The following is a 57,671-nucleotide window of genomic DNA, read 5'->3' on the forward strand; positions in this document are numbered from 1 at the left end:
TCATAATCGAATACTTTAAAAAATGGGTTTAAACTTATCATTGAAATCATCGGTGATGGCTTTTTCAAACTGTTCAAAGTGATGTTCGAGAATATTGTCCAAATAGGCATACAAGGGTATCTTATCCTCGCCGATAACCTGCACGATACGGGAAAGCCGTTCGTGGTATTCCTGCCGGATGTAGATGCTCTTGTCGCCTCGGCGTGTCATGGTATGGCTGTTGAGAAACTGCTCGCCATAGTCCATATCGAAAGCCCTCTTTTGTCGGGTACGTTCTTTGGCTACGGGCTTTTCCGTTATCGTTTCTTTTGTCGGCTCTACGTTCGGCTCTTGGGGAGCTTCCACCTGTTGGGGCTTTTTTGTTTCGCCTGCCATAATCGACATGAGATACGCCTCGTCAATCGGTGCATTCGGTTTTTTCTTGTTTTCGTTGTCCATAGCTTTACAGGTTAATGGTTCTTAAAAACTCACTGACGAACAAATCCAAGCCGGAGGCTTTCAGCAGTCTTTTGTCGGGTGGCAATAGCGTGGAGCGGAAGACGGTCTTTGCCATTGCCTCGCTTTCCTTGCGGAAGCGTTTGCTATCGGAAATGCGTGTTTCCATCGCTTGCAGTCCAACTTCCTTAATGACATTGCCGTAGATTTCGTACAGTTGGGATTTTTCCCTGCCATCGACCATGTTCCAAAACAGCCGTATGGTTTCGATAGAGGTCTGTCCGTGCTTCATAAGCACATTGGTCAGCACATCGGTAAAGCTCAATGTGCTTTCCATGACTACACGGTCTGCCGTGATAGGCGAAAAAATGTGGTGCATTCCTGCCAGTGTGTTGAGCAAGCCCGTAGTGTTCACCGTTCCGGTCAAGTCAAAGAAAACCATATCCACGGGAACGGTTGAGGACTGTACGAATGCCTGCGCATCCATTAGTGCATTGTCAGCCCTACTTTGCAATACCGGATAGGCTTTCTTGTTGATGGTGGAAAATTGGCGGTGCGCCAGTTTTTTCAGCACCTCGTTTTGCATCACCGCTTTCAAATCCCGTTCCCTCATTTGGCAGATGCTGTGCTGTGGGTAATCGCAGTCAAGGACGGCTACATTATAACCCATCTGGTAATGGAGTATGCTTGCCGTAACTGTCGTAAATGTGCTTTTTCCAACGCCTCCCTTTTGGCTTGAAAAAGCAATAAATTTTGTCCTATTTGTTGCTTCCATTTCTATTCTATTTTTAAGTTTCTGTTTCCGTGGACTGTCTGCCGTCCTGCATGGAGCAGGGCTGTCAACCCTGCACACTGTCCGGCAGTCTTGGTAAATTCCCGTCTGTCGGTCTTGCCGTCATCCGTTCAGTCAACCGTGCCGTCATTCGGGCTTTCATGCAGGCAAGACCGTTGGCTTGCCTGTCGTCCTGCCCGATGGAATGCCTACGGGATAGCTTTCATGCCGTCCGTTGTTCCTGCCTGCCGTATGGAATGCCGTCATGCGTTCCGGAATTCCTGCGCTCCGATTTTCCTAACTGCTATCGGGAGCGGATGCCTGCAAACAGGCTTGCATGACTGATAGCGCAAAGAAGCAGGTTATTCCAATGCACTCTTTTAATGCGGTAGTTCGGGGCATTTGTTGGCAATGTTTGGTCGTGTCCAACAGGGCAATGGTTCGGAAAAGCTACCCTTACTTTGTAAGAACTTAAATGCAAGGGGTAAATGGAAAAATCATTGGCGTATGGATGTTGTGGGCGGAACGGCGAAAAGCCGTTTTTTCCCGCTTTACCCAATCCGCATCCGCCGATAGGCGGACGGATTTTCTGTTCACCCGAACAGAGCAAGTTATGTTTTGAGGCACTCGAAACCCGTTTCGTGCCTCAAAACCACTTGCCCTTGCAGGGGCTTGGTAAACACCCTCCGAAGTCGGGGTTTATGTTAATTAACTAAAGCTGAGCTCGCTGAAGCTCGGTTATTAATGGATTTAGATATGGAAAACAACAGTAGAAACCCAACAAACAAAGGTGGGCGCAAGCCTAAAGCAGACCCAAGCATCCACCGTTATGTATTTCGTCTTACAGACGAAGAAAATACAAAATTCCTTACGTTGTTCGAGCAATCGGGAATGAAAGTAATGGCACATTTCATTACAGCCTGCATCTTTCAGAAGCCAATCAAGACCGTAAAAATTGATATGGATGCAGTCGATTTTCATACGAGGCTCACCAATTTTTATAGCCAGTTTAGAGCGGTTGGCGTGAACTACAACCAAATCGTGAAGATACTGTACCGCAATTTCTCGGAGAAAAAGGCATCGGCTTACCTCTTTAAACTGGAAAAGCAGACGGCAGAAATGGCGGACTTGTGCCGGAAAGTGATTGAGCTAACACAGGAATTTGAAAAAGAACACCTGCAAAAACACAAGTAATATGATAGCAAAGATTGGCAAGGGTGAAAATTTGTACGGTGCAATTTCATACAACCAAAAGAAAATTGACAATGAAAACGGGCAGGTTCTGTTGCTGAACAGAATACCCGAAACGTTGGATAATACCTATTCGACAAGTTACCTGCACCAGTGTTTTGAGCCGTATCTGTCCGCAAATATCAGAACAGAAAAGCCAGTGCGCCACATATCGCTGAACCCTGATCCTACGGATAGGGTCAGCGATGGACAGTTCGTAGAAATGGCGCAGGAGTATATGGAGCGCATGGGATATGGCAACCAACCCTATATTGTTTTCAAGCATACCGATATTGAGCGTACCCATATCCATATCGTGACGGTCTGTGTGGGTTTGGACGGTAAGAAACTACCGGACAGCTACGACCATCCACGTTCAATGACAATCTGTCGGGATTTGGAACAAACGTACCATCTTATACCTGCCACTGAAAAACAGCGCACGGGAAACGAGCAGGTATTCCGTCCGGTGGATTACAGAGCCGGAGACGTTAAGAGCCAAATCGCTTCGGTGGTGCGACACCTGCCAAAGTATTACGGGTATGCAAGCCTCGGAGCGTACAACGCTTTGCTTTCACTTTTCAATATCACCGCCGAGGAGGTCAAAAGCGAATTGCACGGACAGCCCAAAAATGGGCTTGTTTATTTTGCACTGAACGAGCAGGGAGAAAAAGCGAGCAACCCTTTTAAGGCATCCCTTTTCGGTAAGCAGGCAGGACTGGACGAACTGCAAAAACAATTCGCAACAGCTAAGGAGAAAATGAAAGCCGACCCCGTAAGAGCCGTACTCAAAAGCACTATTGAAGTAGCGATGCACACCGCCATTAATGAAGCCGATTTTAAAAAGCAGTTATTGGAGCATGGTATCAATACCGTGGTACGGCGCAACGATGAGGGGCGTATATATGGTATGACTTTTATCGACCACGAAAGCCGTACCGTTTGGAACGGTTCAGCGTTGGACAAAAAACTTTCGGCTAATGTCTTTAATGGTTGGTGGAACGAGCAGGCAATGGGGCAAAGCCAAGAGGTTGAAAAAACATCCGCACAAAATCAGCCATCGACTACGGGCAACACCGTAGAGAAAGAGGAAACCCATTCACTTTTTGACTTTCTGAATAAAGGACAGCCGACCGATGATTTGTTGATAGACGGATTGGGTGGGCTACTGCCGGAGGCACAGGGAGAAGACTACGAGGAACAGGAATTTGCCAATAGAATGAATAAGAAACGGAAACGCAAAAGATTAAAATAAAAAGGAGCTTTAAATAAGCTCCTTTAATGCGGTGAGCCTCGGTATCGAACCGAGCTTCCTAAATTGTACATTCGATATATTCATTCTAATAGATTGTTTCGGGCAACTCACCTCCGATACCGAAACTCACGATTACAAGTAGATTTCCTAAAAGAGTCATTATGGAACCTAATGAAAGGTTAATTAAAATTGATTTTATTGTATCCATACATTTTAAATTTTTATTATTCAACCATCTGTCAGCAACAACCACAAGAGTATCTTTCAAATGAATCATACCAAAGAACGCAATAGGAATTTCCAGATTTTTATATCGATAAAAGATATTTCTACTTAGATATTCCTAAATGCAAAGATAATAAAATAATACTACAAATAGCTTTTCTAAAGCGCTGTACAATGCAAAACCAAAAGTTTTTCCTTTTTTTAGGTAAAAAAAAAATATATTTTCAACAACTGGTATGTAGAACACCAAATGAAGAAACGCAAAAGGTATGGTAAGCAACAATAGCTTTTTTTGACCATCAAAGACCAGGATTAACATCTTGGTCTTTTTGGTTTTGGTTTCAACGGTTATTTAAATTCAATTATTTTTAAGCACTAAAAAAGTTATCCCATAATTGTTTAACTTTGTCCTATGCTTTAGACGGAAGCGTGCCACTCATCATAGCAAAGCTGTATCAGCACCGTACCTCTTAATATATTATTATCATCGAAACAACTATCTCGTTTCGGAATATGGTAGATGAGTGACATTTTTCAGACGAGAAATTGTAGAAAGATGAATAATAAAGTAAATGGGCATACAGGCGATTTCATTAAACGTCAAGCCAAAAAAATCAAAAAGCAGGAAAATATCAGTTATGTTCAAGCATTGGAAAAAGCATCTATAAATGCAGGTTTCAAGAATTGGAAACACTTTCTTAATACCAGTAAAGATGCAAATCAAACAAATCTTAAAGAAAATTTAGAACAGGGTATTGCTAAAACTAAGCCTGCAACCATTCAAAAAGCAGTCAATCCTTATAGAAACCTACTTGTTGCAGGGATAAATATTTTACTTGATAAAGGTCTTATCTCACTGGACTATTCCCCTACGAATGATGATGATGGACATTTATTTACTGATTTATTTGGTTACCCGTCTGTAGTAATGTGGCAGGATATAGGTTACGAAGAACTAAGAATATCAGTTTGGTGGAAATATGACCACAGCCAACACCCACAAGCTAACCTTAGCGGAAACAGTCGTGAGCGTTTTACCACAACAAGCCCTTTGGCAAAAAGACAACACTACAAAAAAATTGTAGGTGTTACTGCGACAGCTTGGCTTGAAAGAAAAACTGGAAAGTTTATGCAGGGTAAAGGTAAAGAGAGAATTTATGACATCTACACAAGAAGTGTAGATAAAGAGGAATTATTTAATCTCCCCATTCAAATAGCAAAAGGCTACAAAACAGAGGGTGAGTTTTTCTTTTAGAGTAGTTGTCATCGGTTACTGTTATTCACTGTAACCGATATTCATAGCCAAGAAAAGCCACCAAAAGCCATCCGACACCCCTTTGTATAGGAACTTTTAAATAGTCTCTAAATTCCCTGCATCACTAATTTTTTTTGTTATGCAAGGAGAAGACGATTTGCGAGGATTAGCCAAAATCATGGCTTTTATGCGTGCAGTAAGCATCATTATAGTATTGATGCACTTGTATTGGTTTTGCTACGGTTTCTTTATAGAACGTGGCTGGACTTTGGAAATCATCAATAAGATTTTTGTTAATTTCAACCGGACAGCAGGACTTTTTGAGCACAATCTATATACCAAAGTTTTCGCTTTGGTATTGTTGGCATTAAGCTGTTTGGGAACTAAGGGAGTTAAAAACGAAAAGATAACCTGGTCTAAAATCTATGTGGCTTTAGCTATCGGCTTTGTCCTTTTCTTTCTGAATTTTCCTTTATTAAAGCTGCCACTCAACACAGCCACTTTTCTTTATATCCTTACAATAGGGTTAGGCTATATCTCTTTAATGGTTGCAGGCGTTTGGATGAGCCGTTTGCTGCGTAACAATTTGATGGACGATGTATTCAACAATGAAAATGAGAGTTTTAAGCAGGAAACTAAGCTGATGGAAAACGGGTATTCCGTCAATCTACCAACCAAGTTCTACTACAAAGGTAAATGGAATGATGGTTGGATAAACATTGTAAATCCTTTTAGGGCAACGATAGTGTTGGGAACTCCCGGTTCTGGTAAATCTTATGCCATTGTAAACAATTATATCAAGCAACAGATTGAGAAAGGTTTCTCAATGTACATCTACGATTTTAAGTTTGATGATTTATCAACCATTGCCTACAATCACTTGCTGAAGAACAAGGACAAGTACAAAGTACAGCCGAAATTTTATGTAATCAACTTCGACGATCCACGCAAGAGTCACCGTTGCAACCCTCTTAATCCCGATTTTATGACGGACATCAGTGATGCCTACGAAGCTGCATACACTATCATGCTAAATCTCAACAGGTCGTGGATACAGAAACAAGGAGATTTCTTTGTAGAAAGTCCAATTATCTTATTGGCTGCCATAATTTGGTATTTGAAAATCTATGAAGACGGCAAATATTGTACATTTCCGCACGCTATTGAATTACTTAATAAAAAGTATTCGGACGTATTTACGATTTTGACTTCTTATCCCGATTTAGAAAACTATTTGTCCCCATTTATGGACGCTTGGCAAGGAGGAGCTCAAGATCAGTTGCAGGGGCAAATTGCTTCTGCTAAAATTCCTTTATCAAGAATGATTAGCCCACAATTGTATTGGGTGATGACAGGCGATGATTTTTCATTGGACATCAACAACCCAAAAGAACCAAAGATTTTATGTGTAGGTAATAATCCAGACCGTCAAAATATCTACTCCGCAGCATTAGGCTTGTACAATTCACGAATAGTTAAGCTTATCAATAAAAAAGGTCAATTGAAAAGTTCTGTTATCATAGATGAGTTGCCTACAATTTATTTTAGAGGGCTAGACAATCTTATCGCTACTGCAAGAAGTAACAAGGTAGCTGTATGCTTAGGCTTTCAGGACTTTTCGCAATTAATTCGTGATTATGGAGATAAAGAAGCTAAAGTAATTCAGAATACCGTCGGGAATATTTTTAGTGGTCAGGTTGTGGGCGAAACAGCGAAGAGCTTGTCAGAACGTTTTGGGAAAGTTTTACAAAAACGCCAAAGTATGACGATTAACCGAAATGATAAATCAACTTCAATCTCTACTCAATTAGATAGTCTTATTCCTGCATCAAAAATCAGCACACTTACACAGGGAATGTTCGTGGGTTCTGTTTCAGACAATTTTCATGAACGTATCGAGCAAAAAATATTTCATGCTGAAATCGTGGTGAATAATGATAAGGTAGCCTCCGAAACTAAAGCATATAAAAAAATACCGCAGATATTATCCTTTACTGATGAAGACGGTAATGACAATACGAAACAGGTCATCGAAGCCAATTACAGGCAGATTAAACTGGATATAGTTCAGGTTATTGAGAGCGAACTGGAACGTATAAAAAATGATCCAGATTTACAGCATTTGATACTGTAAGTGTCCCTGGGAATAGACGGTTTAAAATTGAACATCAATGCTTGTATTGTAAGTCATTTAATACTAAATCGATTCGTTTCTACGGAGAATACACTACACTCCCTCAGGATATTGGGATTTTCATTACTCCAATTCCTAAAACACTAGGAAGTAATTATTCTATACCATTAATTTTAGTAAGTCGGATTTGTAAGAAGCTCCAATTGGAATTTTATGCGTGCTTATCTTTAATCTATTCCCTTCGATCATTTCAATATGTTGTAATGAAACGATAAATGACTTATGCACCCGTTTAAATAGTTTCGAAGGTAAAACATCTTCTAGACTTTTCAAGGTATATAGGGCTGTAATTCGCTCCCTGTTTGTATGGAAGGTTACATATTCTCTTTGTCCCTCAACGAATAACAAATTATCATAATTAATTTTGTAGAACTTGGTTCCATCTTTTACCGTAAAATAAGAAGATTGGTATTCCTTGGGATCATTTTGTTCGGTCTGTCTTTCAATCTCTTTTTTTGCATAGTCAAATCTATCTTTAGCCTTATAACAAGCCGTTAAAAATCTTGAAAATTCCACCGGCTTTAGCAAGTAATCTACTGCGTGCTGTTCGAACCCCTCCAACGCATACTCTGAATAAGCAGTAGAAAAAATAATTAACGGACCATTCCGTAAGCTTTTTGAAAACTCTACTCCTGTCATATTAGGCATCTGTATATCAAGAATAAGCAAGTCTATCTGTTGCTCGGACATTAAACCCATTGCTTCAAATACATCGCTACACGAACCAATTAAATTCAGAAATGGAATCTTTTCAATATAATGTGTCAAGAGCTTACGCGCATGAAAATCATCATCCACTACCAATACCTTCATGATACTATTTGTTTAGTTATTTTAAAAACTAATTGTAAACTATACAACTCGTTGTTTTCTTGGATGATTAGTGAATAGTCATTATCAAAATTCATCTCCAATCTTTTCCGTAAGTTTTGCAAGCCGATATGTGTACTCCGTACAATGCTTATCTTGCCTTCTGAAGATTTTGTATTAACCGCTTTAAAGGTCAAAACATTTTCTTCACACGCTAAATCTAAGCGAATAAAGTCTGTATCCGAATGTAAAGAACAGTATTGAAAGCAGTTTTCGATAATCGGCTGAAAAATCATCGGTGGCACAAGGTTATCGTGATTTCCGGCATTGTTATGGTTAAAAATAATCTTTTGTTTATCGGTTTCATTTCTCGATTTCTGAAAATCCAGATAGTGTTCTATATACTCAATTTCTTTATCCAACAACACGTGTTTAGCATCACATTCTTCTAGAACATAGCGTAGCATTTTAGACAATTTCATAATATAGTCAGAAGCCTGTTTGGAATCAAAATAGGTCATGGAATATATATTATTTAACGCATTAAATAAAAAATGGGAGTTAATTTGTGATTTAAGCATATTCATCTCCATTGTTTTTTGCTCTATAATAGATTCCTTGTCTTTATTAAGAAAATAGATTACGGTACAAAAAATATAGGTAATTGCTGAAATATTATTATGACTTTGTTTTTGTGATAAAAGGTCGATTTCTATTTGAAATAACGTGCGAGAAGTTCCTAAAATAAAATATACCAATACATTGACCAGTATAATTAGTGCAAATGAGCAAAGGATGTACACAATAATCTTAGACCGAGCTAGCAATTTAGGTATCAATAATTTGGTGGTCACTATCCAGACTAAAAAAATGTTCAGGGGTGTCAGCAATGCTATAACTGTTGCCGGAAAGAAGGAGTATGGTAAGATCACATTTACCAAGCTAACATAGCAGATTAGAATCCCAACTATCACTGTCATTCGATTTTTAGCTACTCTTTTCATACATAACAAAAATACGCAATAAATAGGCTGGGCAAAAAATATCCTACGAACCTAGCAGATTTCCATACCAACGAGCCATTTTCTAGTATAACCTCGAATTTCATGTGTTTTATATCATTTACATATGTTAATGTAGATTGATAGCAAACTTGTTGAATATTTTTCTGCTCTTACATTCTCCTCTTCATTTTTGCCCGCAACATTAAAAAAATGATATGGGAATACGACAAAGTCAATTTAGTCTGTTTTTGTTTACGTTCTGTCTGGCGACACTTTCGACGGTAACTAACGCACAACAGATAAACAAAGGCGGTACCTTAAAAGAGTGCATCAATTATGCATTAGAAAATAACGCAAAGATCCGACAATCAGAAGCTGATCATCACGAATACTATTACCAAATCCAAGAAGTTAAATCTAACTTGCTACCTCAGGTATCTGGAAGTGGTGTTATAGACCGTAACATCGTTATACCCACAATGATACTTCCTGGAGAAATCGTAGGTCAACCTGGAACAAAAATCCCAGCACAGATGGGCACAAAAAATCTCCTTGATTTTTCGGCCCAAATCGAGCAGGTCATTTTTGACCCTGCATTATTTCAGGGGATTAGGATTGCAAAAACCAACCAAGAGCTGTTAACTCTTCAGAAGGAGCTTACAGAAGAAGAAGTTATCTACAATGTAAGTACGATTTTCTACGAAATAGCACGGACTAAAGAAGAGTTGAAAAATGTAGAACACATGCTTATTCTACAAACTGAAAGCTATACCATCGTCGATGAACGTATCGAACAAGGTATTAGTCGGCCTGTTGATCGCAACCGTATTCAAGTGAACATAAACGGTCTGAAAACTAGAAAGAGAGGCTTAGAAAGCATAATTTACCAACAGACAAATTATTTAAAAGCCTTGATAGGTGTGAATGTTAATGAAGATTTCACAATCCAATACGGAATCGTTTTGACTCCCCAAATTAATGATGCTTTTCTACCTTACGAAAACACCAATCGGACAGAGATTCAACTATTAACGACCCAAAAAAATCTAGTGAACTTTGAAATTATACAAGAAAAAAAGAAATACCTACCAACACTTTCCGGTTTATTTTCCGCCGGATATCAGTTTCAATCCGATCAGTTTAGAATAACCCAAGATCCTTGGTTCAGTTCCGTTGCCATTGGTTTACGTCTTAAAGTGCCCATTTTTGATGGTCATGCAAAACGTAGCAGAATACAGCAATTACATTGGCAAAACCAACGGATCGAATCTCAGATTCTGCAAAAGCAACACGACCTCGAAGCTGACGAACGTAATGCATTCTATAAACTGCAACGCTCACGGGAAAATCTAACAGAGCAAAAGCAAAATGTGAATTTAGCCGAAGACAATTACAACAAAACAAATTTACTCTACAAACAAGGATTGATCGACATCGGTGAGGTCTTCAGCACGGAATCATCTCTACTGGATGCAAAAACAGCATACAGTAATGAATGTATTGCTTATAAAATTGCAGAAATAGAATTGCAGAAGGCCTTAGGAACACTTAAAAATAACTTATAAAAACAAAAGAACAATGAAATCGCAAATAAGTATAGCAGTCGGTGTTATCGTCATTTTAATTGGATTATTAATAGGACAACTATCGGCCAACAAAGAAAAAATGGCTGCAGATATCGAAAAGTCCCTCGTAATCAACACCACCGTACCCGTAATTATTGAGACACCTGTAAAAGCTACTTTACACAACGCCATCGTACTGCACGGCACTATTACGCCTGAAAATGAAATACCCATTCTTTCAAAACAGCAGGGAATAATCATCAGAAAGTATAAGAAAACTGGCCAATCCGTTCGTAAAGGAGAACCAATCGTGCAGTTAGAAAATGAAATTTCACAAAAAAGTCTACAGTTGGCTCAGGCAAATTATGTAAAACTAGCAAAAGACGTCGATCGCTACCAAATTCTAAAAAAGAACGGTGCTGTAGCGACCCAAGAGCTCGAAAGTATACAGATGTCACTACGTGATATGGAAGAGCATATTAGTAGCTTAAAGGATCAAATAGCCAATTCAACGATTCTGTCTCCGATAGACGGTATTATTGCTGCAGACTATGTCGAGGAAGGGCAATTCGTCATGACAGGTGGACAGATCGTACAGATTATCTCGGGCAGTGGATTAAAGCTATCCTTGAGTACAACGGAGTCGGATGTTTTAATGATTAAAAAAGGTCAAGAAGTGACTGTTAAGGTAAGCGCTTTAGCAGGACAATCTATCAAAGGAATCGTAGAACTCATCTCGCCCAAGGCTAATGACCTGCACTATTACATCGTTGACATCACGCTAAAAGAGAAAAATCCTGATTTAAGAGCAGGTATGTTTGCATCTGCCGAATTGTCCCTGACAGCCAAAAACACTGCTGCCGATGATATCGTTATTAGCCGCAAAGCGATAGTGGGCAGCATAAAAAAACCATATGTGTATGTCGTAAAGAACGGAATAGCACAAAAAAGAGAGATCAGCCTTGATTCTTACAACGATAAACAGATTGTCGTCCGTTCGGGAATAACATGTCAAGACACCGTCATCACGAGCGGCCAAATCAACTTGTCGGACGGATTCCCTGTCACGATTTTAAACAAGTAACAAAAATGAATTTAACAAAAGTATCTATCAAGAGGCCTACTGCAGTCATTATCATCTGTATTGCATTAGTAGTTTTCGGCATCTATTCTCTAATGAATATCAATCAGGAGCTTATGCCGAAAGTTTCTACAAGCACCATCTCCATCACAACGCTTTATCCAGGTGCAGGCGTACAAGAAGTTGAAAATTCGATCACAAAAAAAATCGAGGAAGCAACCGCAGCTTTGGAGGGTATAGACAATGTTATGTCTACATCGATGGAGAATTTTTCCCTTGTCGCCATCACACTAAAGCCGGGTACGAATCTAGAAAAAGTGATGCAGGAAGCACAGCGGGAAGTCAATAAGATCCGTTCAGAATTGCCTGAGGACGCTAAAGAACCGGCCGTCACCGATTTTAAAGTTACAGACATTCCGATTATGACCATTGGAGTCACCTCGTCGATAGATGAAATGGAACTCTATGAAATTGTCGACAGCAAGATAAAACCAGCATTGGAACGCATATCCGGTGTAGGTAGAGTGGCTTTAATCGGAGGCCTTGTAAAAGAAGTTCAAGTGAATATCGACGAAGATAAGCTCAAATCTTACGATCTATCCATCAGCCATGTTGCCCAGATACTGATAACATCCAATATGGAGTTTCCTACCGGGAAATTAATCAACGAAGAAAAACAGTTACAGATACGTTTAGAAGGCAAATTTCAAACACCTTCTGATATCGAACATGTTATTTTGAAAACTTTACCAGATGGCACTTCAGTAATGGTCAAAGATGTAGCTGAAGTGGCAGATACTTATAAAGAAGTAGCAACTATCAATCGAACCAATGGTATCCCATCGATTGGTATTACCATACAGCGTTCAGCAGATGCAAATACGGTAGAAATATCAAAAATAGTAACGTCCCAATTAGCGCTGTTAAAGAAAAAATATGAAGAAGAAAAAATTTCTTTTGTAGTAGCCGTTGACAATGCCGAATTTACAATTGAAAGCGCAAATTCTGTTTTAATTGATCTGGTCTTGGCTATTTGCTTGGTAGCGGTCACCGTCTTGCTTTTTTTGCAGAGTTTCCGCAATTCTATTTTTGCAGCAATTGCTATACCGCTTTCCTTGATCATTACGTTTATACCGATGTATCTATTCGGGTTTAGTCTCAATATCATGTCTTTGCTGGGACTGACGCTGGTCATCGGAATTTTGGTTGATGACGCCATTGTCGTCATCGAAAATATACATAAGCATCTGGAACGTGGTAAAACTGTAATCCAAGCCGCTTATGATGGCGTCAAGGAGATTGGATTTACCGTCATATCCATTACGCTAGTCATTGTTGTTGTATTTGTACCTATTTCGCTGACACAAGGAACGATCTCCGATGTCTTCCGTCAATTTGCTCTAACCATAGCCATTGCGGTAATCGTGAGCCTAGCCGTCGCTTTTACAGTTATTCCGCTGATTTACTCTCGGTTTGGCAAACACGAAAAAATTAACCCGGATTCTTTTCTAGGTAAATTACAAGTTGCTTTCGAACGTGGAATCACCTCTGTAGCATCTTGGTTTGGGAATATCCTGAACTGGTCATTTTCAAATAAAATTATCGTGTTTTCGACGGTCGGCGTCTTACTTGTCAGTTCGATGGCGCTTATTGACCAAGGCTTTATTGGTAGTGATTTTGCGCCGCAAGGCGATCAGGGACAATTTGTCATTAAGCTTGAACTCCCCAAAGATGTAACCATCCAACAAACCAATGCCTCTACTTTTCAGGCCGAAAGTATCGTTCGCAATAATTCGGCCGTAGAAAACGTATTTACTACCGTTGGTGCTGAAGAAAATGGGCAATCACAAGCCAGTTTGGCCGAACTCCGTGTCAAGCTTGTGCCGCATAAAAACAGAAAAATATCTGCAGGTGACCTTGCACAAGAGTTGAAATTAACATTACAACGAACACTGCCTGATGTGATTGTTAGTCTTGGAATGACCGATATGATGGGGAATATCGATGAAGCCCCTGTTCGCTACTACGTTACTGGCCAACATATAGACACTGTGCGCGCCGCAGCCCATTTACTCCTTGAGGAAATGAAAAAAATCAAAGGTGTTGTCGATCCAGAGCTATCTGCCAAAGAAGGAAATCCCCAGATCAGTATTGTGCCCGACCGAAAAAAGATGGCACATCTCGGTGTGGCTTTTGCTGATCTAGGACAAACATTGAGCCTCGCTTTCAGTGGCAATACAGATGCTAAACTTCTTCGGGATGATAAAGAATATGATATTAATATCCGTTTGGATCAGGCAGATAGAGAACAGATCCAGCATGTAGAAAATATTTCGGTCATGAACAATAAGGGGCAACTCGTTCAGCTAAAACAGTTTGCCAATATCACGGAGACACAAGGTCCAACACTTTTGGAAAGACGTGATCGAAACCCATCCATTAGTGTCAGTGCACAGGTAGGTGGAAGACCCGTTGGCGATATAGGCGCTGATATCAATCAGGCCATCGAACAATTAAACTTATCAGATCAGATAGAGATTATCCCTGGTGGAGAGTTGGAGATGCAAGGTGACAGCTTCGGCTCATTAGGAATAGCCTTATTGGTTTCCATTTTCTTGGTGTACTTTATTATGGTTTTGCTGTACAACAGCTTTGTGTATCCGTTGGTGGTATTAGGTTCACTACCCTTAGCTATTATTGGTGCATTATTGGCTTTGGCTTTGACCATGCAGACATTAAATGTCTTTACCCTTTTAGGAATGATTGTTCTCATTGGTTTAGTCGCAAAGAATGCAATCTTACTGGTAGACTTTACCAACCATCTTAAAGAACAAGAAGTGCCACTAAAAGACGCTCTTTTACAGGCGACACATGAGCGGTTTAGACCAATCGTGATGACAACCTTGGCTATGGTTGTAGGAATGCTACCCGTCGCTTTAGCTTCAGGTGCAGCCGCAGAATGGAAGAACGGATTAGCGTGGGTCATTATCGGTGGGCTAATCAGCTCTTTGTTTCTTACTCTTATCGTCGTCCCTCTTTTTTACTATGTGATGGATCGCTTGTTGAGTCGAATCGGATCAGGCAAACGCAAAGAAATTGTGATTCTGGAAAATGAATAAACTATGGAAAGAGAAGATCTAGCATTTATTCTAACCTGGCCCGACACGACCATCCGTGGAGATGAGAAATGGATGATGTTCTTTAAGAAAATCGGTTTAGTGAAAAATTTAAACTTTAAAGTTGGTCATACGGGTATTGTTATTGTTGAACGACAGACCGGCGAGATGCTCTATTATGACTTTGGGCGCTATGTAACTCCTCGAGGGTACGGGCGTGCGCGCTCAAAATTTTCAGACCCTCGTTTGGAGATTAAGCTCAAAGCAAAATTTGACGGTAAACGCATTACCAATCTAGAAGAAATTGTCACGCACTTTGAGCTCTTGAAATTAGAAATGAAAGGGGCAGGAATATTATATTTTTCCATTGCGCAGGACATCAGTTTTACACGCGCAAAAAAATATGCCGATCATTGTGTACTTGAAGGTAGTTACCCATATGGTGCGGTAGCACGTGGAAATAATAATTGTTCGCGCTTTATTGTCCGAATGCTGATGTGTTCATCCGTTCGGTACAATTGGTTTCATAGTATCAACTTCCCCGAAACAATCAAAGCGAGCCCGATTAGTAATGTCGTAAATGCGACCTCAGACAGAATAGTATATTTATACTCGCGACAAAAAGGCTTAATTCAATTTAAGATGAACCGATTTCAATCTGTATTTTTTTTATTGAAGAAACTGAGAGATAATGTACAGTCGAATAAAGCGAAATTGTTGCCCAACGATCAGATCATAGGATGTATGTTGCACACAGTAAGACCTTTGAGTATACCTTCTGACGCACAATACCTAGGAGGCGTGGGTGATGGGGCTTGGTATCATCTACAGCCGACCGAAGATGGAATGCTTATCGTCAAAAGATTTAACTCAGATGGTGAACTAGAATATGCTGTTCTAGGTGAAGCCGCCACCCCTTTAGCTCTGTCACTACCTTGGAAAATTACATATGATAGCCATCTTCTCTTTACCCATGTGATACAGAAAGGACGCAAAATTCTGATTTACCATAGACAACAACTAGCTATTAATTCATCAAGATTAATGACTACACATTTGGAACAATTTTGAATAATAACATAGAGGAAGTACTTCTTCCTATTTACAAAAAGATAATTGAATGGACGAATTTTGTAATAAAGCGATAAAAAAATTGGAAACAGCGATCAATGAACTCAAACTCGAATCTGACTATCAAATAATGCGAATAGAAGTTATCATAAATTTGATTATCAGAAGTTTGACAGACATTAAAGAATATACTCTGAAAAGAGGCTTCAAGAGCGAAAAAGAAGAAATTCGCTTTTTCAAACACCAAAAGCCAATAATTGTTTCTAAACTTATTTACTATCATGCTATTTACAAAATTGAGACTAAAAAACCTCATGGGGAGAAATCCATAAAAAAATACCTCAATAGAGAATTGAAAAAACTCAAACGGTACTTTGACAACAACCTTGATTTTTATAAATACTACCGTACCAATAATACTTCGCTTGATGAGAAGCTATTTCTACGGGGCAACCACGATATAAAGCTATGTCTAGACACGGGCTATTTTCAGTCCGATTTATCTTTTTCCACCTCGCATGATTATAAGGTCGCTAAGATAATAGGTAATGATTTGATACAGGTCTATATCGAAGACCAATTGTACAATAAAGACCAAAAGGACAATCCAAAAACCCTAATTAAACTGAACTGGACAGGTAGTAAGGTGGCAATAATCGAATTGATTTATTCTCTGCACTATCAAGGTGTCTTTGACAACGGGAACGCCGATATAAGGCTAATAGCGAAGTATTTTGAAGATGTGTTTAATATCGATTTGGGTAACTTCTACCAAACATATTTGGAATTGCGAAACAGGAAGATGAACCCTACAAAATTCCTCAACGCACTTCGCGAAACACTTATCAAGAAAATGGATGAAAAGAACGAAATATAGTCGTTTTAAATATCAATATTTTTCAATATTTTAGTTGAGAATAAAGACGTTAACATTATAAAATCTATGTCATAACAATTTAGCTTTAAACTTAATGAAATAATGGAATTCTCATACGCACGAGGAAAAATTGGTGTAGCCGTCGAAGACCTTGCTACAGGAATAGGAAATATTAAAGAAAGAATACTGGACGCTTATGTTGGAGGATTTCATACCCTTGGACGTGATGACTTCCCCGAAGAACTTAAAGAGTATTGGGATAAGATTAATGAAGTCTTGACCAAAGAAGAGCCTACGTACAACGAAAAGGGAGAAGCTATCAAAGGAAGTGCAGAAAATAGTTTATTAAAAATTTCAAATGATGATGCAGTAGAGCTTGCGAGGTCAATCTGTTATTTGGATGCAAAATTGCAAGATAGTGATTTGAGTATTTAATTTTATTTGGGCGTGCCACCGTCTGTATTTTATCCCCATTCTATCTAAAAAAATGCAGACGGGTCGGGCTATCCGCTATATCTTTTGTGGATCTGAAAGGACCACAAAAGGATGTCGCTTCTATCCCTCACGCTGTATGTCGTTAATAAACAAAACATTTATTTCCTTTTTGGCTTCCTCTTTTCAAAATCAAAGGAGGTCTCGCCTTTATCGTTCATGACGATATAGGCATCGAATTTATTGCCCGATTTGCTTTTCATGCCTTTGATAAGCTTGGTTTTTCCGTTGGTTATAAGGCTTTCTACATCGGTAAGGCTCAATTGCACTCCGCACACCGTACGGAAATGACGCCAACCGCACCCCTCATTTGGGCATTTTACAACCTTATTCCATACCAATAGCTGATGGCTCTTGCATTGTGGGCAGGTCAGTTCGGGTTGCTTTTCTTTGGCAATGGTCATATCCAAAAGTTCCCGTGTAATGGAAGTGGCATAGGTTTCCATTTCACGGTAAAAAGCACCTGCATCCGTCTCGTTGTTTTCGATTTTCTGCAATGCCATTTCCCATTCGGCGGTCATGGCTACATCGGAAATCTTTTTGTCCTTTACAGCCCCGTAAACCTGCAATCCCTTAGCGGTAGGGATAAGAGATTTATTTTCACGCCTAATGTAATCCCTTTTAAACAGCGTTTCTATAATAGAGGCTCTTGTGGCAGGTGTACCGATACCGATGTCTTTTAGGGCTTTCCGTTCGTCCTCGTTGTCAATCTCTTTTCCGGCATTTTCCATTGCGGACAACAGACCTGCCTCGGTGTAAAGCACGGGTGGTTTGGTTTTCTTTTCCAGTACGGAAGCCTCTTTGATTTTCAGCTCATCGCCTACCTTTAATTCCGGTAGTTCCTGTACAGGCTCGCTGTCGTCATCTGCAAATTTTTCTTTGATGCCTCGCCATCCAGCTTCGAGGATTTTGCACCCTTTCAATGTGAAATCATAGTGTAAAGCCTGCAATCCGATGTCGGTTATTGCTTTGGTACAGGCAGGCGAAAGGGCTTCCAGTAATCGGTGTGCAATCATATCATATATGACGTTTTCGTGTGCGGACAATTCGGACGGGATTTTTTCTGTAATCAGCAGACCGTGGTGGTCTGTCACTTTTACATCGTTCACGATGCGTTTATTGAAACGACCCCATTTCACTTTTCCGACAGCCTTTTTGCACGAAGCCCTTACCTCTAAATTCCTAACCAGTGCAGGGATTTCCGACCACATATCTTCGGGAATGTATTTGCTCCCTGTACGTGGGTAGGTGATAAACTTCTTTTCGTACAGGCTTTGGGCAATGTTCAATGTTTCCTCGGCGGTATAGGATGCTCTTTTGTTGGCTTCTTTCTGCAATCCCGTAAGGTCGAACAGCAAAGGCGGTTGCTCCGTGACCGTTTTGCTCTCGACTGCCGTAACAGTAGCCGTTCCGGCACGTTGGACAGATTTCAGCGTATCGTCAGCAAGTTTTCTATCATCCCATTTGGTCTTTGAAAGGCTCTTAAAGTCCACAAATTCTCTGCGATGTTCCAACTGGATTTGGAAATATTTTTTGATGGCAAAATCCCTGTTTTCCAAATACCGCTTGCAGACAAGGGCAAGCGTTGGCGTTTGCACCCGTCCGAGCGAGTACACGCCACGACCTGCCGAAATGCTCAATGCCTGCGAGGCATTGATACCCACGAGCCAATCGGCTCTACTTCGTCCTTGTCCGGCTCTGTACAGCCCGTCAAAATCGCTTCCGGCTTTTAGGCTGTCAAAGCCCTGTTTAATCGCTTTTTCCGTCAGCGAGCTTATCCATAGACGTTCAAAGGGTTTACGGCATTTTAGGTACTCGTAAATGTACCTAAAGATGAGTTCGCCCTCACGTCCGGCATCGGTGGCCACGATAATACTATCGCATCTACCGATGACCTGTTCGATGGTTTTCAACTGTTTCAATGCTCCGCTATCGGGAACATAGCTTTTGTCCTTTTTAATCTTTCGTACGGCCAGTAAAAAAGGGTCGGGCAATATGGGCAGGGCTGCCCTTTGGAAGCCCGACACCCCGTAATCTTCGGGCATAGCCAGTCCGACCAAATGCCCCAATGCCCACGTAACTTCATAGCCGTTTCCTGCGAAATAGCCATCCCGTTTTTCAGTCGCTCCCAAAAGGGTAGCTATTTCTCTCGCCACACTTGGCTTTTCTGCAATGATTGCTTTCATAATGCTATTGGATTAAGTGTTGGATATTTCTCTTTGAGAAACCCCTCCGTCTCTTTTGAGTGGGGATTTCCAAAGAAAAATGTTTTTTATAGTGTTATCTTCTCACTCCTTTGGATTTAGCCGGAGCGTTAGGCTCATTCTGCCGTTGCTGTTGCCTCGTATTTTTCGGCTTTTGCTGTTCCGGTTTCAAAGGCTCTCGGATGTTCTTTGTCGCCTCGTTGGTCTTTCCCTCGGAGTTGACGGCTACCTGTGTTTTGTGAGACTCGGCAGGTTGCGTCTTTTTTTTCAGTGTATTGGGGTTTCTAAAGCTGAAATCATATTTTTCTGTTTCTTTGTTCAGCGTAACATACCCTTTGTACGGCTGTCCTTTTCCGTCTTTAAAATCCGACACATAAATAGTTTTGCCCTCCGTAAGCTGTTTGTACTGTTCATCCGAAAACTCTTTGCCACGGAAGGTTTTCGGGTCATGTGCCTGGGTTTGTTTAGGGGCTTTGTCGCCAAAAAGGTACTCTGGATATTTTTTGTCGGCATTGAACTGTACATAGGCATTTTTGTTCGTACTGTTTTTAAAATTCAACCCCTCTAAATAGATGGCTTTCCCGTCTTTCAAATCCTGTTTTTGGTCTTCGGTCAGCTTTACGCCCTTAATCTCATCGGGTACTTTTATCCTGTCCTGCCTAAATGCAATGACCTCGTTTGTTAGGTGGTCGATACTGATAACGGACGGTATCTTTTCGCCCGTTTTTCGGTTGGTCAGTTCTACCACACGCCCCATGTTTCCGGTTTTCAGCAGGTTCTCTTTGTCCTCTTTGGTAAATTCGTAACCAAAGAAAGGGGTATGGAGGTTTGGCTCATGGCGGACACCGTACATCATAAGTACAGGTTTCCCATTTTCACCGTCTTGGAAACCGAGACGTGCCTCTGAGCGCATGATGACCGAACCAAAATTGAAACTTGTCGGATAGACCTTATTGGTTTTATAGCCTTTCAATAGCAAATCCAACTGTCCGTCTTTTTCAAGTCGCTCTTTGTTTACCCCGAAATTCTCTAAATTTTTCCAGTCCACGTCTTCGGCTTTATAGCGGTGATCGTTTTTTTCCTCTGTTTCCTGCATTTTGGGTGTTGCCTGTGGTGCTTCCACATCCTTTTTGGCTTCCTGCGTTTGCTCCTTTGGCTCTTTGACCTCATGCTTTGCTGTGACAGCTTCGCCCTCTTTGGTCGGGGTATCGACCTGTTTCTGTATCTGTTTGGCAGTTTCGACCGCTTCCTTTGCAGGCACTTTAAAGAATGAGAAATGGGTCGGGTCTTTTAGCTGTCGCCAAAAGTTGGAGAAGAAATTTGTAAACAAATCTCCGGCTCTGTCCACTCGCATGAATTGGCTTTGGTTTTTCTTGGTGGCATCAACGGTTTTCAGATTACCGTTTCCGTCAACACCCATTACGGCTTGGATTTTCTTTTTCTCCTTGTCCATCACCAACAGCACATCCGAAAGCTGTTCGGGATATTGCTGTGGATTTTCGATTGCTTGTTCGCTCATGATATTGATTATTTAAAGTTTACATCGTCCGAAAGTAATCCATCTATATATCCCAACTGTTTATCTATCCTTAGACGGCGGTGTTTGTCTCGGATTTTCCTTTGTCCGCCGTATGGGGGCATTGAAACTTTCCCTTATGAACTGGTGTACGTCCGATAATTTGTAGTACAGCTTTCCGCTAATGGTGTAATACGGCAACTTGCCTGTGGAGCGGTAGCGTTGCAGGGAACGGTGGCTGATTTTCAGCATGAGGAGCAAGTCTTGGTTGTCCAATAGTTCCTCGCCATCTATGCTCTGCCGTTCTTTCTTAATGTTTAGCACGTATTCTTTCAGAATATCGAAACGTTCCATTATACGCTCCATCCATGCGATAAATTCCATTCTGTCGATGTTCACAACAATAACTTTTTAATGATTTCTATACCACAAAATTGGAGCGATTGGCGGAGGCTGTCGTCCGATACGTATGTATCAAAAAGGCACTTTTTTCTTTTTTTACAATTCGTGCAAAGTACCGTTTTTAGGGGCTTTTGGCACTTTTTGGTCAATGGCTCGGTGTGCCATACGACCAATTTGCCGATAGACACATATAGGCAAACGCACAAAAAAAGGACAGCACCGACTGATGCTGTCCTATTATCGACAAGAAAAGATGAAAATTATGGGTTGTCTTCCTTGTCCATATATTCCTCTAAGTTTTGTTTCAGTTGGTCTAAAAACAGTGTCCGTGAGCCTGCACGGGTTTTCATTCGGTGGAAGCTGTTGTGGATGTCGTTCAGTGATACACGGAACAGGATTTGGAATACCATGCTGATTTTGCGGATGCCTATTTTCCCATGCGAAATGGCATCGCAGGCATAGAGTGCATAAATCAATTCGATAAGGGCGTTTTTTGTCTGTGTCCAAAAGAAGTCTTTTGTTTCTTCGTGTTGAAGCAGTACATCGGGATTTTGTTCGGGGCTTAGCTTTGTTGTCAGATAGTTATATATTAATTCGTTGGCGATGATTTTCGCCACCTTATAATCAAAATAGGTCGAAAATTTGGTATCTATTTCAAACACAAAGCTGTTCAGCCCATCATGGCAGTTGATTTTGCCAAGCGTAAAATACTGTTCATCTCGGTCAGTTCTGCCGGAACGGTAATAACGGTAGAAGTCGGAATTGCAGACATGCTCCGTATATTCTTTTTTGAGTTGTTGCAGGTGCATGGCAAAATAATTTTCATAGATATTCCCGTTGCTTGCAGGGCAGGCAGTTTCTATTCTGAACACTTTGTTGTAATAGATGAGTTTGCCAAGAACGGTCGGCTTTATCTGTTTAAAAAAAAGGATTTCGTCTTCTTTATTCGTGAAGCCATCTTTCACTATATCTTCTTTGACATCGCTAAGAAGTTCTTTTAAGTAAATTGTCATCCCATAAGCCTCTTCCATAAAACTGGAAGCCTCGGAAGACAATTTTTGCTCCTGTTTCTGTATGTCGGAGACTATTTTGTGTAATAGGTGTCTCATAATACTAAGGGTTTAAAATGAAGCCAATATGCCTCCGCAAAATTTGTGATTAGTACCGAGTTTTTTTCATGAGACAGAACGAAGTCAGGGAAGATTTTTATTACTTAAACAATTGGTCAAAAACACATCTATGTCCGTCAAAATTCGTAAATTGTCGCACATGAATGTTAATTCATAAAATCTCTCATCATATAGCAAGATCAAATGTTACAAATGTGAGAGCAAACTATTTATTAGTGAATTTCAAATATTTTTAGGTGGGAAAGCAATGATACTCCGATTAAATAGACAGTTTAGCTTGGTCTGTCTAATAAGATGAAAATATTTTTTTTCGCACATGGAGTAAAAAAATAAACTTACAAACTAATGCATAAGAAAAAGCATAAGGTAATATCAGATGGGGCAAGTTTCGTTAGAAATCAATATCCAAAAATTGTTGGGGAAGAGAAAGACAGAAACAGGACAATACACAAGCTGAAGGAAGCTTTGGACTATCCTGAGTTATGTAATGCAATAGATTTTATGGGTAAAACCATACCAAAAAGAAACCAACAATTAATTTGGGGAAATCCACTGCCAAAAAGTTATTCAGAATTAGGGACGTTAAAAGAAATCCCCATATTGGGATTGTATAAAGATGGTAGGTTAGATCCAGTAAATCTAGCTTCGGAACTGAATTTGGTGTTGATTGGAGTTAGAAAGTTTAAGTACGAAATAAATCTGTTTTTGAGATACAAGGAAGATTACGAACGCTATTTGTTAACAGGAGAATATACTAAAGCTGAAGCACAATTAAATAAAATTGAGAATGAAATTTGCTTTTCTTTATGGAGTTTAGAAAATAGATTTGTCTTAAAAGAACTTTCAGGTAAAGCGTCAGAAAATAAAGAGTTTCTAGGCTATTTTAACGAGGTGAATGAATCAGATGCAATAACTAAGCATCTTGCTCACTACCTAAGTTTAAGAGCCGAACATTCACTATCTGTTAATCGATATCTTAGTGATTTAGAGATGTCTTTAAATAATATTAGAGAAAGTGACACAAAAGAAGCATTTCAAAATTATTACAGATTTAAGCTCACGTTTCTTAATCACATAGACTTTAATAATTATGGCGAGATATTGTCTATTGATTTTCCTCACAGCATCATTGACAGATACCTAACATTAACAAGAGTGCTAACCAATTTATTAGCCGTATCTAGTTATCTTGAAGAAATTGAAAATGATAAAAAGACCTTTCTGAAATTATACTTGCAAAACAGGATTAATTATCTGATTAAAAAAATAGACGATCCTTTACTTTATAAACTTAAAATATTATCTGGAGATACTATTTTCCCCGCATTTGACATTAAAAAAAGTCTGCAGGAAATCAAGATAATAGACAATTACACTAGTGGATTGTACAATTTAGCTGAACAAGAATTACAAAAATTATTAATATCTAATCCTACTCAATTTGATCTGTACATACTTTACATCAAGTCTTTAATATATCAGAAAAAAAGTTTTACCCCACTAAATAATGTAAAAACTTTACAGAATGAGATTTTATATGACGTTTACAAAATCGTTTCTGTTACCACTAATCCCGACCAAGCAGCTTTAAACCTTCTTAGAATATCAAATAATATAACAAGTAGTGTTCTTAGTTATGGTATTACTGATTTTGTATATTATCAAACAAAAGGTAAAAAGGAGCGCAAGCTCCTGTCACGCTTGTCATATAATATTGCAAACCCCATTGTTTATGATACTTTTACTGAGCCCGCTGTACAAGAAAGATTTCTTGAAATGTTATCCGAAAAATTCCCAAACTCAATAACAATTGAGTTTTTCCAAGAGCGATTAAAAGGACTTGATTATCTCCTTAAATATGAACAGAAAATACCTGAAGGTAAGTATAAGGTAGAACTGGCTCAAAAGTTTCAAGAGAGTAATGACTATGTAAGCGCTTCAAAAGAATGGGAATTTTTAATTAAAAATTACAAGGATACTATCCCAATATTGGAAACGTCTATAACTAATTTATTCAAATGTTACCTGTGCCTCAACCAAGTCAATAACTGTATCGAATTATTTGTGGATAGTTTCTTCTACAACAATCATATTATTGATAAAATTGAGGTAGAGGAGCTTTTGGAGAAAATACATTCTAATAAATTTAGAAACGTAGAGAAAAATATAGACCTACCTATTTTTTATACAATAGTAGATGCCGATGAAGTTGAAACTCATATAGCCTTTGAACTTTTTAATGAACAATGTGGCGTCGAAAAAGCAAGTGAATTACTTAACAACGATAAATTATCGTTCAATTTTGCGAAATTCATGTATTATCTAGAATTTACGTGCAGTCCAAAGGTTCTAATGCATTCAACTTTTATTGACAACTCGAAGGAGCGGTTAGAAGAACGCCTTTCGATTGCTAATTTCATCAAAGAAAAAGAGCCAAATAATAAAAATGTTGCCTCAGAAATAAAAAGCATACAAAACATTTTAGTGATACATCAAGGACTTATCGATTTAGATGAAAGTAAAATTTATGTCAACGAACAAGGTATTCTAGAAAATGAATTGCAAGAGTTTGAGGCCATTTACGATAGATTTGAAATTATTTCTGGAATATCTGGTAGCAAGAAACTTTTATGGTTAGAAGGTGGAAAACTCACTACATATTCTTCTCAAGAAAATACGGGGCTTGAAAAGATTGAATATTCCAACAATCCAGTATTTGATATATATTTAGAATTGTTTAATGCTGTTAAAGACAAATTTCTTAACAGTCAGTTTGGTATAGTTGCGTATTTAAGTACTAGAATAAGACATGGGGTTTTGGTAGGAGAATTACGGCCTGTTTTTGAGACTCACAATTTAATAACATTAAAAGAGGGAAATACAAACCGATATAGGCGTAATTACCATTGGGATTATGTTTATAACACTTTTCCTAGTGAACGAAAAGAGCAGATCCAAATATTGTTAAGTGATTTTGCTAGTAAAGTAGATGGAGTGATATTTGATTTGATAAAAAAGAATCTACAAGTCTACAAACCAGAGATTAACGATGAAGGATGGTTTGATTATGAATTCAATTCTAATGAATTATGGTATCATTCTATCGTCGCTATTAAAAGCGAAAGTTTTGAAGATTTCGTCGAGGGGATATTTTCAGTTTTATGGGAGAAGACGGACGAAAATTTAGAGCGAATACGAAATAAAATTCAAGGCGATATACTTAGTCAATTTAACACCTATTTCAACGAGTTGGAGAAAAATGTTTATAATCAACTTGGAGAACAAAATAGTGAACCAATTAGGAAAGCAATTAAAGATTGCTCTACAGAGATACAGACGATAATCCAAAAAATAAGCAGATGGTTTAAACGAAGCGAGATAAAAGCTTCTGATTTTAGCATAACGGAATTAATTAACGTAGTAGTAGAGTACACCAATAAAAGTAGTTGGCATAAACGATTGTCTGTCAAAAGAAACGCTGGTTTTGATATTAAAATAAAAGGAGAATATAAAACACATTTTGCAGACTTGATTCGAATCTTCTTGGAGAATGTCATAAAGCATTCTGATGATGCAGTTCACGATTTAAACTGCTCTATATCAACAGATCAGGATAGTTACTCCAATCTTATAATCACTATCACAAACGAAATCACAAACGAAACTAGCCTAGAAACACTAAAGTCTGTCTGGAGTGGTAATAGTCTTGATACTGACAAACTTTTGAACGAAGGAAAGTCAGGATATCATAAGGCATTCAAAATATTGACCTCTGATTTAAAAAGCTCACGGAATAATTGCCTTACCACTAGTATATCTAACGATGGACAGGAGTTCTCCGTTATACTGACCATTAATATTGAAGACTTGATATCATGAAAATACTATTTATAGAAGACCATCCACTAAAACAAGCTCAGATTAACAAATTTATCAATGATAATTTTGCTGATTATGAAATAATTCTCCGAAACTCATATATAAGCGGACTAAAAGAGCTAAAAAAAAACCATAGCGATTATGATGTTCTTCTTTTAGATATAAGTATGCCTAATTACGATATATCTTCCGAAGAAAGTGGTGGCGATTGGATGCCATTGGCGGGAAAAAAAATACTTAAAGAAATGTATTTGAGAGATATTAGTACCAAGGCAATAGTCATAACTATGCATGGAAGTTTTGATGATGGCACTCGTATTACCGACTTAGATAGTGAGTTAGCGAATGAGTTTCCTGATAATTACATTGGTTATGTATACTATTCTCAAATAACCGAGGATTGGAAAGAACAGCTTGGAAAACTAATCAAATCTTTACTTAAATGATAAAAATATTGGTTGTAGATGATCTCGTTGTCAAAAGAGAGAAGATTGTTAATGTAATACTTGACAATCATGATATTCAAAAAGGTAATATTGCCGAAGCGAAATCCGTTAAAGAAGCTAGGAAAATACTGTACAAAGAGTATTTCGATCTTATGATACTAGACTTAGTATTGCCAATTGAAGAAAATGGTGAATCCCTGGCTAAAAATGGCATTAATTTTTTACATGAAACAGGAATCAATCCGTCGATTAAACCACCAATTCATATTGTCGGAATATCAGGATATCAGGAACAAATCTTGGACTATAGTGAGGAATTTAGTAAAAAACTCTGGAACCTTATAGAATATTCAGAAGATTCCTCGAATTGGGAAGACCAACTTAAATCTATAATATTTCATCTAGTTCGAACAAGACAACAATTTATTACTGCTTCTTTTTCTACTCAATCAGATGTCATCATAAGCTATCTAGAAGAGAACAATCTCCCTAATACATTAATAGGATTTAGATGGAATGATATTGCAGAGGGTATTTCGGAAATTGTTAATAGAGCATTATTAACACCTAGTCGATTTTCAAACGGAAATAAGGCTAAAAACATCAACGTTTCAAATTTTAAGATCACCAGTGAATATGATTTTCAAAACCTGATTCATATCGTTCTTCGACCATGGATACCTAGTACAGAAGCTGAAAATATAGCGGTAATTTTTGATGGGAATACTAAAAATGCGGACTTTTCAATTAAGGCAAATTCACTTATAATAGAAGCTAAATACATAGATAGTACAGGAAAAAAAAATGACACCTTAAAAACACTGGAAGGTCTTAAATCATTTTACAGATCAAACTCGAATGTCAAGGCATTATTGTTTTTAATTTTAGTAGAGGAAACAGTAAATCTTGACAAGCACAAAATTGAAGAAGAATTTTCTCAGTTGAAATCCTCGCCTCCAATTGTAGTAAAAGTGTTCTTAAATACTCTGAAATAGTAATTTGGTAATAAAATCAGCTTATTATTAAATTTTGAGCTTTTTTGAAGTATTAGAATCGCTTGAACTCGTTACGGCCTTCAATTGATTCAATCGCCTCAAATCTTCCAAAAAGGAGTTCGAGTTCTGTACCAGCGGGATCACTTTCTGAAAAGGGCCGTTTTACAAATGCGTAAGACGGCCCTTTTTTAATTTGTTGAAAGAGCAATTTTCTACCCTGCTCATTATATGACAAAGGATAATAAACCCTTTATTCCAATGGGATATTTTATTTTCCTAATCTAAAGCCAAGTGTAACACCACCTACAAAAGTAAATTCATTTATACCATCATAAAAACTTACTCCGGGACCGAAGCCTACATTCATCATAAAACGCTCTCCATAGTTACGCTGTATTCCCCACATAGCACCCAATACCAGGGAGAAATCAGGAACATATACATTGTCACTTTGCAGGATGGACGGACCGCCTGCAGCAACCACTCCGGCAATATAATTTCCGGAGTTATGTGCTACCTTTTTACCTTTTCTTAGCCTTTTGTTTAAATCGTAATAATGTCTGACTTGTACATCAAGTGCAGGACGGATAGCATAACCCCATTCCGATTCTTCATAATGGTAGTCATTAATTGTTATGGAGGAACTTCTATATAAGACGCCCCCTGCTATAGGGCCTGATAAACGTAATGTCGTTTTTTTTCCAATACTCTTTTCGTATGATACGTTGGTCAGTAAATTATAAGCAAATTGGTGCTTCTCTACTGTGGCTTCAGCTTCTGTATTTGTTTGCGCAAAAGACATGTCGGCGAAAGCGATCGCCATAAGTGTTGTAATAAAAAATTTTTTCATTGAGGGTTAATAATTTGATGTCGCAAAGATATAAAAATTGGCAATGCTTGAAATAGTTCGACGCCGAAACCTCCGGTTTGTTTCTGTAAAGGGCCTACTCTCTCCATTACAAAACCTTATTTGAAATTAATCTAAATAAAATTATCTTTGGATGTTTTAAAAATATCCGCAGACATTATGCAAATCAATAAGAAGCAGTTTGAAACTCTTTTCCAATTATATTGGAAACGGATGTTTTTATTTACTGTGAAAACTGTGGCGGATGAGGAGGATGCGAAGGAAATTGTGCAGGAAGTTTTTAAATCGCTCTGGGAGAGGAGCAATAATCTAGAACTGGCAGATGCGGAACGTTATTTGTTGCGTTCTGTGAAGCTAAAATCCTTGGAATATCTTAGAAATAAAGGCAATAAAATAAGACATCACAAAGTTATACTTCATAACAAAACACCGTATTATGAAGATAATAATTTTCAATATAAAGAGTTAAAAAATCAATTGAATACTGTTGTCGAGTCACTCCCCAATCAATGTAAAAATGTGTTTAAGATGAGCCGTGAAGAAGGTTTGACCAACAAAGAAATAGCAGGTAATTTGTTAATTACGGAGAGAGCAGTAGAATATCATATTAGCAAGGCGCTGTCTATCATTAGGTTAAGGTTGAGTGAGAGCCTAAATATATAGAAATCAAACTAATACTAATTTGTTTTTGTAATTTTGACTATAAACAATCTACAGCGGATGAAAATCAATCCAGATATGCTCCATAAATATGCTTCGGGACAATGTTCGGAAGATGAGAAGCTATTGGTTGAAAAATGGCTTGAGAGTGATTCTTGGGATAGTATTGAAGAGCAGGAAGTGGTAGCCGAAGAGGTAGGGAAAAGTATTTGGCATGGGGTTTCGGAGCAAACAGTTGCTACGCGGAGGATAAGTTGGGCCAAGATTACAGCTGCAGCTGCGGTTCTTTTTATTCTTGGTTTTTCATTTTTACATTTCAGACAAGAAACATTGGACTCACTTTCTTTTGCCAATGAATCATTGGGTGAAACTAAGTTTTTCGTCCGCGAGAACTATGATGTTTTGTTGGGAGGAAATAGTAACGTAAAGATTGATTTGGTTAATAATAAGCTACTCTTTTCGGGAGATTTTATACTTAAACCAAAGTGTGATTTCAAATTATTGGATGCAGATCAAAATACGTTAGTTTTTAAGGCGGGAAGAGAATATTTTGTATCTGATTCTCCTGATTTTGGAAAAATTGTAGCTTTTCAAAAAAGTGATTTAGCATTTCTGCCATCAAGTATGCAAATTAAAATTAGAGAGCAATTTCAAAGTATCTAGTTGTTGAGGATGAGAAGAGTTGTTTTACTGTTATATTTCATTTCGATTTTTCTTTTTTCTTGTCAGCAACCTACAGAGAGAAATGTAGATCCAAACTTTGTTCTGTGCTTGTTCAATAAGGATGAAAGTCCAACGAGTTTTTTATTAGTTGAAAGTCTGGACGAAGATAAATCATCAACTGCGGTGCAAATACCGCTGTCTACCTCACGCATTCGCGAAAGAGAATATATTCAAAAGCATGGTTTTTTTTATCGATTGTCAAATCGAAATAATGTCTTTACGAAGTATCAAATACAAGGTTCTTCGTTGGTATTGGTCGATAGTTTGCAGTTGAATAATTCCAATTTTGAAACATTCAGCTGGATAGATGACGAACATTTGGTTGCTGTTAGCCGGGAAGATGTTCAGGAGAAAAAGAGCCAAGCACGTGTTTATCAAATCGACGTTAAATCGATGAAGATCGTCAGGCAAGACACGATCATTTTGCCCTATGCAACCGACGAGTTTTGGGCTTTGCATGTCGGTCTTGTGCATGTGGATAAAGATGATCTGTGGTTAGCCTATTCTTTTTTTAAATCCAAAGGAAAGTACGGACATACAACATCGGATACGACATATTATGCCACATTAGATTACAGAAGTTTCCAGCTTAAAAATATTCAAAAGGAAACGCGATCTACTTATCCTGGTGGATTCAATATTATACAGTCATATAGTTTTGAAGATGAAAAAGGAGACTATTATTTTATGACGAATCCAGGTATAGCATTGGGAAATAATATTAAACTACCGACGGCTATTTTTAGGAAAATGAAAGGACAATCTCTGGTCGATGAGGCTTTTATGATCGATATCTCTGCTGCTGTTGGAAATCATGCTTACGGACTTTGGTATGTTGGAGAGGGTAAAGCTATTATTCGCAACGAACAGAAGGAACTGTATACTGATTTTTCGAATCACCATTCCGTATACCAATTTGAGTATAGATTGGTAGATTTAGCATCGGGTAAGATTGAAAAAATTCCATTTCCCTTAGATAAAGGAACGCAAAAGGAGAATGTTTGGAGCGATAAAAAGTATATCTATGCCGCCATCGATGACGCTAATGATGATCATCGGGTATGGAAATATAACCTTCAAACTAAAGAAGTAACGAAGGGAATTAAGCTCCCGAGTTCAACGAATTATACAGTCCGTCTGGATTACCTCAAATAATTCTATCCCCCCTGTTTTCGTTTTTAAATTTATTCATCTGTTATTCAGGTGTTTGATGAAGGTTGTTAAATATAATTGATTATAGACCTTCGGTAAGGTTAAGTATATGCTACTCTCTTATGTATACTTAATCTAAATAAAAATGTTGAGGTCAACATCTACTTTTATACTATTCATAATCTTTACCGTGTTTGCACAAGGGCAGACAACCACACAGCAATCAATTTCAGGATTTATCAAAGATAATTTTGGCAAACCTATCCAAGGCGCCACCCTTATGATACAAGGGCAAAGTCAAGGCACTTCGTCAGATGTAGATGGGTATTATAAATTGGTAACAACGACACTATCAGGTCAAACTATTCTTCAAGTGACCGCCTTAGGTTATCTTTCAGAACAGCGCTTATTAAACGGAAAGTATATTCAAGATTTCCAACTTAAGGAAGATCGTAACACGATACAGGAAGTAACAGTATCAGGAATTGCCAAAACGGAAAATGAACGAAAAGTCGCCGAAATAAAGCGTTCAGGATTTAATGTGAGTGTCATTGATATGAACATGCATGCGAATCAAACGGCAAATATTAACCAAATATTACGAACAGCACCAGGGGTTACATTTCGAGAAGATGGTGGCCTAGGTTCAAATTTTGTATTTCGGATCAATGGTTTGGATGCTAAAATATACATCGATGGTGTTCCGATGGATAATTTTGGATCTTCTATGTCGCTGAATAATATTCCCGTAAATCTCGTTGATCGTATTGAAATTTATAAAGGTGTTGTGCCCGCTTTCTTAGGCTCGGATGCTTTAGGCGGAGCTGTAAATATTATTACGAAGCAACGGTCACGTCATTATCTTGACTTAAGCTATAGCTATGGATCATTCAATACCCATCAGGCCGCTTTGGTTGGTATGTATACCAATCCAAAAAATAAACTGTCGGTTCGGACGAATGCTTTTTATAATTATTCAGACAATAATTACACCATGTATAGTGAACCCAAATATGGTGTGGTGTATGAGACGACAGTTGATAACAAATTTGTACCGATTGATAAAGTAAAAAGATTTAAAGATCGATACTACTCCGCGATGGGGCAGATCGAGGTTGGCTTGCGAGATAAGAGTTGGGCGGATCAGTTTTTTGTCGGCCTGACATATTCCGCAAATAATAAGCAAAATCAACTTGGAGCGACTATCAGTGATGTTAATGGCGGAAACTGGAGAGAATCGAATTACCTCATGCCCACATTAAGTTATAAGAAGCAGAATTTTTTAGTGGATCGTCTTTTTGCGGATATCTACGCTAGCACGAGCTACGATGTGTCCAATATTCGCGATACCGCACGCTACAATTACAACTGGGGTGGGACGTGGATTGCCAACCAAGGTGCGAAACCGAATCTGCTGCAAGATGAAGAACAGAAGACGACAAACTGGTTGGCAAGAACAAATTTTAACTACGATTTTGATGCGGAACGTAATCACAGTTTGAACCTCAATTATAATGTTAATGCTAATAATAGAAAAACCCAAGATAGGATTTTAGATTACGACATGACGGGATTGCCGAGTCGTATGACAAGACATATCATCGGGTTGTCGTGGCAAAATCAATGGTTTAATAAACGTTTGGTGAATAATATTGCCATCAAATATTATGGGTTGGATACCTATAAAGAAGTGGATGAGCGGAAGTATGACACCAATAATCAGCTAATAAGCGGTGCCATAGTTTCCTACGATAAATTCTTTAATTATCAAGGCTATAGCTTCGCCTCGAGGTTTCGGATTTTTAACGATGGCGGAGTCAAGTTTTCCGCTGAGCGGGCATACAATATGCCAACCATGAATGCGCTGTATGGTGATGGTCAGAATCAATTAGCCAATTGGGAGTTGAAACCCGAACGAAGCGACAACTTAAATAGTGGGTTTTATTACAATACCTTTCTGAATGAAAATCACTTTCTAAATTTTGACTTTTCGGGTTTTTATCGTTTGGCAAAAGACTATATCAACACCCGTATTGTTTCTGTCGATGGACAATCTAAGTTTCAGGCGTATAATATACCGGGGGTCAAGCTTTATGGGGCGGAAACGGAGATTCGCTACGGTTATAAGGATATTATTACGGCGACTGTCAATGCGAGTTATGACAAAGCGCTAGATAATGTTAAATATACAGATGATACAAACCAAGAAGTGAGCCTGACCTATGGGTACCAAATTCCGAATAGACCTTGGGTCTATGGAAACATGGATATTGGAGTTGCCCAAAATGATTGGTTTGAGAAAGGTAGCCGTACACAATTGTCGTGGACAACACATTTTACACGATGGTATTATTTGAGCGATTCGCATTTAGGCTCATTGGCCTCCAAGAACCATATTCCAAGTCAGACCGTTCATTCGCTAATTCTCAGTTATTCTTGGAGTCGAAATAAATATAATGTCTCCGGGGAGGCACGTAATCTAACCAATGAAAGAGCTTATGATAATTTCCGTTTGCAAAAGCCCGGAAGAGCTTTTTATGTCAAACTGAGAGTGTCATTAATGTAGTATTAAAACAAAACAGATAATAAAATAAAAATGAAACACAATCGTATTTTAGCTTGCGGCGCACTAGCGTTAGCATTGTTAGCATCTTGTAAAGATAGTCCTGATGTGCCAGAAACTGTAGAAAAAATAAGTACAGAATATTCTGTTTGGGTAACTTCTGCTACAGGATCGTATCTATTAACAACAGATAATTTAATGAAGGATACTTTGTTGACTCCTGTAGGAAACAAAGGGATAGACCTTTCAGCATACCTTCCTGCAGCTTTTTATGCCGTATATGCATACAACCATGAGGGCAAATTCTATGTGTCTAATAATGGTACGCGTTTCAGCCAACTTGAGATTCAGAATAATGCAACGCTAAAAGAGACGGATAACTATGCTTTTCCTTCGAACTTCTTTTTAGGTAAAGTATTGAAAGATGTGAGTACGAAAGATGAGTTGGTGATGACCAAAACAGCGGGTACTTTCAATGAGGCTAAAAATGTACTAGAGCAGCCTATATATTTTATGAATCTTAAAGATATGACACTTAATAAAACATTAAATGTCGATATCCCATTTTTAAAGTACGCCCCGCTTAAGCCAGATAAAACACCTTATACGAATCCATATATGGTGCCTACTAGCATTACCGTAAGAGGGAATAAGCTGTTTGTCGGACATAAATATAGAGGTACAGACGTGTCGGGTAGTATGGATATATCAGATACAACATATGTTTACGTGTGTGATTACCCAGACTTAACGAATGGCAAAATGTTAAAGGATGCCAGAGGTGGTTTTGCTGCCGGTCACTGGGAGGTTCAGACGCTTACCTTCATGGATGATAACAATGACTTGTACATTGTAACGAAGAATAGAATAGCTTCTACTTATGGATTAATACGTATAAAATCAGGAGAAACGGAGATTGATAAAGATTATTTCTTTGATTTGAAAGATTACAATGTGTTTAAAAACAGTACGGCTCAAGTACAAAAATTAGGCAATGGTAAAGCCTACCTTAGCCCTTATGTTGTGGATCCTGCCAACAAAAAAGTTATTGCGGATTTAAGAATCTTAGTCGGTGGTGGTGAGTCAAAAACTACGATGAACTTTATGGAGAATGGAAAGTTGTATGATGTGTTCAAGACTGATGCTTCGAAGTGGTTTGTTTTTGAATATGACCCAGCTACCAATAGTGTAAAACGTGGTGCAGAGATTGATCCGGGGATTACACATGTTTATCACGTCAATAAATTAAAATAAAATTTAGTGTACATAATGGCAGACAGGTAAAGTCATCCTCATAGAGCGAGCTTTACTTGTCTATCAGCTTTAAAGTAAAAGACATTTTATGAAAAAATTAATAGTATCCATCCTTACTTTTTTTGTGGTATTGTCGGCTTCGGCCCATGCGGTATTTATCGAGACCGCGCTCAAAGGAGTTAAAGGTCAGTCGCACACGGTTAAAGTCGTTTACGGCGAACCTGATGAGCATGAGGATATCTCGAAATGGTGGTGGTACAAAGATGGAATGCAGGTGGATTTGACTTTGATCAAACCCGATGGAAGTACGACCGCATTGACGACAACAGCACAAGGCAACCATCTGTTGGCAACTTTTGTCCCGGATCAAGAAGGCGTCTATCATGTGTCGCTAGCGAGGGATACCGAGCGTCGTGAAGGGGCTAAAACACAGTATCAAATCAATGCTTTAGCGTCAATTCAAGTGGGGCGTAGTACCGTAGGAAATGTTGCAACCCATATTGTTAATGATTTGTTTGTTTATGCAGATCAAGGGGCTTACAAAAACAAAAAAGAAGTTTCATTGGCGTTGTACGAAAAAGGAAAACCTGCGGCGCATGCTTTCTTTCAGGTAATTGCCCCGAGTGGTTGGATTAGATGGGTCGAGACAGATGACAAAGGTGTTGCTCGTTTTACTCCAGAATGGACGGGCAAATACTTTGTTGAGGTATCGAAAAAAGAAAAAGTTGAAGGAGAAGCTTTCGAAGAATATAGCCGAGCTACTTCGATGAGTTTTGAGGTGAAATAAATAGGAAATGGCTGTAAGAGAGAAGAAGAGAAACTTGTCGATATTTAGGCTGGTTAATAACTGGTTACATCTTTGGTTAGGTTTAATATCAGGTATTATCGTGTTTATTATTTGCTTGATGGCTTGTTTATGGGTTTTCAATTATGAGATTATAGATCTTATGATTCCTAAAAAGGAGCGACAATATATTTTAGCATCAAGCAAATCTTTGATTTCTCCTTCTAAGATTACGTCTATTGCTGACTCACTTTACCCGAACACTGTTGTGGGTGGAATTACGTATACGAGGGATTATCCCGTATCATTTACGATTCAAAAACAAAAGAAGGATGGGGATCGAAAGAGGAGTAAACCTGAAATCCATTTACTGCATCCCTATACCGGAGCATACTTGGGGTTACAAAAGGAGGACAGTTCAGAAGAAGCACAGTTACGTGAAAAGTTGAATAGTTTCTTTGCTTGGACTTTGAGTGGACATCGCTTTTTGTGGTTACCTAGAGATGTTGGTCGGCCAATCGTTAATTATGCGACGCTGATCTTCTCGATAACATTAATTACCGGTTTGGTCTGGTGGTACCCGAAAAAATGGACGAAGTCCGTCCGCGATAAGAGTTTTAAAATAAAATGGAAAGCAGGATGGAAACGGGTGAATCTTGACCTGCATAACGTGGTCGGCTTTTATTCTTTTCTGTTGGTTCTATTGTTGGCGGTTACGGGGATGTATTACGGTATTACCTGGTTAAATAAAGCCTTGTATTGGTCAACGAATTGGGGAACAAGTTTGCCCGAACGTACTTCGGTGAGTTCAGATACGACAAAAACTGCTTACCTGACTCAATTTCCAGCCGTTTTTGATAAGGAAATCCAATCCATACTGACGCAGTATAAGGATCCACATTATTTGACGATTACTTATCCAGATAAGGACAAAAAAGAGGGTACGATATCGGTGTATATCCGAAATGATATGGACCGACAGTTTAATAATCGTTATTATTCGTTCGATCAATATACAGGAGCGTTTCTTCCAAATAGTATTTCTTTATTTAATAAAGATTACGAGGAGTTGAGTGCGGGAGAAAAGTTTAGGAGACTTAATTACGATATCCATGTAGGGTCGATTTGGGGATTCCCATCTAAGGTTTTGGCTTTTTTCTTAACTTTTATAGCCGGTTCAATGCCGATTACAGGATTTATTATCTGGTATAATCGTAAGTGGGGAAAGAAAAAAGGAAGAAACAAAAAATCAAAGGATACAAACCGGGACGTTCAAAACATAGCAGGTGATGCGCTTGAAATAAAGCCTCCTGTACGGTTCCGACCTAAGTCTACGAATATGTAGACGATACAATTTTCTAGGTACACTTTTTAAAAAGTGTACCTAGAAAATTACCGTAATAATTACTATTTAATTTACAATGCTTAAACTGGTTCTTCCCGTGGGGAGGGACATGGGAGACTATTATAATGAAATCAACCATACTATGCGTGTTATTTTCTTGTTCTGTGCTAGGGGCATTCGCGCAGGCCACTTTATCTGGTAAAGTGTTTGATCAGGGGGGCTTACCGATGAAAGGTGTGTCAATACGGTTGCTACAGCTACCTGATTCAACCTTAATGATGCAGACAACAGCGCTTGCGGATGGATCATTCGAGATGCGGGGACTTCAAAAGGGCGAATATCTTGTTCATTATAGTTCTGTGGGCTATGTTTCTATGTTCAGCAGACCTTATACATTAACGACCACGAGTCAAGCTGTGGTGCCGATTTTCTTGCCGCCAACAGAACAGGCCATAGAAACGGTAAAAGTTGTGGGGAAGCAGGCAAGTATTCGTCAATATGCAGATAAAATGGTGGTTGACGTGGAAGGAAGTGTATTGGCAGAGGGAAATAATGTGTTGGAGCTATTAGAAAAAACTCCTGGACTGGTGTCCGATGGTAAAGGGAATTTCTCTATTCAAGGTCGAGCAGGGGCAAACGTTCGTATAGATGGGCGTGATATGTATGTTTCGGGAGAGCAGTTAGCCAGTATTCTGCGTGGACTACAAGCTTCTGAGGTATCAAAACTTGAGCTGATGAGCAATCCATCCGCCCGCGAGGATGCTTCAGGTACTGCTGGAATTATCAATATCGTAACGAAACGAAATACTAAAGTAGGTTTTGGTGGCGATGTTTCCTTACGGGGTAGTCAAGGTCGATCTTTCGATGGTGGTTTTGGCGGAGGACTGCATTATAAAGTCAATGGTTTGGATATGTATGTGCAAGGAAATGAAAATTATAGCCGGACGAACAGTTATAATCTGACAGAGCGGAGCTTTTATAGCCAAGGGGATTTGATGTCTTTTCAACGACAAGATGAAAAAAAGTATCTTGATAATGCGGTCTCTCACAGTGTTCGGGCTGGAGCGAAGTATGAGTTTGCAAATGGAGGAATATTGGACGGAAGTGTGCATTGGATGGAAGGTAAATATAAACCATATGCAACGATTGAAATGGATACATGGAACTACCCCAATCAGGTACATGCTAGCCGCGCAAAAAGTTTTAACAACTTTGATGAATCATACAAAAACTGGACATTTAATGTCAATTACGCTAATAAATATGAAGGAGAAGATCACTTTTTAAAATTCAATTTTGATTTTGCGCCACACGGTAATGATTATAATAATCGTTTTGAAACGGATGTTTTTGATCTTTTGAATAATACGGAAAAAGCAATAGGACGTACCAACGTACAGGACCTAAGTAATACGACGTATGCCGGTCGGCTTGACTACAGTCGGCCATTAGCGAATGCCAATAAAATTGAGCTTGGCTGGAAAGGAACTTATTTTTTCATCAATAATGATGTGGTCAATACTGTGCTTGAGAACAAGCTTTGGGTCAAGGATATAGCTACTTCAAATCGTTTTCAATATACACAACATATTGAAGCTGTGTACGCTATTTATTCAGGGAAGTATAAAAAAATTGAATATCAAGCAGGCTTGCGCGGCGAGTACACATTTATCAATGCGAATCAGGTAACATTAAATAAGAAAAATGATCAACGTTACTTTGATCTCTTTCCAAGCGGATCCTTGTTGTATAATCTGAATGAAAATCATATGTTGCGATCTTCATTTAGCAGTCGTATTGAGCGTCCGGGGGATCATGATATCAATGTTTTTCGTATTTATGAAGATGCATTTAGTTATTTCGAAGGAAATCCTGATTTGAAGCCAGAAAAGAGTTATATCACGGAAATAGGGCATGGTTTCAAAAATCGATTGTTCACTACATTGGGCATATCTTATGGAAAAGATATTATTAATTGGATCATGCGTCGAGGAGATCAAGTTGGAGAGAACCTTTCTAAACCTGAAAATATCGGACGTTATCTTAACTACAGCGCAAGCGTTATGTATAATCAAACGTTAACGAGATGGTGGACTGCTAGCCATTATGTGAATGCTTTTTACAATGATTATTCGGGAGAAATTGATCAGGTTAATTTAGATGCGAAAGGCTCTAGTTGGACCGCCAACAGTCGGCATACTTTACAGTTTAAATATGGGATACGATCGGAGATTTCTATGTATTATCGTTCGGGGGTGACGACGGGACCATCGCGAACAGATCAGCGCTATGGTTTAGATCTAGCAGCGGAAAAGAAAATGTTTGGCGATCGTGGAATGATTAAATTAGCCGTAAATGGATTGCTTCGCAATGCTAATCCACAGCTTACGAGTGAACACGGTGACCTAAAGATATTTTATTCAGATTTTCCTGATAATCGTAAGGTTTTATTATCTCTGAGTTATCGTTTTGGGAATTAATATGGATTGACTACCAAGCGATACGGCGATGTTTTCTTGTGTTAAACGTTGAAAACCAGCATTAACGAAGCATAAAGACCTGTAGTTTCTTGCTTTCCATGGCCTGTATATTCATCCTAGCAGAGGTCTATTCAAAAAGCTATTCTAGATATGTAGAATGGCTTTTTTATATTTGCTTACTCTTTTAAAATGGGGAACTGTTCAAATGATAAAGGACCTCCTATTATAGACAAAACGAAAACCCATGAAGCAAAAATTTAAGAATTATACGATTCAGTTTATTAAAGAGATTATTCCTGTAATTGCGGGTATTCTTATCGCTCTTTTCATTGATAATTGGAACTCCCAAAGAAAAGATAAACTCTATATCGATCAAGTGTTTTCAACCATAGACAGTGAAATAAAGGAATCGAGAGAAGATATCATGGCAACGATACCCCAACAAGAATCGTTGATTGATTCATTGGACTTCTATTCAACTCATAAGGAGGTTACTATTCAGGATATTGTGATGCGGTCTAAAGGAATATTTATTCCTCGGATTAGAATTAATGCCTGGAAGGCTGTTTCCGGTAGTAAAATTGATTTAATTGACTATACGAGGGTCGCTTCACTATCCAATATTGAAGAATTGAAAGGAACATTAAGCGACAAAACTCAATTTTTAATGAGCTTTCTGTATACCAACATAAATGCAACCGATCATAACACCAAGCAGACCTTAAAAATGATCCTTTTAGATATTCTTCAAACCGAAAAAACGATAGAACAGAACATCAAACTATTCGAAAAGGAAAATGCTGATCAATAATGGATGACTGGCAGATGGAATTTCCTCCTGGTTTTTGATATCACTGTCCGAAAACGGAAAGAGATCTCGTATTAAAGTTGTGGCATGTTCTAAATCTTGTAGAAGATGTAATCGATCATCGCCCAGATAGCGTTTGTGTTTGATGGGGAAATATGTTACTTTGCCTAAAGTAATATTGATAAACCTATTCCATTGTATAATCATTTCCCGACAAAGAGAACGGGTTAAAACGGAACTCGTATGAAACGAACAAAAAGAACGTGTAGCGTAAGTTTACTGCTGGGTGCTCTGTTTATGGCACTCTCTGTTTCCGGACAGAAAAAGGATCGACCAAATATTATTGTATTTTTTGTAGACGATTTAGGTTGGCAGGATGTTTCTGTGCCTTTTTATAAAGAGGTTACGCCGTTGAATAAAAAATTCAATACCCCCTTTTTGGAGAATTTAGCCAAAGAAGGGACGAAATTTACAGATGCGTATGCCACGCCCGTATGTACGCCTTCACGAGTGAGTATGCTAACGGGTTTGAATGCGGCACGCCATAAGGTAACAAACTGGACGCATCCTGTGGCGAATAGACCGACGGACAATCCTGACGACATGCTTACTCCACCAGAGTGGAATATAAATGGAATGAGCCCTATTCCAAACATCCCAAAAACTGTTTATGCCACACCCTTTCCACAGCTCCTGAAAGAAGCAGGTTATTTTACGATACATATTGGAAAAGCGCATTGGGGATCTGCAGGAACTCCCGCCGCAAGTCCGTTGAATCTTGGTTTTATGGTGAATGTTGGCGGACATTCCGCGGGACATCCACAGAGCTATTATGCAAAAGATAACTACGGAAATGTACCGGGTAAAGCTAGTCTTCAAGCGGTACCAGACTTGATGGAGTACCATGGTGGTGAGACTTTCCTTACGGAAGCGTTGACGCTTGAAGCCATTAAAGCAATCGCGGAACCAATAAGAAGGAAGGAGCCATTTTTTCTAAATTTCTCTAATTATGCGGTACATGTTCCGATCCAACCGGATCCTCGTTTTGTTCAGAAATATCTGGATCAAGGGATGGATCCTGTGGAGGCAGGTTATGCTTCTTTGGTCGAAGGATTTGATAAAAGTATAGGTGATGTCGTGCAATTCTTGAAGGACAAAGGCGTGTATGATAATACAGTTATTATCTTTCTAAGTGATAACGGTGGATTGAGCCTGCAACCGATGCGTACGGGACCAAATCATACGCAAAATTTACCGCTGCGAGCGGGCAAAGGGTCGATTTATGAGGGCGGAATCCGAATTCCATTACTGATTAAAAATGCGAACAGTCACCAAGCTCGGACCGTAGCTTCTCCTGTAATTATTGAAGACCTCTTCCCTACTATATTGGAGCTTGCTCAGGTGAAAAGCTATTCGACCGTACAACAGCAGATAGATGGTAAAAGTATCGTTCCGTTAATTGATGGACATAGTGACAAGGCTTGGGATTCGAGGGCGTTGATTTGGCATATCCCCAATAAGTGGACGGTTCCTGACGGTCCGGGTATCAACTTCTTTTCGGCTGTTCGTCAAGGAGATTTTAAGCTTGTTTACGACATGAAAAAAGCGCGTCTTGAACTGTATGATCTTAAAAATGATATCGGCGAGACAACAGACCTGGCAGGGAAAAATCAGAAGAAGGTGAAAGAGCTTAGTGAGCTTTTGACTCAGAATTTAAAAAGGATGGATGCTCAACTTCCTCATTATATCTCTGATGGAAAGCAAGTGTTGTACCCGAATGAGGTGAATTAGGAAATTGTCTTTTTAGAGGGAATCAGGGTGTTCTACATTTTGTAGAACACCCTGATTTCAGTTATATGCCTAAAAACTGAAATGGTTTTGTTGCGGCAAAGCTCGCATTTGCTAAACCATTGTAGGTCTTAAATCCGGTCAGATCGAGCTTCATGGCCTTTGCTCCTGCTGATAAGTCAAATTTTTCAAGATCGACCCAAAAGGTATTGGGTGTCAATACTGTTTCAAAATAATAAACTTTATTTTTCTGGTCCGCAACAGAACGCCAACGGGTGGAGGAGATATTTGGTTCGGTTTCCGAACTGATACCGAACGGCACCGAACAATTTCGGATAACACTAAATACACTCGCAACAGCCACTCGTGTGTCCTCGGTTTGTGGAATTGCATTGATATAGTACGATGCGCGCACAAAGCGATCTGCAGCACGGTTTGTGCCAGGGAGCATCACTGTTCCGGGAATCCCCTTCCAATAGTTATTAAGTGCGAGCTGTTCCTCAAAAACCGGAGAGTTTGTCATAACGGTATAGGAAGGGCTGTGGTGAATGATCAGTTTGCCGTTGATATATTCCATGATGGCGTTATCTCCACTTGCATCAGAGATTGATAAATGAAGTGTAGTGAATTTTGTCGTGCCTGGAACGTAATCACTGACGACGGCAAAAGATTCTTTACGGAGGTCGTTTACGGCTTCTTCCACAGTAGCGTAATTGTCAAGGACATACTGTGCCCATGCCGAGATAGAAAGACCTTTTCTGTTACCATTCGGGTCGAATTTAGGATATGTAGATTCCACCAGCCAAAGTACATTGGCGACCAAGCCACGCTCGTTCATTCCATCTGTCGTTGCGATATCCCAAGCGCTAGCAATCACCGAACCATACTTAGATTTCCACTTGATAGATTGAGGACCAACCTCTCCACTCCGCTCGATCCCTTTGGGGAAAACCCAAATATTGGCTGCGATTTCATCTTTCCAATCCATACTCCGTGCCGTGATAATGTTGCCATTAGGCCCTTTGTAAACAACACGGGTACAAGCGATTGCCTTTACACTAAACAAAAGGAATAATCCTACTAGAAAATGGGATAAAACTCTCATAAAACAATAATTTGTGAATATTTATTTTAACTGTATTGTGGTACAAAGGTAGACCTTCGAGCGACACAAAAAAAGCGAACGTGAGGCCGTCTTAACCGATTAACAATTAAATCACAATTCGGTTTGCTTACTACGTTTTATTATTTATCAATATTTGTATTAAAGATTGTTTCCGCTTCGGTATCGTCAAACAAGTGAATCTGTTTGGCCAGCTTCTTTTTCATTTGCTTCACCACTCTCTGATACGCCGGATCTGTATAGCAGTTGCGAAGTTCAGCAGGATCCTTTTGTAGATCAAAAAGCTCCCAGCTTTCCACACGCTTGTAGTATCGAATCAGCTTGTAGCGATCATCACGAACACCAAAGTGCGGACTCACAGCATGTTCGCCATTTTCAAAGTAATGGTAAAACAAATCTTTACGGTGTTCCTGCTTTGGTTTTTGGAGTATATGGACAAAGGACTCTCCCTGCATTGCGGCAGGTTTCTTAACGGACGCAAGCTCCAACAACGTTGGTGCTATATCTGCATTCACCACTTTCGCGTTGAGCTCCGTGTGCGGTTTAATAAGTGGGGGGTAACGCATAACCATTGGCGTACGGAAAGACTCCTCATACATCCAGCGCTTATCGAACCAGCCATGCTCGCCCATATAGAAGCCTTGATCTGACAGATAGATAACAATAGTATTATCCGTTAGCTGGCGTTGGTCGACATAATCCAACACTTTACCAATATTACGATCCATGGACTCTGCTGTATTGAGATAATCAATCATATAGCGATTGAACTTCCACTCAGCAAGTGCTTTTCCGGTAAGGTTAGCATTTTCTAGTTGTTCATAAATCGGGCGATAGTAAGCGATATAGCTGTCTTTTTGTGCTTGTGACATCCGTTTGAAGTTGCCGTCTTTCATCATATCCTCTACTGATTTGAACATCTTCAGGTCGTAGCCCATCTGCATATCCTTGTCGATAGACATTTCTTGTAATGCCGCTGCTTTGCGTGTACTATAATCATCGTTGAATGTTTCGGGAAGAGGAAAGTTAAGGGTATCATAGCGACCAAAATCTTGTGGATCAGGCATCCATGTGCGATGCGTCGCTTTATGTCCAATAACCAGGCAGAATGGTTTGTTCTGGTCTAAGGTATCCAACCAGTTTAGCGCTTTCTCGGTGACGATATCGGACACATAACCCTCGTTGCGATGGCGGCCTTCTTTACTGATGAAATCAGGATTAAAATACGTTCCTTGACCTACTAGAATGTCGTAGTAATTGAACCCTTGTAGTTTATCACCCAAGTGTATTTTTCCTACCCAAGCGGTGTTGTACCCGACCTGTTGCAGCTGTTTTACAAATAGATCCTGACTGAAATCAAATTCTGATGTTTCATTGTCCTTAAAGCCATTTTTATGACTGTATTTCCCCGTCAGCAAGGTGGCGCGGGCTGGCCCGCAGATGGAATTGTTGACGAATGTGTTTTTAAACAAAGCGCCTTCGTTTGCAATACGATCGATATTGGGCGTTTTGCCGTGCTTCGAACCGTATGCACCAATAGTTTGGTAAGCGTGGTCGTCAGAAATAATGATGATGATATTGGGTTGCCGCTGGGCATGTGTGCGGATACTTATCGCACACATGATCAGAAGCAGGGAAATAAACGATTTCCTCATAATGCTTTTTGTTTAAAATTAATAGTTACCTCTTCGCTTGATGTAGAATTGATTTTAACCCATCCTGTTCGCTGGAGGCCAGTATCATTTGCTTTGATACTCAATTTCTGCGTAACGGTGCCCGAGCCATACCTCCGCTCAACGCTGTACCACTGTACATTATCAGGCAGGGTAATCCACCAGCCATTGGTGCTTCCTTCGATCGTCAGCGTAAAGGTTCCAGCACCTTTTTCTATTTCATTCGTGATGGTACTACTCACCTGAAACGGTCCAGGTATAGGTTTGGTGGGCAGGTTTTCTTTTTTACAGCTACTAAATGTAATTAAAAAGCAGAGGATGAGAAAACCGTATTTTCTTTTTTCTAATAATAATGTCTTCATAATTGTCAATGTTACCAGTTCGGGTTTTGTTTCCATTTTCCATTTGTGAGTTCGATCATCCTTTGCTGGATAGGTAGTAAATAGTCTCGGTCTGTGCGAAAACGATATCCATTTGGAAGCACACTTTTGTATGGGTCCATGTAGCGTGTTGCATCTCCCGGGTTTCCTGTTAAATAGAAATTAATGCTTTTACCTGTTGGTGCCGTATCATAATAGAGGAGATTATCTTTGTAGAATCCTGTTGTTGTGTTTTCTTGCACAATGTTGCTCCCCGTAAATAAAATACCTAAAGGACGTTTGCCTACAATAAGTTGATCTGCAGCAGCCCAACGGAAGATATCCTGTAAACGAGTGCCTTCTGCAACCATTTCTACACGACGCTCACGGCGCACGGCTTGGATATACTTGCTCAATGTAGAGAAAGGATATTCCACGGAGGCGTTGTATTCTCGATCGAAATCCATATCAGGCATATTGATACGAGCGCGCAGTGGACGGAGGGCTTCAATGATTTTAGTCGGGTCTTCCTGAAGCTCAGCAAGTGCTTCCGCATAGTTGAGCAATACCTCTGCATATCGGAAGTAGATAACAGGAGCTGCACTCATCCCGTCATCTGTGGTGGCAGCCATATTCGTGTATTCTACATATTTGTAAAGGGGATATCCTGTTGTAGAACGATTAAAACCACTTTGGTTGATGGGTGGAAAGTTTGCGGCAACTGCATCTGGGCGAAGTGGTGCCTGCGGTAAAACGGCCGTTTGCGCCAAACGAGGGTCGCGAACGCTCGGTCGCATGTCTTGACCATAGATTTTTTGAATCTCCGTTTGTAAAGCGCCAGTAAAAGGCTTTCCATCGTATGTCAAGTAGTCCCCAACTAGGCTTTGCGTTAAGCCAATATCTCCACCGCCGGTGGACAGATACTTAGAGACACCGTGACCGATGTTTTCAGCCGGATTATGCTTACGGTAAAGCATCACCTCTCCATTGTTGGATAGGTCTGCTGTGTTGAACATGTTGCGGTAGTCGTCGTTGTATTTTCCCGTACTGTAAATCCGCCAGCGATTTCCATCGATAATTTCCTTTGCCGCATCTCGTGCTTGGGTTAAGTAGCTTTTTATCTTATCTTCTGTTATCGTTGCGGTAAAGAAAGGCGTGTTCTTTAGCTTATGGTAACGCTGCCATGTACCTTCATATAAGGCGACTCGAGACTTGAGGGAAAGTGCGACATCGCGGTGCACCCGCATTGTACTGTTATTGGCCTGGACTTTTAGTAGGTTGATAGAGCGATCCAAATCGCTCAGTATGGAGTCCACAATAACCACACGACTATCTCGCTCCAGATACGTCGACTCATCTTCTGAATTCAAGAGGGTGTTCACCCACGATACATCACCATATTTTTTGACGAGCGTAAAGTAATGCCAAGCCCTAAAAAAGTATGCTTCCCCGAGATATTGATTGATATCGGCTTGGTTGCCTTTTGCATGTACAGACTGTTTTATAAAGAAGTTTACCGACCGTATTTGCTTGTACTCGTCAATAGCTGTGGCATTGGATACCGTCATTTGCCCATTGAGCCTGTTGTCGACCGTCGTGAAGATCATGTTGTCGGTTTTCGCATCGTCAAAAGCAATTCCATTTCCGCCAGTAAAGGCCGGATGACTAGGTAATCCCTGATAAAACTGATTCAGATATAGGCGTAGCTCGTTGGTCGATGATAGACTTCCGCTCGTTGACAATTGGTCGAGCGGTTCGCGGTCAAGGAAACTACTGTCGCATCCAGAAAAAAGGATGCTCAGGAGCCCTAATATAAAGTATGTAGGATTATTCTTATGTTTCATAACGGCAATTAGAAGTTAATATTAAGACCAAAGGAATAAACTTTACTCAATGGATATATCTTACCCATTCCAGAGCCCCCTTCAATCGTCTCGGGATCAAACATTTTTGCTAGCCGGCTGAACGTGAGTAAATTTTCGCCACTTACGAAGACGTTAATCCGTTCAAACTTCCACCGTTGCGTCAGTGCTTTTGGAAGGCTGTAGTTAATGGTTAGGTTTTTAAGGCGTAAATATGCCGCACTCTGTAGGTAACGTGTTGATGTAAGTTGCGTTTTATTGATGTATGAATTAATGGCGCCAGCAGGTGCGGCGTAAGGATTTGGATAGTAACCATCCGGATTGTTTTCCGAGAAATAATCTAAATGTTGATTAAAAACGGTTACCTGTGCAAGCGCTCCCGCTCCCCAGAAATAGGCGTCCGCAAAACCGGGACTGTAGTCTCTTTTACCAATTCCTTGCCACAGCATATTTAATGATAGATCCTTCCAGCTCAAACCTCCTGAAAAGCTGTAGCTGTAACGAGGTGTGCTATTGCCGATAATCGATAAATCACCCATATCACCTATACGGTTGTTACCATTATTGATTTTGCCGTCTTCATTGGTGTCTAGGTACATGAGGTCACCAGGAATCCAGTCACGCGCTGAAATAAATGAACGATCCAGTTTGTTGTAAACATCTGCCTCAGCTTTGGTCCGGATAAGTTGGTTCGCTTGGTACCCCCAAATCTCGCCCGCGGTACGGCCTTCGTACCATTGGCTTGCCGGGTTAAATTTTGTTGGATTCTGGTATTTGGTAACGACCGATACGTAATCGTTTAATATTAAACCTAAATTGTAGCCCCAATCGTCATTAATCTTATCGCGCCATTTGATATTTAACTCCCAACCGCGGGTGCGTAAATCGGCATTATTACTCCTTGCTGGGGTGGTTCCAAAAAGGTCGGCAACATCCTTAGAAGGACCAAGCATATCTTTCGTATTCCGTTGGTATAGGTCTACTGTTCCTGTTAATCGGTAGTTTAGGAACGTAAAATCTAGACCCGCGTTCGCGCTTCTTACTTTCTCCCAGGTTATTAAAGGATTGAAAGCTCCCGGTGCGTTGATGTAGCTCTCTCGTCCATTCTGAAAATAGTAGGAACCTCCGCTACCATTTGCTCCAGGGACAACGATGCTCATATTTTCCGAATAAGCGTACAGTCCGGCACCAGCTTGGTTCCCGAGCGAACCGTATGAACCTCTGATTTTCAACTGATCGATCCAGCCTACTTTATTCTTGATAAAGGACTCTTCGCTCATGTTGTAAGCTGCTGATATAGATGGAAAGAAGCCCCATCTGTTTCCGCGGGCAAAGCGAGAAGATCCGTCGTATCGACCATTGACCTCTAATAAATATTTCTGATTGAAGTTGTAGTTTACACGAGCAAAAACACCTCGGGTAGCCCAGTGGTTTCTCGCTTCGTTACTCGTTTTGGTACCGGTCGAAAGATTGATCCCAGGACGGTCGAAACTTATTAAGTCTATGGACGAAGAGTACAGCTGTTTAAAGGTATTTAACTCCTGCTGAAAACCAGCCGTGAGGTCAAAATTATGCTTGCCAGCGGCCACTTTGTAGTTGGTGTATATGTTGGGTGTGAGGTAGTTATTATTGTTCATCATGCGTTCGTAGCTACCGCCGAGTGGGATGTTGTATTCCGAACGATTTACTAAATAAGTCGTGCCATCAATACCATAGATTGTGCCGGGAAGTTTTAGTATTTCGTTCGCACTATTGTCTAGACGATAGTTTAGATCGGCAAAGATCTTCCAATTTTTGAGAGGAGATATTTCCAGTCCGCCGAGTAGGGCCAATGTGTTGTCCGTCAGGTTGTCTTTTGAGCCAGATTGTAGATAAGGAACCATGGATTGTTCGGTCCAGTTTCCGTAAAAATCGTAGGGGGAGACATTGGGGCGCATCCGTGCCAGATTGTGAAAGAACATGCCTTCAAAACCAGCCAGCGGACTTTGGTTGTTGCTTCTTGTATATTTTACATTTGCTTTTACCTTTAGCCAAGAGGTTAAGCTCGACTGAATGGAACTATTGAAGTTATAACGTTTGTAGTTGATGTCGGCGTAACGTAAAATCCCGTCTTCATCATAGAAACCACCTGAAACATAAAACTGCGTTCCAGCGTTTCCGCCACTCATGCTGACGTTATAGTTCTGACGGAGCGCCGTAGGCTTGTAGTGTAGGTCAAACCAATTGGTATTGGCAACGCCATTGGCACTATTTTCCCAACTTGCATAGTTATTGGTATTGACTTCAGGAAAGATGGAGACACTGGTCGGATCATTGATGTATTGTTGGAGTAGAGCAATCTTGTCCTCGGAATACTGTTTTGTGCCCAGTGCATTAAACGTTGCAGCATTGAAGAAATTAGCAAAGTCTACCGAATTGACCATTTCTGGCAATTTTACTGGAGAGGTCAAGCCTGTGTTACTACTTACGTTGATCGTTTTTTTGCCCGCAGCACCTTTTTTGGTGGTCACCAAAATTACGCCATAAGCGGCGCGTGATCCATATATAGCCGAGGCCGATGCATCTTTTAGAACGGAGATATTCTCAATATCACTCGCGTTGACATCCGCCAGTGACATCTCCATGCCGTCTACTAATACGTATGGTCCGTCTGTACCGCTAAGATTTCCCATACCACGTACGTTGAGGTTAAAGCTTTGTCCAGGTTTGGTATTGCCTCCAACATTAACATTAAGGCCAGGGACAACGCCCTGTAGACTTTGTGTCGCATTGACGACAGGTCTGTTTTCGAGCTCTTTTCCATTTATGGTGGAAACAGCTCCCGTTAAGTTGATACGTTTTTGTGCACCATAACCGACCACAACAACCTCCTCTAGATGTGCCAGATCTTCTTTGAGTTGGATTTGTACAGCCGTTGTGCTAAATGGAATTTCTTGCGTAATAAAACCAATACTACTGATCTGTATCATACTTTGTTGGTTTTTTACGGGAAGGGAAAACTCACCGTTATCATTTGTGAGCGTACCTTTATCGGATCCTTTTTCCTTAATCGATACACCAGGTAGCGGTTCTCCTTTACTATTTACAACCTTTCCTGTGCTGGTTAATTCCTGGTTGTCTATTTGAGAAAGGATAACGCGTCCACCTTGGATCTGTTGCATACGGAAACCTGTTGTGGCTAAAATGGGCGCTAACAGCTGTTTCCATGGTTTATTGTATGCATTTATCTCCTCGATTACAACCTTATCAACCTGTTTGTCGCTATAAATAAACCGCAGGTCTGTTTGTTTCTCGATAAGCTGGATGAGATTTTTGAACTTGATGTTTTTGTTTTTTAATGTTACATTTCCTTGTGCTAAGCTTGTTATAGCGTAACTATTGTAGCAGAAAGCGACAATAAGCAGCAATGTAAATTTTACCATGAGGATCCACTTTAGGCAATAAAGAATAGGCACATGACTTCCAGCATGTGGGTTTTTTTTCATAACTTTAGAATTAGAGGTAAATAATGTAGCACAACACTTTCCTAGGGCTTTGTGCTTGTTAGTTCGTCTTTTGGGTATATCTGTTGGTATACCCTTTTTTTGTAGTCTTTTAGTTCATAAATGATTGTTTTAGTAAATTATTATGCTGTCTTGTTTCTCTTTAAATTTCAGCGGAATACCTGTTTGAATAAGTATATTCAAGATATCGCGACAATTTTTTTCTTCAAAAACACCTGAAAATGGCTCGCTACGGAGGTTGTCATTTTCAATAATGATGGTTTTATTATACCATCTTTCCATCTTTTTAGCGATTATTTCCAGCGGGTCGTTTTGAAAGACAAGTTTATTTTTGGTCCAGAGTAGATCGAGCCCATCCCCTTTATCGGTCTGTATCTTTTTGAAATCGATGGATACCTTGGGGTTGTCCGGGGCAGCATCAATTTGTTGTCGGTTGATGCGCATCGCATTGGTCATAATATTGGTAATCTCAATTTTTTCACCCGGCTTCATAATGAAGGATCGTGTTTTTCCACTGTCTTTCACCTTCAGGTTAACCTTTCCTTCAAAGAGGGCGGTTTCCATTTTTTGTTCTTCCGGATAGGCCCGTACATTAAATTGCGTACCCAGCACCTCAATGGTATTCCCATAAGCGTCTAACAAGAATGGCATCTCTTTATTTTTGGCAACGTTAAAATATGCTTCACCCGATAAATGAACATTTCTGTTCGTTATGCCATATTCCGCGTCATATTTCAACTGGCTCTCGCCATTCAGCCAAATCTCCGTACCATCCTTTAGGCGAAAAAACTTACGCTCACTTTTGGCACATGCGAGCGTAATGGTGGCGACTTGCTCTGAAGGGAGGTATTGATAGCTTATACCGGATATAACAAAGAACAGTGCTACCGCAGCAAGTGCAAGTAATTTCTTTTTGGTGTATTTCTTTTGGACTTTCTTTTCGTTTGACACGAGGTATCCGCTTTCGTTCGGTTGATATTTATCTTTTGATTTTTCAAAGACGGATTCTGCCGCAACGCTACTGGATACGCTAGGCTGTTTGCTTTTTGTAAGGTAAAGGTATAGGTCGATTTTATTTTCATCTTCCGCCATCAGATTATATAGCGACTCTTGCTCCGAGGGAGAAATGCTATTATCTAAAAACTTTTGAATCAATTGTAAAAAGTATTGATCTTCCGATGACATACTACTGCTTTTACAGATAAGACACATCAGAAAATTAAATCCCCCAATAGAAAAAATTATTTTTTTTCTTTCAAGAGGAAATACAGTTTTTTTAAGGCTAATTGGATGTGCCTGTCGACTGTTTTTGGAGAGATTCCCATACTCTCTCCTGCTTCTTTATAGGTTAGTTGATAATCTTTTACCAATAGGAAGGCTTCCTTGGTTTTGGGGGATAGTTGATTGATCGCTCCCTCTATTTCTTGCATCCTTTCATTTGATAACAAGAGTGTTTCTGGCGAAAGGTCATCAATGAGATTGTCTTTATGACTAGATACGGGCTCATATTGAATGACTTTGTTTCTCAGCTGATTGAGGCAGCTGTTTTTTGTGGCTCGATAAAGGTAGGCGGAGATGGATTTGACTTCTATAAATCGGTCACCAAGGTTCCACGTTCTCCAGAGAACCTCTGAAGCAATATCTTCCGCTTGAAGATCGTCTCGAACAATAGAAAAAGCGTAATCCTTAAGAACCACAAAATTGCGGAGAAAGAACTGTTTAAATACATGTTCATCCCGCCCTATTGCGATCATAAGCTTTTGCTCATCCGTTAATTCTTGAATCTCTTGCATGCTTTTGGTTTTGAATCAGGTCGCTCTAAGTTAAGGAAATCATTTAAGGATTTGGCGTAAATATTTGTCTGATCTAGATCTTCATTTTCTGCTTAACCCTATCATTATGGGAATGAAACTCTATCATTTTGATAGGGTTGAAGAATTTTACACTTTTCAAAAATATCGTATCGCGCTCTAGATGAGTCTGTTACTTTTTTTTCTTGTTCGTTGGAACATTCTTTGGCACAAGGGGAATAGTATGCAAAGACAAGCAAATATGAAAATTAAAAAAAGCGGGAAGGCTCCGCCGGCTAAAAGTAAGCTTCATCCCTCAATAGCACAGTTAATTATTGGCGCGCTACGGACAGGGAAAGTAAATGTAATCGCAACAGATAAATTTCATCCGTAAAAAAAGAAATATGTTAACAGCATTAATGATAATCATCGGTCTAGCCATATTCTGGCTGTTTTATAAGATGATTTCCTTCTTCGGCAAGATTTAAAAGAAGTAAGAAACTAGTGAATAATAGAAATATGAAAAAGTTGAATCAATATCGGGCGGGCTTATTTATGGTTCTTCACTATCGAGAGATTCGGTCTGAGATCCGCCCCCTTATGCGGAAGCACAATTTTGCAGGCGTATTGCAGGCTATTGTAAACCACCTCCGAACGCTTCGGGAAGAAGGAAATATAGATAAAATATGTCGGCACATTCGTTTTTTAGGCCGCATCTATGCGCGGGGTAATCACTATGTAAAGTATATTCTTGAAAACCTATTTATTCGGTCGTTGCGTGGTCTTGAACGGACCAGCACCAACACCGAGTGGGGAACGATACAACAGCATCTCCCATTGATGTTTTTAAGCATCTACGCCGAACAGAAAAAAGGACACGTAATAATTTAATTGGCTATGGCAGCTTTATTTATAGTAGCACTATTGGTTTTTGGATACATCTGTTATGTCCTCCTAAAACCCGAAAAATTTTAAAGAAACTAATTAATACTTATGAATACAGAGATTTTAGGAATCATAGCCATGTTCGTTGTGACATTGCTATTGGGCCTACCCCTTGGAAAGTACATAGCGAAAGTCTATGGTGGGGAGAAAACATGGATGGATCCGATATGGGGACCGATAGAGCGGTTTATCTATAAAATATCGGGCGTTGATTCGAGCAAAGAGATGACCTGGAAGGAACATTTAACGGCATTGCTGACAATAAATTTGGTTTGGTTTTTATTGAGCATGGCGGTACTGATGAATATGGAGGCACTGCCGCTCAATCCGGATGGCAACCCGAATATGTCCACAGATTTAGCTTTTAATACCAGCATCTCTTTTCTCGTGAACTGTAACCTGCAGCACTATTCTGGTGAAACAGGGATTAGTTATTTCGGTCAGATGTGGCTGATGTTTTTGCAGTTTGTGACAGCCGGGATTGGGATGGCTGCGGCGGTGGTAATTTTTAGAGCATTTCGGGATAAAACAACCACGCAGCTCGGAAACTTCTATGATTTCTTCTTGAAATCTTGTACACGGATTCTTCTGCCGATCTCCATCGTTGTGGCTTCTATACTCGTGTTTCAGGGTATGCCAATGACGTTTGAAGGAAAAGACACGATGATCAATATGCAAGGTGATACGGTGGAGGTAAGCCGTGGTCCGGTTGCCGCTTTTGTGCCGATCAAACACGTTGGGACCAATGGAGGCGGCTTCTTTGGTGCGAATGGCGCACATCCTTTGGAGAATCCGACATACCTGACCAATATGGTGGAGATGGTTGCACAATTTATCATTCCAATGGCCATGATTTTTGCCTTTGGTTTCTTTATCAAAAGGCGGAAGTTCGCTTGGATGATGTTTGGCGTGATGACGGTTGGCTTTTTGATCCTTGTGATCCCCAATGTGAAGATGGAGATGGCGGGTAATCCGGCGATTACGGAGATGGGAATCGACAACTCTTTGGGAGCAATGGAGGGGAAAGAAATTCGGATTGGGGCTGCCGCTTCAGGCTTTTGGAGTATTGTGACGACGATGATATCGACGGGGTCGATCAACTCCATGCATGATAGTTATATGCCTTTATCGGGAATGAATGAGCTGATTGCCATGATGGTGAATGCGTTCTATGGCGGTGTTGGTGCAGGTATTCTCAATTTCTTCATCTTCGTTATCCTCGCGGTCTTTATAAGTGGATTAATGGTGGGAAGAACCCCAGAATTCATGGGCAAAAAGATTGAGGCGCGGGAGATGAAGATTGCGATGATGGTTGCCCTGGCACACCCGTTCTTGATTTTGGTGGGAACAGCGTTGGCAACTGCTTTTCCGACACAAGGAGCTGCGACCCTGAACAATCCTGGCTTCCACGGATTTAGTGAGATTCTTTACGAGTACACCTCTTCGGCCGCCAATAACGGTAGCGGCTTTGAAGGACTGGGAGATAATACGCTTTGGTGGAATATCTCGACCGGTATTATTTTACTCTTAGGGCGTTTTATTCCGATTATCGGGCCTATAGCTATTGCCGGTTTGCTGGCTGAAAAGAAATTTATTCCCGAAGGGGAAGGCACTTTGCGTACTGATACGAGCACGTTTGGCCTGATGGTGTTCGCTGTTATAGCGATTATCGCTGCATTGGCCTTTTTCCCTGCTTTGGCACTTGGGCCTATTGCGGAATATTTCTCTATGTCTTAATTATATACTGTAGAATTCTAGAAATGAGCAATCAACAATCATTGTTTCAAAAGGAGCTTATGCAACAAGCATTGAAGCAGTCTTTTGTGAAACTGAATCCAAAAATAATGTTTCGTAACCCGGTGATGTTTACCGTTGAGATCGGAACTTTTGTAATGGCGATCGTGTGTATTTGGGTCTTAATGGGTGAGACTGAACAGGGAAGTTTTGGGTATAACTTCACGGTTTTCCTTATCCTATTTCTTACGCTGCTCTTTGCCAATTTTGCGGAAGCAATCGCCGAAGCAAGAGGTAAGGCGCAGGCCGATAGTTTACGTAAAACGAGGGAGGAAACACCGGCTAAGCTAAAAAATGGGCAGACGATATCTTCGGCCCAGCTGAAGAAAGGTGATGTCTTTGTTTGCGAAGCGGGGGATGTAATTCCTTCTGACGGCGAAATTATTGAGGGGTTGGCGACGATCGACGAAAGTGCGATTACGGGGGAATCAGCGCCTGTAATCCGCGAAGCAGGTGGAGATAAAAGCTCGGTAACAGGTGGTACAAAAGTGCTGTCCGACCGGATTATCGTGGAGGTGACGACGCAGCCAGGAGAGAGTTTTCTGGATAAGATGATCGCCTTAGTAGAGGGGGCTAGTCGGCAGAAAACGCCAAATGAAATTGCACTGACGATTTTATTGGCTGGTTTTACACTGGTGTTTATTATTGTGACGGTTACTTTAAAACCATTTGCTGATTATGCTAATGTGGGTATTACTATTGCTTCTTTTATTTCGCTTTTTGTGTGTTTGATTCCGACTACCATCGGGGGACTGCTTTCAGCGATTGGTATCGCTGGGATGGACCGTGCTTTACGGGCGAATGTGATTACCAAAAGTGGTAAGGCCGTGGAAACGGCCGGTGATATTGATGTGTTGTTGCTGGATAAAACGGGGACGATAACAATCGGAAACCGAAAGGCGACACATTTTTATGCGGCGCCGGGTGTTGCGGATGAGGTGTTGGTGCGTGCCGCGGTATTGAGCTCGATGTCGGACGAAACACCGGAGGGAAAATCTATTATTGAGTTGGCGGCCGTTAATCCGGTGACGTATGGTGTTTCTAAGCCGACCTTTGTGAAATTTACGGCAGAGACGCGAAGTTCAGGTGTTGATTTTGGGAACACGCGGATACGTAAGGGCGCTACAGATGCGATCCGCAACGTGGTAGCACAAGCTGGAAATGCATTTCCAGCTGAGGTGGAAGAGCGGGTGCGTGCGATTTCACAGAATGGAGGAACGCCTTTGGTGGTTTCCGAAAATGAACGTGCGCTAGGTGTTATTGAGCTGCAAGACGTCATTAAGCCGGGGATCCAAGAGCGTTTCGAGCGTTTGCGAAAAATGGGAATTAAAACGGTGATGGTGACAGGGGATAATCCATTGACGGCGAAATATATTGCTGAAAAGGCTGGTGTGGATGATTTTATTGCGGAAGCAAAACCGGAAGATAAAATGCTGTATATCCGTCAGGAGCAGGCGAATGGCCGTTTGGTGGCGATGATGGGTGACGGTACGAATGATGCACCGGCATTGGCGCAGGCAGATGTGGGGGTCGCGATGAATAGTGGTACACAGGCGGCGAAAGAAGCAGGAAATATGGTGGATTTGGATAACGATCCGACCAAGCTTATTGAGGTTGTGGAAATTGGGAAGCAATTACTGATGACACGTGGAACATTGACGACTTTTAGTATCGCGAATGACGTAGCGAAATATTTTGCGATTATCCCTGCGCTATTTATTACAGCCATTCCGGCATTGCAGGGGCTTAATATTATGCGCTTAGAAAGTCCGCAGAGTGCGATCCTTTCTGCGGTGATATTCAATGCGATTATTATTCCGTTCCTGATTCCATTGGCGCTTAAAGGGGTGGCCTATAAGCCGATTGGTGCCAGTGCGCTGTTGCGATGCAACCTTTTGGTGTTTGGCGTAGGCGGTGTATTGATTCCATTTGTCGGGATCAAAGCCATAGACATGGTGGTGTCCTTATTTTTATAGGTGCCGAGTAAAAGATTTGAAATTAGTATAGAGATGAAAACGAATGTATTAGCTGCAATAAAGATGACTGTTGTATTATTGGTTCTGTTGGCTGTTGCTTACCCAGCGCTGGTTTGGGCGATAGCAAAGATGAGTCCAAGTGGCGGTATGGGAGATACCCTTGAACGTAAAGGAAAGAAGTATTATAAGAATATCGGACAATCTTTCACGGAGGATGGCTACTTCTGGTCCCGCCCTTCGGCGGTGGATTATAATGCTGCTGGATCG

45 protein-coding genes (2 of these 45 cut by a window edge) are annotated in these 57,671 nt (G+C 40.0%); 28 read left to right on the forward strand and 17 right to left on the reverse strand.

The features are described 5' to 3' along the window. The 3 genes in view from B9Y69_RS13490 to B9Y69_RS13500 are tightly spaced (at most 11 nt apart) and all read right to left on the reverse strand, a layout consistent with a single transcriptional unit that may run on beyond the window. On the reverse strand, positions 1-4 hold the beginning of the coding sequence (locus B9Y69_RS13490; RefSeq protein WP_085473504.1) for a DUF3408 domain-containing protein. 272 nt of this gene lie to the left of the window's left edge; 4 of the gene's 276 nt are visible here — the first part of the coding sequence; its start codon is at positions 2-4; its stop codon lies off the left edge, out of view. A gap of 11 nt (positions 5-15) precedes the next feature. Beyond that, positions 16-438, reverse strand: coding sequence for a DUF3408 domain-containing protein (locus B9Y69_RS13495; protein WP_085473505.1), 423 nt, complete (start codon positions 436-438; stop codon positions 16-18). 4 nt (positions 439-442) lie between these two features. Beyond that, the gene (locus B9Y69_RS13500; protein ID WP_455430849.1) at positions 443-1,288 is read right to left on the reverse strand and encodes a ParA family protein; all 846 of its coding nucleotides are present in this window, start codon (positions 1,286-1,288) and stop codon (positions 443-445) included. Between the two features lie 675 nt (positions 1,289-1,963). On the opposite strand from B9Y69_RS13500, the gene mobA reads away from it, so the two are divergent. The 4 genes from mobA (at position 1,964) to mobC (ending at position 7,306) form a co-directional block, all read left to right on the forward strand. Continuing rightward, complete coding sequence (gene mobA, locus B9Y69_RS13505) at positions 1,964-2,401, forward strand: conjugal transfer protein MobA (protein WP_085473703.1); 438 nt, start codon at positions 1,964-1,966, stop codon at positions 2,399-2,401. A 1-nt stretch (position 2,402) separates the two neighbouring features. Next, positions 2,403-3,692 carry a conjugal transfer protein MobB gene (gene mobB, locus B9Y69_RS13510; protein ID WP_085473507.1) on the forward strand — a complete coding sequence of 430 codons (1,290 nt, stop codon included), beginning with the start codon at positions 2,403-2,405 and terminating at the stop codon, positions 3,690-3,692. Positions 3,693-4,473: 781 nt separating this feature from the next. Continuing rightward, on the forward strand, positions 4,474-5,172 hold the full coding sequence (locus tag B9Y69_RS13525) for a hypothetical protein (protein WP_085473510.1): 699 nt from the start codon (positions 4,474-4,476) through the stop codon (positions 5,170-5,172). A 139-nt stretch (positions 5,173-5,311) separates the two neighbouring features. After that, positions 5,312-7,306: a conjugal transfer protein MobC gene (mobC, locus tag B9Y69_RS13530; RefSeq protein WP_085473511.1), complete on the forward strand. Its 1,995-nt coding sequence runs from the start codon at positions 5,312-5,314 to the stop codon at positions 7,304-7,306. A 159-nt stretch (positions 7,307-7,465) separates the two neighbouring features. Here mobC and B9Y69_RS13535 read toward each other — a convergent pair whose 3' ends face one another. After that, a complete protein-coding gene (locus tag B9Y69_RS13535) occupies positions 7,466-8,179 on the reverse strand; it encodes a LytR/AlgR family response regulator transcription factor (protein WP_085473512.1) in 714 nt (237 codons plus the stop codon). Further along, entirely contained in the window at positions 8,176-9,180 is a 1,005-nt protein-coding gene (locus B9Y69_RS13540) for a sensor histidine kinase (RefSeq protein ID WP_085473513.1), read from the reverse strand. Before B9Y69_RS13540 ends, B9Y69_RS13535 begins: the two co-directional genes overlap by 4 nt. A gap of 215 nt (positions 9,181-9,395) precedes the next feature. Here B9Y69_RS13540 and B9Y69_RS13545 point away from each other — a divergent pair, with 215 nt between their 5' ends. The 6 genes from B9Y69_RS13545 (at position 9,396) to B9Y69_RS13570 (ending at position 17,325) form a co-directional block, all read left to right on the forward strand. After that, positions 9,396-10,745: a TolC family protein gene (locus tag B9Y69_RS13545; protein ID WP_085473514.1), complete on the forward strand. Its 1,350-nt coding sequence runs from the start codon at positions 9,396-9,398 to the stop codon at positions 10,743-10,745. 13 nt (positions 10,746-10,758) lie between these two features. Further along, on the forward strand, positions 10,759-11,829 hold the full coding sequence (locus B9Y69_RS13550) for an efflux RND transporter periplasmic adaptor subunit (protein WP_085473515.1): 1,071 nt from the start codon (positions 10,759-10,761) through the stop codon (positions 11,827-11,829). Positions 11,830-11,834: 5 nt separating this feature from the next. Further along, positions 11,835-14,945 (forward strand): efflux RND transporter permease subunit, encoded by a 3,111-nt coding sequence (locus B9Y69_RS13555; protein ID WP_159451850.1) that lies wholly within the window; start codon positions 11,835-11,837, stop codon positions 14,943-14,945. A gap of 3 nt (positions 14,946-14,948) precedes the next feature. Next, positions 14,949-16,013 (forward strand): DUF6695 family protein, encoded by a 1,065-nt coding sequence (locus tag B9Y69_RS13560; protein ID WP_085473517.1) that lies wholly within the window; start codon positions 14,949-14,951, stop codon positions 16,011-16,013. Positions 16,014-16,062: 49 nt separating this feature from the next. Then, on the forward strand, positions 16,063-16,890 hold the full coding sequence (locus B9Y69_RS13565) for an RteC domain-containing protein (RefSeq protein WP_085473518.1): 828 nt from the start codon (positions 16,063-16,065) through the stop codon (positions 16,888-16,890). A gap of 102 nt (positions 16,891-16,992) precedes the next feature. Continuing rightward, the gene (locus B9Y69_RS13570; protein WP_085473519.1) at positions 16,993-17,325 is read left to right on the forward strand and encodes a hypothetical protein; all 333 of its coding nucleotides are present in this window, start codon (positions 16,993-16,995) and stop codon (positions 17,323-17,325) included. A 158-nt stretch (positions 17,326-17,483) separates the two neighbouring features. Here B9Y69_RS13570 and B9Y69_RS13575 read toward each other — a convergent pair whose 3' ends face one another. The 4 genes from B9Y69_RS13575 to B9Y69_RS13590 all read right to left on the reverse strand — a co-directional run bounded on the left by B9Y69_RS13575 (position 17,484) and on the right by B9Y69_RS13590 (position 22,613). Continuing rightward, positions 17,484-19,568, reverse strand: a complete 2,085-nt coding sequence (locus tag B9Y69_RS13575) for a type IA DNA topoisomerase (RefSeq protein WP_085473520.1) — start codon at positions 19,566-19,568, stop codon at positions 17,484-17,486. A 94-nt stretch (positions 19,569-19,662) separates the two neighbouring features. Further along, positions 19,663-21,105, reverse strand: a complete 1,443-nt coding sequence (locus tag B9Y69_RS13580) for a DUF3945 domain-containing protein (RefSeq protein ID WP_085473521.1) — start codon at positions 21,103-21,105, stop codon at positions 19,663-19,665. A 60-nt stretch (positions 21,106-21,165) separates the two neighbouring features. Next, positions 21,166-21,501, reverse strand: a complete 336-nt coding sequence (locus tag B9Y69_RS13585) for a helix-turn-helix domain-containing protein (protein WP_085473522.1) — start codon at positions 21,499-21,501, stop codon at positions 21,166-21,168. Positions 21,502-21,764: 263 nt separating this feature from the next. After that, positions 21,765-22,613 (reverse strand): RteC domain-containing protein, encoded by an 849-nt coding sequence (locus tag B9Y69_RS13590; protein ID WP_085473523.1) that lies wholly within the window; start codon positions 22,611-22,613, stop codon positions 21,765-21,767. A gap of 366 nt (positions 22,614-22,979) precedes the next feature. Between B9Y69_RS13590 and B9Y69_RS13595 the strand changes: the two genes are divergently transcribed. From B9Y69_RS13595 to B9Y69_RS13605, 3 genes are read left to right on the forward strand one after another with little or no spacing between them, the layout of a single operon-like run. Then, positions 22,980-26,513: a hypothetical protein gene (locus tag B9Y69_RS13595; protein WP_085473524.1), complete on the forward strand. Its 3,534-nt coding sequence runs from the start codon at positions 22,980-22,982 to the stop codon at positions 26,511-26,513. After that, complete coding sequence (locus tag B9Y69_RS13600) at positions 26,510-26,959, forward strand: response regulator (RefSeq protein WP_085473525.1); 450 nt, start codon at positions 26,510-26,512, stop codon at positions 26,957-26,959. The genes B9Y69_RS13595 and B9Y69_RS13600 overlap by 4 nt, the downstream gene beginning before the upstream one ends. Next, positions 26,956-27,954: a PD-(D/E)XK nuclease domain-containing protein gene (locus B9Y69_RS13605; protein ID WP_085473526.1), complete on the forward strand. Its 999-nt coding sequence runs from the start codon at positions 26,956-26,958 to the stop codon at positions 27,952-27,954. The genes B9Y69_RS13600 and B9Y69_RS13605 overlap by 4 nt, the downstream gene beginning before the upstream one ends. Before the next feature lie 268 nt (positions 27,955-28,222). Here the strand turns inward: B9Y69_RS13605 and B9Y69_RS13610 are convergent, their stop codons facing one another. After that, positions 28,223-28,804, reverse strand: coding sequence for a hypothetical protein (locus tag B9Y69_RS13610; protein ID WP_085473527.1), 582 nt, complete (start codon positions 28,802-28,804; stop codon positions 28,223-28,225). A gap of 177 nt (positions 28,805-28,981) precedes the next feature. On the opposite strand from B9Y69_RS13610, the gene B9Y69_RS13615 reads away from it, so the two are divergent. The 10 genes from B9Y69_RS13615 (at position 28,982) to B9Y69_RS13665 (ending at position 42,382) form a co-directional block, all read left to right on the forward strand. Next, positions 28,982-29,485: an RNA polymerase sigma-70 factor gene (locus tag B9Y69_RS13615; protein WP_085473528.1), complete on the forward strand. Its 504-nt coding sequence runs from the start codon at positions 28,982-28,984 to the stop codon at positions 29,483-29,485. A 57-nt stretch (positions 29,486-29,542) separates the two neighbouring features. Beyond that, entirely contained in the window at positions 29,543-30,145 is a 603-nt protein-coding gene (locus B9Y69_RS13620; protein WP_085473529.1) for a hypothetical protein, read from the forward strand. Between the two features lie 9 nt (positions 30,146-30,154). Further along, a complete protein-coding gene (locus B9Y69_RS13625; protein ID WP_144036581.1) occupies positions 30,155-31,360 on the forward strand; it encodes a hypothetical protein in 1,206 nt (401 codons plus the stop codon). A 142-nt stretch (positions 31,361-31,502) separates the two neighbouring features. Beyond that, a complete protein-coding gene (locus B9Y69_RS13630; RefSeq protein WP_085473531.1) occupies positions 31,503-33,923 on the forward strand; it encodes a TonB-dependent receptor in 2,421 nt (806 codons plus the stop codon). 30 nt (positions 33,924-33,953) lie between these two features. Then, positions 33,954-35,174 carry a hypothetical protein gene (locus B9Y69_RS13635; protein WP_085473532.1) on the forward strand — a complete coding sequence of 407 codons (1,221 nt, stop codon included), beginning with the start codon at positions 33,954-33,956 and terminating at the stop codon, positions 35,172-35,174. Positions 35,175-35,262: 88 nt separating this feature from the next. Continuing rightward, positions 35,263-35,961, forward strand: a complete 699-nt coding sequence (locus B9Y69_RS13640) for a hypothetical protein (RefSeq protein WP_085473533.1) — start codon at positions 35,263-35,265, stop codon at positions 35,959-35,961. Positions 35,962-35,968: 7 nt separating this feature from the next. Then, on the forward strand, positions 35,969-37,303 hold the full coding sequence (locus tag B9Y69_RS13645; protein WP_085473534.1) for a PepSY-associated TM helix domain-containing protein: 1,335 nt from the start codon (positions 35,969-35,971) through the stop codon (positions 37,301-37,303). 125 nt (positions 37,304-37,428) lie between these two features. Next, positions 37,429-39,783: a TonB-dependent receptor domain-containing protein gene (locus B9Y69_RS13650; protein WP_085473535.1), complete on the forward strand. Its 2,355-nt coding sequence runs from the start codon at positions 37,429-37,431 to the stop codon at positions 39,781-39,783. Positions 39,784-40,027: 244 nt separating this feature from the next. Next, entirely contained in the window at positions 40,028-40,594 is a 567-nt protein-coding gene (locus B9Y69_RS13655; protein WP_085473536.1) for a hypothetical protein, read from the forward strand. 240 nt (positions 40,595-40,834) lie between these two features. After that, complete coding sequence (locus B9Y69_RS13665; protein WP_085473538.1) at positions 40,835-42,382, forward strand: sulfatase; 1,548 nt, start codon at positions 40,835-40,837, stop codon at positions 42,380-42,382. 61 nt (positions 42,383-42,443) lie between these two features. On the opposite strand, the gene B9Y69_RS13670 is transcribed toward B9Y69_RS13665, so the two are convergent. The 7 genes from B9Y69_RS13670 to B9Y69_RS13700 form a co-directional block, all read right to left on the reverse strand. Next, positions 42,444-43,484, reverse strand: a complete 1,041-nt coding sequence (locus B9Y69_RS13670; RefSeq protein ID WP_085473539.1) for a linear amide C-N hydrolase — start codon at positions 43,482-43,484, stop codon at positions 42,444-42,446. Positions 43,485-43,624: 140 nt separating this feature from the next. After that, a complete protein-coding gene (locus tag B9Y69_RS13675; protein WP_085473540.1) occupies positions 43,625-45,157 on the reverse strand; it encodes a sulfatase family protein in 1,533 nt (510 codons plus the stop codon). Continuing rightward, positions 45,154-45,537, reverse strand: a complete 384-nt coding sequence (locus B9Y69_RS13680; RefSeq protein ID WP_144036582.1) for a BACON domain-containing protein — start codon at positions 45,535-45,537, stop codon at positions 45,154-45,156. Before B9Y69_RS13680 ends, B9Y69_RS13675 begins: the two co-directional genes overlap by 4 nt. 11 nt (positions 45,538-45,548) lie before the next feature. Then, complete coding sequence (locus B9Y69_RS13685) at positions 45,549-47,378, reverse strand: RagB/SusD family nutrient uptake outer membrane protein (protein ID WP_085473542.1); 1,830 nt, start codon at positions 47,376-47,378, stop codon at positions 45,549-45,551. 8 nt (positions 47,379-47,386) lie between these two features. Then, the gene (locus B9Y69_RS13690) at positions 47,387-50,881 is read right to left on the reverse strand and encodes a SusC/RagA family TonB-linked outer membrane protein (protein ID WP_144036583.1); all 3,495 of its coding nucleotides are present in this window, start codon (positions 50,879-50,881) and stop codon (positions 47,387-47,389) included. Between the two features lie 129 nt (positions 50,882-51,010). After that, positions 51,011-52,084, reverse strand: a complete 1,074-nt coding sequence (locus B9Y69_RS13695; protein WP_159451851.1) for a FecR family protein — start codon at positions 52,082-52,084, stop codon at positions 51,011-51,013. A gap of 56 nt (positions 52,085-52,140) precedes the next feature. Continuing rightward, positions 52,141-52,692 carry a sigma-70 family RNA polymerase sigma factor gene (locus tag B9Y69_RS13700; RefSeq protein ID WP_085473544.1) on the reverse strand — a complete coding sequence of 184 codons (552 nt, stop codon included), beginning with the start codon at positions 52,690-52,692 and terminating at the stop codon, positions 52,141-52,143. A gap of 516 nt (positions 52,693-53,208) precedes the next feature. On the opposite strand from B9Y69_RS13700, the gene B9Y69_RS13710 reads away from it, so the two are divergent. The 5 genes in view from B9Y69_RS13710 to B9Y69_RS13730 are tightly spaced (at most 33 nt apart) and all read left to right on the forward strand, a layout consistent with a single transcriptional unit that may run on beyond the window. Continuing rightward, a complete protein-coding gene (locus B9Y69_RS13710; RefSeq protein ID WP_085473546.1) occupies positions 53,209-53,580 on the forward strand; it encodes a DUF7674 family protein in 372 nt (123 codons plus the stop codon). Positions 53,581-53,586: 6 nt separating this feature from the next. After that, entirely contained in the window at positions 53,587-53,664 is a 78-nt protein-coding gene (locus tag B9Y69_RS19430) for a potassium-transporting ATPase subunit F (protein ID WP_134434096.1), read from the forward strand. Positions 53,665-53,682: 18 nt separating this feature from the next. Next, complete coding sequence (gene kdpA / locus B9Y69_RS13720; RefSeq protein WP_085473548.1) at positions 53,683-55,371, forward strand: potassium-transporting ATPase subunit KdpA; 1,689 nt, start codon at positions 53,683-53,685, stop codon at positions 55,369-55,371. Between the two features lie 23 nt (positions 55,372-55,394). Beyond that, a complete protein-coding gene (kdpB, locus tag B9Y69_RS13725) occupies positions 55,395-57,404 on the forward strand; it encodes a potassium-transporting ATPase subunit KdpB (RefSeq protein ID WP_085473549.1) in 2,010 nt (669 codons plus the stop codon). Positions 57,405-57,437: 33 nt separating this feature from the next. After that, on the forward strand, positions 57,438-57,671 hold the 5' portion of the coding sequence (locus B9Y69_RS13730) for a K(+)-transporting ATPase subunit C (RefSeq protein WP_085473550.1). The gene runs 333 nt beyond the window's last position; only the first 234 of its 567 coding nucleotides appear in the window; its start codon is at positions 57,438-57,440; its stop codon lies off the right edge, out of view.

It is taken from the genome of Sphingobacterium psychroaquaticum (assembly GCF_900177625.1).
Lineage (GTDB): Bacteria > Bacteroidota > Bacteroidia > Sphingobacteriales > Sphingobacteriaceae > Sphingobacterium > Sphingobacterium psychroaquaticum.

What these genes read in the sequence shown, in the direction of transcription:
- B9Y69_RS13650 (WP_085473535.1), top strand. Translation starts at nt 37,429, where the DNA reads ATGAAATCAACCATACTATGCGTGTTATTTTCTTGTTCTGTGCTAGGG.
- B9Y69_RS13525 (WP_085473510.1), top strand. Translation starts at nt 4,474, where the DNA reads ATGAATAATAAAGTAAATGGGCATACAGGCGATTTCATTAAACGTCAA.
- B9Y69_RS13495 (WP_085473505.1), bottom strand. Translation starts at nt 438, where the DNA reads ATGGACAACGAAAACAAGAAAAAACCGAATGCACCGATTGACGAGGCG.
- B9Y69_RS13665 (WP_085473538.1), top strand. Translation starts at nt 40,835, where the DNA reads ATGAAACGAACAAAAAGAACGTGTAGCGTAAGTTTACTGCTGGGTGCT.
- B9Y69_RS13580 (WP_085473521.1), bottom strand. Translation starts at nt 21,105, where the DNA reads ATGAGCGAACAAGCAATCGAAAATCCACAGCAATATCCCGAACAGCTT.
- mobA (WP_085473703.1), top strand. Translation starts at nt 1,964, where the DNA reads ATGGAAAACAACAGTAGAAACCCAACAAACAAAGGTGGGCGCAAGCCT.
- B9Y69_RS13670 (WP_085473539.1), bottom strand. Translation starts at nt 43,484, where the DNA reads ATGAGAGTTTTATCCCATTTTCTAGTAGGATTATTCCTTTTGTTTAGT.
- B9Y69_RS13680 (WP_144036582.1), bottom strand. Translation starts at nt 45,537, where the DNA reads ATGAAGACATTATTATTAGAAAAAAGAAAATACGGTTTTCTCATCCTC.
- B9Y69_RS13645 (WP_085473534.1), top strand. Translation starts at nt 35,969, where the DNA reads ATGGCTGTAAGAGAGAAGAAGAGAAACTTGTCGATATTTAGGCTGGTT.
- B9Y69_RS13630 (WP_085473531.1), top strand. Translation starts at nt 31,503, where the DNA reads ATGTTGAGGTCAACATCTACTTTTATACTATTCATAATCTTTACCGTG.
- B9Y69_RS13655 (WP_085473536.1), top strand. Translation starts at nt 40,028, where the DNA reads ATGAAGCAAAAATTTAAGAATTATACGATTCAGTTTATTAAAGAGATT.
- B9Y69_RS13555 (WP_159451850.1), top strand. Translation starts at nt 11,835, where the DNA reads ATGAATTTAACAAAAGTATCTATCAAGAGGCCTACTGCAGTCATTATC.
- kdpA (WP_085473548.1), top strand. Translation starts at nt 53,683, where the DNA reads ATGAATACAGAGATTTTAGGAATCATAGCCATGTTCGTTGTGACATTG.
- B9Y69_RS13610 (WP_085473527.1), bottom strand. Translation starts at nt 28,804, where the DNA reads ATGAAAAAATTTTTTATTACAACACTTATGGCGATCGCTTTCGCCGAC.
- mobC (WP_085473511.1), top strand. Translation starts at nt 5,312, where the DNA reads ATGCAAGGAGAAGACGATTTGCGAGGATTAGCCAAAATCATGGCTTTT.
- B9Y69_RS13600 (WP_085473525.1), top strand. Translation starts at nt 26,510, where the DNA reads ATGAAAATACTATTTATAGAAGACCATCCACTAAAACAAGCTCAGATT.
- B9Y69_RS13605 (WP_085473526.1), top strand. Translation starts at nt 26,956, where the DNA reads ATGATAAAAATATTGGTTGTAGATGATCTCGTTGTCAAAAGAGAGAAG.
- B9Y69_RS13635 (WP_085473532.1), top strand. Translation starts at nt 33,954, where the DNA reads ATGAAACACAATCGTATTTTAGCTTGCGGCGCACTAGCGTTAGCATTG.
- B9Y69_RS13675 (WP_085473540.1), bottom strand. Translation starts at nt 45,157, where the DNA reads ATGAGGAAATCGTTTATTTCCCTGCTTCTGATCATGTGTGCGATAAGT.
- B9Y69_RS13570 (WP_085473519.1), top strand. Translation starts at nt 16,993, where the DNA reads ATGGAATTCTCATACGCACGAGGAAAAATTGGTGTAGCCGTCGAAGAC.
- B9Y69_RS13685 (WP_085473542.1), bottom strand. Translation starts at nt 47,378, where the DNA reads ATGAAACATAAGAATAATCCTACATACTTTATATTAGGGCTCCTGAGC.
- kdpB (WP_085473549.1), top strand. Translation starts at nt 55,395, where the DNA reads ATGAGCAATCAACAATCATTGTTTCAAAAGGAGCTTATGCAACAAGCA.
- B9Y69_RS13545 (WP_085473514.1), top strand. Translation starts at nt 9,396, where the DNA reads ATGGGAATACGACAAAGTCAATTTAGTCTGTTTTTGTTTACGTTCTGT.
- mobB (WP_085473507.1), top strand. Translation starts at nt 2,403, where the DNA reads ATGATAGCAAAGATTGGCAAGGGTGAAAATTTGTACGGTGCAATTTCA.
- B9Y69_RS13535 (WP_085473512.1), bottom strand. Translation starts at nt 8,179, where the DNA reads ATGAAGGTATTGGTAGTGGATGATGATTTTCATGCGCGTAAGCTCTTG.
- B9Y69_RS13565 (WP_085473518.1), top strand. Translation starts at nt 16,063, where the DNA reads ATGGACGAATTTTGTAATAAAGCGATAAAAAAATTGGAAACAGCGATC.
- B9Y69_RS13615 (WP_085473528.1), top strand. Translation starts at nt 28,982, where the DNA reads ATGCAAATCAATAAGAAGCAGTTTGAAACTCTTTTCCAATTATATTGG.
- B9Y69_RS13690 (WP_144036583.1), bottom strand. Translation starts at nt 50,881, where the DNA reads ATGAAAAAAAACCCACATGCTGGAAGTCATGTGCCTATTCTTTATTGC.
- B9Y69_RS13710 (WP_085473546.1), top strand. Translation starts at nt 53,209, where the DNA reads ATGAAAAAGTTGAATCAATATCGGGCGGGCTTATTTATGGTTCTTCAC.
- B9Y69_RS13625 (WP_144036581.1), top strand. Translation starts at nt 30,155, where the DNA reads ATGAGAAGAGTTGTTTTACTGTTATATTTCATTTCGATTTTTCTTTTT.
- B9Y69_RS13695 (WP_159451851.1), bottom strand. Translation starts at nt 52,084, where the DNA reads ATGTCATCGGAAGATCAATACTTTTTACAATTGATTCAAAAGTTTTTA.
- B9Y69_RS13575 (WP_085473520.1), bottom strand. Translation starts at nt 19,568, where the DNA reads ATGAAAGCAATCATTGCAGAAAAGCCAAGTGTGGCGAGAGAAATAGCT.
- B9Y69_RS13550 (WP_085473515.1), top strand. Translation starts at nt 10,759, where the DNA reads ATGAAATCGCAAATAAGTATAGCAGTCGGTGTTATCGTCATTTTAATT.
- B9Y69_RS13640 (WP_085473533.1), top strand. Translation starts at nt 35,263, where the DNA reads ATGAAAAAATTAATAGTATCCATCCTTACTTTTTTTGTGGTATTGTCG.
- B9Y69_RS13540 (WP_085473513.1), bottom strand. Translation starts at nt 9,180, where the DNA reads ATGAAAAGAGTAGCTAAAAATCGAATGACAGTGATAGTTGGGATTCTA.
- B9Y69_RS13620 (WP_085473529.1), top strand. Translation starts at nt 29,543, where the DNA reads ATGAAAATCAATCCAGATATGCTCCATAAATATGCTTCGGGACAATGT.
- B9Y69_RS19430 (WP_134434096.1), top strand. Translation starts at nt 53,587, where the DNA reads ATGGCAGCTTTATTTATAGTAGCACTATTGGTTTTTGGATACATCTGT.
- B9Y69_RS13595 (WP_085473524.1), top strand. Translation starts at nt 22,980, where the DNA reads ATGCATAAGAAAAAGCATAAGGTAATATCAGATGGGGCAAGTTTCGTT.
- B9Y69_RS13700 (WP_085473544.1), bottom strand. Translation starts at nt 52,692, where the DNA reads ATGCAAGAGATTCAAGAATTAACGGATGAGCAAAAGCTTATGATCGCA.
- B9Y69_RS13590 (WP_085473523.1), bottom strand. Translation starts at nt 22,613, where the DNA reads ATGAGACACCTATTACACAAAATAGTCTCCGACATACAGAAACAGGAG.
- B9Y69_RS13560 (WP_085473517.1), top strand. Translation starts at nt 14,949, where the DNA reads ATGGAAAGAGAAGATCTAGCATTTATTCTAACCTGGCCCGACACGACC.